Raw genomic sequence first — 57,671 nt, forward strand, 5'->3', positions numbered from 1 at the left:
TCCAAAGATGTTATGCGGGAGGTCATCCGGCACGAAAGGCGCATCGAACTTGCGCTGGAAGGCTTGCGTTATTTCGATCTCAAGCGTTGGCACATCGCGCATGAGGTGATGCCAAACGTGCAGGATGCCGCGGGCGTGCCCATCCGGTTTGACAATCCCAAGCATTACTTGTGGCCGTATCAGCAATCTGAATTGGACATTAACCCGAATTTGGAACCTAACCCGAATTACGAATAATATGAAACCATTGCTTAGGAACTCACTGACATCGCTTGTTTGCCTGTTGGCATCCTCAGCCTGGCTGCAGGTTTATGCGCAATCAGCCATCCATCCCATATCGGCCTATACGCAGGCAAAAAAGCATGCTATCGTTTATGACAAGCCTGCGCCCAACTTCTTCGAGGGCGCCCTGCTTGGAAATGGAGGGATGGGTGTGGTGGTAACTACGCGACCCGATGCAGTGGTGCTGTATTTCGGTCACAACAACGTGTGGGATATCCGTATTGCCGAAGATTTCAAAGATGAAATCGGCACATTTGCTGAGGTTTTTGAGAAGGTGCAGCAAATTCCGGATACCCTAGAGAAACTGACTGACGACCCTTGGTACCGGGAATATAATAAGCTTACCACAGCAAATTATGCCAAGCCCTATCCCCGCCCGTTTCCATGCGGCCGCGTGGTACTCGGCTTTGACCGGCGGGAAGCGACATTGCTGGGACATAAGCTGGATATTGCCACGGGAGTGTGCGATGTATCGCTGCTTACGAAAGACGGCAAGCACCTTACCCTGCGCGTGTTTACAGAGATGGAGCATGATAGGTTGTGGATGAGGTTGTTGGATGCAGAGGGTCGAGATGCTTCCAATGTGTTTGACCGCATTCGGGTGATACCCGACCCATCTACACCTAAGGAATTTCCCACGTATGCAGTAACGGAAGCGTTGACCGCAGGTACGCTGGCATTCCGGCAGGTATTGCCCCGGCAGGAGCCTGCCGATTACAATCCTTCAACCGGGGATCCGGGAGAGCGGGCGTTCAGCCTGATCGCAAAAACCAACGTACCACTGGAGAAAAAGCCGCGTATTAATTGGGATGGTAATCAAGAGGAGATGCATGAGCTTGAGGCGGCGCTGGGGGATGGCGATGAATTGTTAATCTGTGTGGCGTTGGCAGAAGGCCTGGATAGTCAATTACCAGCACGTGTAGAAAAACTGGATGTTCCCTCGGTGGAGGCAGCTTCTTTCCGCTTGGCAGCAGAGCAAGCCACCGCTAGTTGGCAGCAATACTGGGATAAGTCGGGCATGCGGCTGGCTGACGAATTTCTGGAATGTATTTGGTACCGTAACCTGTACTTCTTCAACTGTGCCGCGAAAGACGGTGTGACGCCTCCGGGACTCTTTGCCAACTGGAGCTACAACAACATCGGCACAGCGTGGCATGGCGATTATCACATGAATTACAACACGCAACAGCCTTTCTGGATGACCTTCTCCAGCAATCACCTGGAAAAGAACCTGCCGTATGTACAGCTCGTTGAAAATCTGATGGATGTGAGCCGAAAATGGGCGCGTGATTATTACAACTTGCCGGGGGCATATTTCCCACACTCGGCCTATCCCGTGACCATGACGATGAATCCTTACCCGGTGCCCGATTGGGGGTGGGAGATCTGCGAGACACCATGGACCGTACAGGGGCTTTGGTGGCATTACCTGTATTCGGGCGATGTGGATTTCCTCAAAAACCGTGCTTATGAACCCATCAAGGCTGCCGTGGAGTTTTTAGTGGCATATATCAAACGACCCGAAGCGCGTGGTGGCGACCGGTGGGACGACGACCGCTATCACATTTTTCCAACCATTCCGCCCGAGCTATATTCGCTGCGGCCGGGGTTTGCCTTTAATTACGATGTGAATATCGATCTGGCGCTGACGAAATTCATATTCAACGCATTTAGCCAAATGGTGCAGGTGTTGGGCACGCAGGCGGAGGATGGGACTATTGTTGAATCCATCCGAGACATCCTTACAAATTTTCCGGACTATCCCATGGCCAAATCACCCGCTCTTGGACCGATTTTCGTTTCCGTACCGGGCGAGCATGACAAAGTGGTATATAATGTGCCACTGCCGCTGACGACGGTTTTTCCGGGCGAACAGCACGGTTTGCATACTTCCCCGGATACCTTGCAGTGGTTGGAAAACACCTTCCGCAACCAACAGAACGAGGGCGGGAATGACTTGGTGTTCCTCAACTTACAGGCGGCACGCATCGGTTTGCTCGATCTGGAGCAGTTTAAGCAGCAGGTGAATTACTCCCTCCTGCCGAACGGAACAGCCACCGATATGGTTATGCAGGTACATGGCCGATATAGTGACCAGACAAATTTTGATTTTATGGCCGGCATGGGCATTTGGTTTGAAAACTTCGGATTGCCTGCCGTGATCAACGAGTGCCTGATGCAGAGCTATACAGGAACCATAGAGTTGTTTCCCAATTGGCCGATGGATAAAGATGCACAATTCACGACCCTCCGGGCGGTAGGTGCCTTTTTGGTGAGCGCATCCCTCGAAGGAGGCCAGGTGCGGTGGGTAAACGTTATTAGCGAGAAAGGAGCGACATTGAAGATAAAATCGCCTTGGGGTAAAAAAGGATTCATCGAAACCGCTGGAAAAAAGTGGCCGATCACAACAGAACTCATTGAACTTGAAACGACTTCTGCAGAGGAAATTATATTGACACTGGAATAACACACTGCAAACACATGAAGGATTTACCATTGAAAAATATATGGGTGCTGGAGTTTTGCCAATACCTATCAGGCCCTTGTGCCACCCTGCGGCTGGCCGATCTCGGGGCACGGGTCATTAAAATCGAACGGCCGAACAAAGGTGAAGCAGGCCGTAAATTGGCCATAGAAAATCAATGGGTCGGTGAAGACTCGTTGCTCTTCCATACCATTAATCGCAATAAAGATAGCTTTGCGGCCGATTTGAACGATCCAAAGGACCGGGAATGGGTGGATAAATTGATCGCTAAAGCCGATGTGCTCATTCACAATTTTAGACCGGGAACGATGGAGAAAAAAGGGCTCGACTACGCATCTGTCAAAAAGTTGAACAGGAGCATTATTTACGCGTCCATCAGTGGCTATGGGGAGGAAGGGCCTTGGAAAAATAAACCCGGGCAAGACCTACTCATCCAGTCGCTTTCAGGGCTTGCCTATACGACCGGAAATAAGCAGGACAACCCCGTACCTTTTGGCTTAGGCTTGGGCGATTATCTGTGTGGTAACCAGGCCGTCCAGGGAATATTGGCTGCGCTGATCCGGAAAAAACGGACCGGACAGGGAGCGAAGCTGGAACTTAGTCTACTGGAAAGTGCGGTTGATTTTCAGTTTGAGTTGTTTACCACCTATTTTCAGTCCAAGCGCGTGCCGATCCGGTCCAGTGTAAACAATGCGCATACCTTGCTGAGTGCCCCATATGGTATCTATAAAACAGCCGATGGATACCTCGCCGTCGCTATGATGCCCCTTCAGCGGCTCAATAGGGCCATCGATTGCGTTGCATTGGCCGGGTTTACGGAGGCGGAAGCTTTTACAAAACGTGACGAGATTAAATGTGTGCTGACGCATCATTTTAAGACGAATACGACCGCTCATTGGCTCGAACGGTCGCAACCTCATGATTTGTGGATGGCACCGGTGATGAATTGGGATCAATTGCGGAGTACTCAAACTTACCGTCAGCTTCAAGTGGAACAGCATGTGGCCCTGAACGGTGGCAAGACCCTGACCACCACCCGTTGCCCCATACGTATGGATGGTACGGTTGTCCATGCCGCAAAGCCAGCACCTGCCGTGGGTGAACAAACCGATGTGATTAAAGCCGAACTCAGTCGAAAATGAAGTTGTTGGAAGATATTTTAGTACTCGATTTCAGCCAATTTCTTTCTGCGCCGTCGGCAAGCCTGCGGCTGGCAGACATGGGGGCAAGGGTCATCAAGGTGGAACGGCCCGATACCGGAGATATCTGCCGTTCGTTGTATGTATCCGATGTGGAAGTACATGGAGAATCAACCATCTTCCATGCAATAAACCGCAACAAAGAAAGTTTTGCAGCCGATTTGAAAAAGCCGGAAGACCGGGCCAAGCTCAATAAGCTGATTGCTCGGGCAGACGTTATGCTGCACAATTTCCGGCCTGGAGTCATGGAACGTCTCGGACTCGACTATCAACAGGTGAAGGAGCTCAATCCGACGATTATCTACGGTTCCATCTCCGGATACGGAGAGGTGGGCGAATGGAGGGAGATGCCCGGTCAGGATTTGCTGTTACAGGCTGTTTCCGGAATTACTTACCTGAGCGGTAGCGCAGACGATCCCCCCATACCCATGGGAGTGGCTGTCGGCGATATCGTCGCTGGTACACACTTGGCACAGGGCATCTTATCTGCGTTATACCGGCGCTTGGTTACCGGCCAAGGTGCGCATATACAGATCAGCATGCTGGAAAGCTTACTGGATTTCCAGTTTGAAGTGATCACCACCTATCTGAACGATGGATTCCAATTGCCGAAACGGAGCTCGGTAAATGGAGCCCATGCCTACATCGCCGCGCCCTACGGCATTTACAAAACCCACGACGGGTATATGGCACTCGCCATGGGCAACATTCCAAGGCTGGGTGAATTGCTGGACAGCCCACCGCTGCAACGCTATAGGGATGAACGCAGTTGGTTTGACCAACGCGATGAAATCAAACACATCCTGAAAGAGTTACTGGTTACGAAGCCGACCGCCGAATGGCTCGCGCGCCTTGAACCCGCTGACATCTGGTGTGCGGATGTACTCGACTACGAAAAATTGCGCCGCGAAGAAGGTTACCGGGTACTCCAAATGGAGCAGCAGGTACACAATGAAGCCTTTGAGCTGACCACCACGCGCTGCCCGATACGGGTAGACGGAGTGATTTTGAAATCAGAAACGGCTGCTCCCCACTTGGGTGAGCATAATGAAGAGATTGAAAATGAGTTTGGACTGTAAATACAATTAAACCGAAAGAACATGAAGAATCCCAATCCTGATCCGGCATCGCACGGCGATATTCCAATTTGGAATGCCGAAAACTGGTTTTACGAAGACATTGAAATCGGACTGCGCATACGCTCTATCCGGCGCACCATCAGTGAGGGCGAAAGCATGCAGTTCAACACGCTGGTGCAGGACCTTCATCCCTATGTGGCAGACGAGTTATTTGCCGGTCGGGAAGGCATTTTCGGCAGGCGGTTGGTGGCCGGTGCATTTGTATTCAGCCTGGGACTGGGGTTGGTGGCTACAAACTGTATAAATGCTTTCAGCTATGGCTATGATAAGTTGCGCTTCATTAAACCCGTCTTTATCGGCGATACGCTGTATTGCATCAAGACCAACCTCGCGAAAGAACCCAAGTATAAAGATATGGGACTGTATCGCGCCAGCTATGAAGTCTTTAAAAACGAAGGCGAGCTTGTGTTGTACTGCGAGCACCTGCAAACAGTCAAATACCGGGAAACCTCCAGCTTTGCTGAATAAAAACAACAAACGGCATGAATGACAGGAAATTTTTTGAAGAGTATAGGACGGGAGAAACGCGGGAAACCACGGGACGAACCATCACTGAAAGCGACATCGTACTGCATGCTGGCCAAACCGGAGATTTCTATCCGCACCACATGGACGTGGAGTGGTGCAAAACTCAACCGTTTGGGCAGCGTCTTGCACACGGAACGTTAATTTTCAGCGTAGCCATCGGGATGACGGCAGGAACCATTAATGAAGAGTCGTTGACCTATGGATACGACCGCCTGCGGTTCCTGCGCCCGGTCTTCATCGGTGATACCATCCGTGTAAAGGTAACCATCACTGACAAACGGCCGCATAGGCAGCCGGATAAAGGGATGGTTGTGGAAGGCGTGGAGGTGGTCAACCAACATGGGCAACCGGTGATGGTTTGCGAGCACCTGTTGTTGGTAAACCGTAAATAGACAAGGTATGAAAAAACCGATTACATTGCGTGGTATTACATGGAACCACAGCCGGGGGTACACGCCGCTAGTGGCAGCCGCCCAGCGGTACGGAGAGTTGCATCCCGAGGTGTCCGTCACGTGGGATAAGCGTACCTTACAGGAGTTTGCAGATGCGCCGCTCGATCAGTTGGTGCCACAGTATGATTTGCTGATCATCGATCACCCATGGGTGGGCCGTGCGGCGGCAGTGGGATTGGTACTCCCCCTGGATAGTTATTTGTCCGGTGGTGTACTGCGAGATCAGGCCCGTCATTCCGTTGGCTTTTCGCACGCCAGCTATCAATACGATGGACACCAATGGGCGTTGGCCATCGATGCCGCCACGCCTGTAGCAAGTTACCGTAAAGACCTGCTGGACAAACACGACGCAGCGTTGCCGACGGTATGGGACGACGTACTATCGCTGGCTAAAGCAGGCAAAGTGGCCGTTCCGTCGATTCCCATTGATCTGCTGATGTACTTCTACACATTTTGCCTTGTAGTTGGCCAAGAGCCATTCCTTAGCGAAGAAGAAGTGGTAGGCCAAGTTTCGGGCATTGAGGCATTGGAATTAATGCGGTCGTTGTGGTGTTTGATCGATCAACGGTTTTTTGAGATGAATCCCATTCGGGTGGCAGAATGCATGACTGCAGAAGCTGGTTATTGGTATTGCCCGTTTTCCTATGGTTATTCAAACTACGCACGTACGGGTTATGCGGCAAATGTACTTGCTTATACGGATGTTGTAGGTTTTGGAACTTCAGACAATAAGATGAGAACGACATTGGGGGGTACGGGACTGGCCGTTTCGGCCACTTCCCGACATCAACAAACGGCGCTGGATTTCGCGACGTGGATTACCTCCGGTGTTATCCAGTCTACCCTGTATGCCGAGGCAGGCGGACAACCCGGCCATCGCAGTGCTTGGGAAAATGAACGCGTCAACTTATCTTGCAACCACTTTTTCAAGGATACCCTGCCAGCGCTGGATCGGGCGTATGTAAGACCACGGTACAACGGCTACCTTTCTTTTCAGGATCGGGCTGGAGAACCGTTACAGCGCTACCTTCGCCATGGCGGAGATCCTACACGGGTACTCACGGAAATAAATACCATCTATCGCGAATCACGGAAGAGACTATGAACGCTATAATTGATACGCATGTGCATTGCTGGAATCTAGAACGAGCCCGGTACGACTGGCTTGAGGGCAACGGCACACTACTGAACCGGAATTATGCATTTTCGGAGCTGCAGCCGGAATTCCAGCAGGCCGGAATTGCTGGTGGCATGTTGGTACAAGCCGCCAACAACGTGGACGATACGGAGTTGATGCTGGAAATCGCACGAGCATTTCCCACCGTTGTGGGGGTGGTAGGGTGGTTGCCGTTGGAGGCACCCGAAGATGTACAGCGACTGATCGAGGGGCAGTTTCGGAAGGAGCCACATCTCAAAGGGGTGCGGCACCTGATACACAACGAAACGGACGCAAAGTGGCTGCTGCGTGAGCCTGTGCTGGATAGTCTTCGCATATTGGCAGCCGAATGCATACCGTACGACGTAGTAGGTGTCTTACCGGAACACCTCGAAACGGTGTTGGAGGTGGCCGAACGGATCCCCGGACTTCGCCTCATGCTTGATCACCTTAACCAGCCACCCATCGCGGCCAAAGAGACGTTCGGTCGTTGGGGTGAATTGATGTCGGAAGTGTGTCAGCATACGCAGGTTTGGTGTAAGATTTCCGGCTTAGGTACCACCACCGGAAAAGGGAATGCGTGGACGGCGGAAGACATTAAGCCTTATGTAGCTTATGTGTTGGAACTTTTTGGGGTAGAACGCTGCATATGCGGAGGGGACTGGCCGGTTTCACTGCTGGCCGGATCGTATGCACATACGTGGCAGACATACCGGGAAGTGATTGGTAATCTGTTGCCTCCCGGTGAGCAAGCACAAATATACCGCGAGAATGCAATAGCTTTCTATAAGTTGGAGATGCCATGAATCTAACCGAAGGTATTTTATTACATGCAGTTGGGGCTTTTTCCGCGGCACTTTGTTATACTCCGCAAAAGAAAACAGTCAGCTGGTCTTGGCAGACGTTCTGGCTGGCACAGGCCGCCGTTTGCTGGTTGTTGCTGCCCATCGTCGTAGCAGTATTAACTATCCCCGAACTGCTCACCGTGCTGCGTGAAGCACCGGCGGATGCCATGGGTAAGTCGTTTGCCCTCGGCGCGCTTTACGGAGTAGGTGGCACGGCTTTTGGATTGGCGATCAGGTATGTAGGGTTTTCGCTGACTTATGCCGTGTCCGTAGGTCTTTCGTGCGTACTGGGTACACTCCTGCCACCCCTGTATCACGGCACGTTAATGACGACATTAGCAGAAGCTGGGGGTGCATGGATCGGATGGGGCGTGGTCGTCGGCACGGCAGGTATCGCATTTTGTGGTTTGGCCGGTGTTGCTAAAGAGAAAGATCTAATACGGGGAAACAACCTATTTCAGTTTGATGTCCGGAAAGGGCTGCCGCTTTGTATATTGGCCGGTGTACTGTCGGCTTGTTACAGTTTTGCACTTGACCAGGGACAACCGATAGCCGAGGTGGCCGAGCGGCATGGTGCCGGTAGTTTTCAGGGAAATGTGATTTACCTGTTTTCGAATACCGGTGCTTTCTTGGTCACTTGCCTGTATTGTGTTCACCTGCACCGGAAGCATCGTTCCTTTGCGGAGTATCGGTTGCTGACGACGGCCGAACCGTCAAACAGGCGACGGCTGGGATGGAACTATCTGCTGGCCTGCCTGACTGGATGCATGTGGTACACGCAATTTTTTTTCTATGGCCTGGGACATGTACGGATGGGTAATTATAAATTCAGCAGCTGGGCTATTCACATGATTATGCTGGTTGCCATCAGCCTGATTATCGGTTTGCTGATGAAGGAGTGGTCAGGCGTACGTCGGCCTACGCTCGTTGCCCTGTATGTGGCTTTATTGACGTTAGTTGCTTCGGTACTATTGCTTACCTATGGGAATTACCTGGGCACCGTTTAACAGCACAGAATTTATGGATTTATCACGCATTGCTTACCAAATTCCGAAACCTGCACTGCACACGCCAATAGTATGCATCGGCGCCGGAAATATCGTCCAGCAAGCGCACCTGCCTGCGTATGCGCTGGCAGGATTTGAAGTAACCGGGATCACCGACCTGAATAGTGAGCTTGCCCGAAAAGTCGCTGATGACTTTGCGATTCCCTCCGTTTATGACAGTCTGGATGAGGCCTGCAGGCAGCACGGCAATGCCGTTATTTTCGATGTAGCGGTTCCGGGCAATGCCATCCTTGGAATCTTGGAACGGCTGCCAGCAAATACTTATGTGTTGCTCCAAAAGCCAATGGGAGAGAACATCGCTGATGCCCAGCGAATCCTCGATATATGCCGGAAAAAAAACATTACCGCGGCCATGAATTTCCAGTTGCGTTATGCACCCTACATGATGATGGCCAAAGAAATGCGCCGTCAGGGTGTGTTGGGTGAAGTATGCGATATCGAAGTGCATGTGGACGCATACACACCGTGGCATTTATGGGATTTTCTCCGGGAGGCTCCGCGCGTGGAGATAGTATACCACAGCATCCATTACATCGATCTCATCCGCCACTTAATCGGCACCCCTAGGGGAGTGCTCGGCAAAACGGTGAAACATCCGCTTATGGCAGACCTCGATTCTGTACGATCGGCGATCATCTTAGATTACGGAGATATGTTGAGGGCTAACATCCTGACCAACCACGCCCATCGATATGGGGCCGCATATGAAAATGCGTATGTGAAAATAGAAGGTACGTTGGGCGCCGTGCGGATCCAGTTGGGACTGATCATGAACTATCCCGATGGTGTAGAAGATAAATTTGAGTACGCACTGCTCGGAGAAGACGGAAGCCGTACGGGCTGGAAATCCCTGCCGATCAACGGTTCGTGGTTTCCGCATGCCTTCATCGGTAGCATGGCAGAGGTGATGGAAGCCCGGCACACGGGAAAGCAGCCCGACAACTCCGTGGAGGACGGTTTTGAAACCATGTTGTGTGTGGAAGCGGCATATCGTACCGTGATCCCGCCGCTAGCGGGGTTTATGCCGTAGTTACAACGCAGATTGGTTCAACGATTCCCGGTATTCAATGGGGGTGACCTTCATGATTTGCTTGAAAGCGGTATGAAAACTGGTGGGATTGTTGTAACCGCAGCGATAACAGATCTCCTTGAGTGAATAATCATCGGTCTGCAGCAGCTTGCACGCATTGCCGATACGGATTTCATTGAGAAATTGGATGAATGTTTTCTGAGTTTTTAATTTAAAAAACCGACAGAAGGAGTTGGGAGACATGTGACTGATCTCGGCCATTTCCTTAAGTGAGATATCTCGGGCGAAGTTTTGCAGTAGGTATTGGTATACATCATTGAAACGCTTCATGTCCCTTTCATCGATCGATGTCCGGTAGGAAACACTCGCCAACGCTTCGCTGTGGTCCGTGTTGGATAGCAAATCGACGATTTGCAGAAACAGGCCGATACGTGACAATCCTGTACTGGCGCGCAAGGCGGCTATTTTTTCCAGAATGATCGATTTGATACCGCCGAAGAACCGGATTCCACGTTGCGCACGAACGAGCATCTTTTGGTACCGGCTGATGCTATCGGTATCATCGGTGATCCGGGCGATCAAATTCGATGGAAAATAAATGGCTGTGGCTTTGGTGTACAGATTGAGTGTTTTTTCGTAATAGACGGCATCACTCCGCCACAGATGTGGCATTTCGGGACTGATAAGCACCAAATCTCCCGCCTGATAATTGCCCACATAGTCGCCCATGATGAGCTTTCCATGACCTTTTTCTATCCATACCAATTCACAAAGTTTATGGAAATGGAATGGGTGATTGAAATGGGAATGGTTAATTTCTTTTACCCATATTTTTTTCTGCCCGACAATGGGTGCGTCAACAATTAACTCAGGTTTCATAATTTCCACATTGGTTAGACTGTGATTACTTGAAATCGATCTGAAAGATAACTTTTATCGAGGAAATATACTGAAGTTTTCTGGATGTACTTTACCATGTGCCTAAATCCTTTACAGTTTGGGTAAAATTGAGCATGAAAAACAAGAAGAGATTTGCTTATTTTGAGGTGACCAATTTAAAGAAAAGATGATCCGAAAAATAGCCTTTAGTGGTATCTTATTCGTTCATGCTTGTGCGTTATATGCACAGCCTGTAGAAACGCATAACCTAACATTTAATCGCATTCCCAATCGTTGGGACGAAGGCCTGCCATTGGGTAATGGGATGCTGGGTCAACTGATCTGGAAGAAGAGCGACTCGCTGCGTTTCGCGTTGGACCGGGCGGATCTCTGGGACGAGCGGCCGATGGAAGGACTGGACAGGCCTGAGTTTAATTTCGAATGGATCCGGCAACAGGTACTAAAGAACGATTATGGTATCGTACAGAAATATTTTGATGAGCCGTACGACAAACTTCCGGCTCCCAGTAAAATTCCCGGCGCGGCGCTGATGTTTCCTATCGATGATCCGGTGGTGTCTTCATCGGTCGATATTGCATCCGCAATGGCGCATATACAGTACGCGGGCGGCATGCGTGTAGCGGCTTTTGTGCATGCAGAGCGGCCAATCGGATGGTTTAGAATATCGAATGCACCGGAAGGGCTGTCGCCTGTTATTGCGCCACCGCCCTACCGGGGAGGCGATAAACAAGAAAACGACAATGCTCATAGTGGCGACGACCTGAAACGCTTGGGCTATCCGCCGGGAACGTTAAAACGGACAGACAGTAGTATGTATTACATGCAGGAGGGCTGGGGCGACTTTGTGTATGAAGTGTACGTGGCGTGGAAACGCGAAGGCAGTACCCTCGTCGGTGCATGGAGTATCACCACTCGTAAACAGTCGCTGAGCGCCAGGGAAGAGGTCGCACTAGCTTTTGCACGTGGATGGGAGGTCGACTTAGCTACCCATCAACGGTGGTGGGACACCTTTTGGGCTTCGTCTTCCATCCAGATACCGGACAAAGCGCTGGAAAAGCAATGGTACCTGGAACAATATAAATTTGGTTGCGTAGCGCGGACGGGGGCACCGGCAATTTCCCTGCAAGCCATCTGGACAGCGGATAATGGACGCATACCGCCCTGGAAAGGGGATTTTCACCACGACCTGAATACGCAACTGAGCTACTGGCCTGCCTATGGGGCTAACCACCTCGTGGAGGCAGAAGCCTACCTTGATTTTCTTGAAAGCGGCAGACCGGCGTTCGCGCGGTTTACCAATGGGTTTTTCGGAACGAAGGGATTGGCGGTACCGGGTGTCACTGCGTTGGATGGTAGCTATCTCGGGGGATGGGTGCAATATTCGTGCTCACCCACTACTGCGGCATGGCTGGCACAGCATTATTACTTGCAGTGGCGTTATAGCATGGACCGTGAGCTGCTGGTGCAGCGGGTTTATCCCTGGTTCCGTGATGTCAATACTTTTTTTGAATCGATAGTAAAGAAAGATGCCAACGGCAAGTTGCAGTTGCCGCTAAGTTCGAGTCCGGAAATCAACGACAACCGTATCGACGCCTGGTTCCAGGAAATGACCAATTACGATCTGGCGCTGATCCAGTATGCCTTTCAATACGGAGCCGAGGTCGCGCGAGAGGTGGGGTTTACCGAACAGGCACAGCATTGGCGGGAAATGTTACCTCAGTTACCTGAATTTGCAATAAGCGAAAACAACGAGCTGAAATTTGCACCCGATTTGGCTTACCAGGAATCGCATCGGCATTTTTCACACCTGATGGCGATTCATCCGCTGGGGCTTATCCAGTGGGAGCAGGGTGAACAGGCGCAGCACATCATTAAGAACAGCATTCGGCTGCTGGAAACGGTGGGTCCTGACTATTGGGTGGGGTACTCTTGGTCCTGGCTGGGTAACCTGAAAGCCCGGGCTAAAGACGGAAGTGGAGCAGCTGAGGCATTGCGGATATTCGCCGAAGCATTCTGCTCGCCTAATACCTTCCACCTGAACGGCGACCAGACGCAATCGGGTTACTCGAAATTTTCGTATCGGCCGTTTACACTGGAAGGAAATTTTGCTTTCGCGGCAGGAATACAGGAAATGTTACTGCAAAGCTACGCCGGAGCGCTGGAAATATTTCCGGCGATTCCCCCCGACTGGGCAGATGTTTCCTTCCGCGATCTGCGGGCCGAAGGGGCGTTCCTCGTTTCCGCGATGCGTAAACAAGGAGCGCTGGATGAAGTGCGTATCAAATCCGAAAAAGGAGGCAAGCTGCGCATTGTCAATCCCTTCGCAGATGAGCAGTATACGGTTTCCGATGGGCGGCAACCCGTCGGCGACGATGGGAATATCATCGAGTTTGATATGGATGCCGGCGAAATGATCCGGCTAACGCGTCGGTAATGGATGGATGTTTTGCTGTTGTCTGTGGGCAACGTGTCAGGCGATCATCCCTGACATTACAGGAGCTTGATACGTAGATTTGTGACCATGATATACAAAGGAATCAGTCCGAATGATATCGCGACGAAAATTCCCACACGGACGTAATTCAGGACACGCCATTGAGAAGTACGGGCGAGCAAATCCGTGTCTGCTGTACCGGATGTCGCAATTTTCTGAAAATCGATGATATTCGGTGCAAAATACATCAGCGTCCAAGCCCGCACGGCAACATGAAGTACAAACAAAAGCAATAGCCAATTCCTGACCGGATCTATTTTCCAGCAGAAGAGGAGAGCCAGTAGGAACGTAAGTTCATGAAGCGAATGCGTGACGATCCAAAACACCTTGAGGTCAAGCCCATATTTCCCGCCCAACATCGCAAGCGATTCCGGCGGAGCGGTCGTCCATTTGGGTATGATTACCGTCGTTTCAAACAGTTGCGCACCATTCATCATGAAATAAGCCAGTGTGGTGATAAACAACCAAATTTCGGCTCTTGTTAAGTAACTTGCTGTTAACTGTTCCATCTTATGCATGATTAGTTAATTTCACTAGGGTTTCCTCCATAATCTGCACAGCCGAGCGGAAGTATTTTTCGAGTACTTCGAGCTCCCGATCTGAAAAAGAAGTAACCAAGGCCGTGGTTTTTCCATCTAACTCCAAAAATAAAGGCTGTAAGAGTTTTATCACATTTTCTGTACGCGGCACAATGATTACCTTACGTCGGTCATGCTTGTCAAATTCCCGCTTGACTAATTTTTTTTTCTCCAATCGGTCTACCAAGCCTGTGACCGCACCCGTGGTTAAGGCGGTCAGTTTTGAAAATTCCCCGGCGGTCATGGCTCCTCGCTCTATCAATAGTCCCAAGTATTTATGATCAGTGCCTGAGAGGCCTGCTTTTCGTGCAATGGCTTCATGCATCAGTATGGAAGTGTCTGAGTAACGCCTGCTTAATGCCCGTAGCTCCGATATCTTTTCAGTATCCTGTAATTTGTTTATCATCTAAATATTTTTTGTAAAAAGTATCTTTGTTGCAAAGATATATGTTTTGTTTATATAATGCGGTTTAAAAAAAAATAGAAAAATGATCCATAGGAAAATGGCTATGTTTGTACTGCAAATACAATCGTATATGAAGGACTATAAAGCATATTTCATCATACCGGCTGTTCCAGAGCTGGTTTATTTGGCGTTAACCACTGCGGAAACCATTCGGCTTTGGACAGGCGATGAGGTGGTGATGGCTGCTGAACCAGGGACTGAGTTTTCATGGTGGGATGGGGCGATTGTAGGCAAGAACCTTTCTTTTGAGCCCGGTAAAAAAATTGAGCAACAATGGTACTTTGGTGAACAGCAGGAGCCCTCCATCGTGACCATTAAACTACATCCGCATAAACAGGGGACTTCCATGGAAGTAAGGCAAACCCACATTCCCGATGAAGACTATGCTGATATTGTGGATGGCTGGCATACGGTATATGCAGCGTCGCTCATTGAGTTTTATACGGAATAAAATAGCGGTTCTACCAATGAAATTGGAGATACCCCAATGTATAAACCCTAACTGAATATGAAAATTCTTAGTAAAAATGCCGTGCTGGCTCTCCAATTGGCTTTTCTTTTGACATTATGGGCATGCCAGCAACCAACGGCTGATTATGATACGTTAACGGAAGACGAAAAGCGCTTGCCTGAAAATGCGGTGCTCGGGCTCGAGGCAGCCTCTGGTTTGCAGGTGAAATTGATGGCATCAGAACCGCAGTTAGTGAACCCAACTAATATCGAAGTAGATGACCGCGGACGGGTTTGGGTAACCGAGGCGTACAATTACCGGCCGGCGTTGAATGGAAACCCTACGACGGATGCAGGAGACCGCATACTTATTTTCGAGGATACCGATCACAACGGCACGTTGGATAAGCAGACGGTTTTCTATCAGGGACCGGAAATCAATGCGCCGCTGGGAATCTGCGTATTGGGAAACCGCGTCATTGTATCGCAAAGCCCATATGTATGGGATTTTTATGACGACGACGGTGACGGGAAGGCAGACCGGAAAGAAATTCTTTTTCAGGGCACCGGCGGAGAACAGCATGACCACGGTGTGCACGCGTTCGTTTTCGGCCCGGATGGTAAATTATATTTTAATTTCGGAAATGAATGCCACACGTTGCAGGACCGAGAGGGCAATGTTGTGCGGGATCAGGATGGGGATGAAATAACGAATAAAAAGTACCGGCAGGGCATGGTGTTCCGATGCGATATCGATGGTACAAACGTGGAGGTGCTGGGCCACAACTTCAGGAACCCGTATGAACTGGCGGTAGATAGTTACGGTACCATCTGGCAGAGTGATAACGACGACGACGGAAACCGGGGTGTGCGTATCAACTATGTGATGGAATATGGCAATTACGGGTATACGGACGAGCTGACGGGAGCTGGTTGGCGCAAAGAACGGGTGAATCTGGAGGACTCCATTCCGCTGCAGCACTGGCACCTGAATGATCCGGGCGTGATTCCCAATCTGCTGCAAACGGGTGCTGGTTCACCGACCGGAATAGTGGTTTATGAAGGTGCAGCGCTTCCCGCGGTATATAGGAACCAACTTATCCATGCCGATGCGGGGCCCAACGTAATTCGATCGTATGCCATTGAGAAAGAGGGGGCGGGCTACCATGCAGAACTAACAGAACTGCTACGCGGAAAAGACCGATGGTTCCGGCCGTCTGACGTATGCATTGCTCCGGATGGTTCCCTGATCCTTGCAGACTGGTATGATCCTGGGGTAGGCGGGCACCAGGCAGGCGACCAAACACGGGGGCGGATTTATCGTGTGGCACCGTCGGTGTCGGAATACCAGGTGCCCGCGCAAGACTATTCGACGATCGAGGGATCGATCGCGGCGCTACAAAGCCCTAATCTGGCGGTTCGGTACAAAGCTTGGACCAGCTTAGTGCATCGAGGGAAGGAGGCGATTCCTGCCTTGGAAAAGCTGTTTCATAGCCAAGGTAACGATCGGATGCGGGCGAGAGCACTGTGGCTGCTTACCAAGATCGACTCCGGCGACCGTTACCTGCTGGAAGGACGGAACGATGACAACCCAGATATCCGGATCGTGGCCATCCGTGCCGCGCGCCAGGCGGGCGTGGATCTGGTGTCCTTTCTCATGCCGTTGGTAGAAGACTCGGATATGCAGGTAAAACGGGAGTGCGCGCTCGCATTACGCCATGTAACCGATTCCCGGGCGGCAGCGTTATGGGCCAAGTTGGCTGGACAGCACGAGGGAAGGGACCGCTGGTACCTGGAGGCGCTAGGAATCGGTGCCGCCGGGCAGTGGGATTCGTTTTTTGACGCTTTTCTCCAAGGAAATGAACAGCCGATGAACACCCCCGGAGGACGAGATGTTATCTGGAGGTCGCGGACGGAGGCAGCTATTCCGATACTGACGCGCCTCGCCGTCGATAATAGGGAAACCTTGGAGTCACGTCTGCGCTATTTCCGGACATTCGATTTTATGCCGGAAAGAAGCAGATCGGACGCCTTGTTCGCGATGCTAACGGATCAGTCGGTTCACGGGGCTTTGTCGGTGAATGGGGTTCTTTTCCATATGCTTGACCCAGAGAAAGTCCTGCATTCAGCACCAGCCAGGCGTGCACTCCATGCAGTCCTCGATTCGTTGGCTGGCAAGGCGGCGTATCTCTCGCTGGTGGACAGGTACGACCTAGTCTCCGAAATACCGGCTTTATCGCAAATGATTACTGCGTCAGCGAGTCCCGAAAGGGAAAAAGCGCTTGGCCTATTATTCCGCTTTGGGGCTACAGAGCAGATCAAGGCAGCGCTGGTAGCGGTACCCGACAGCCTGGTGGTGGCCACCGGAACCATCGGTACGGAAAATGCAGTTGATCTGTTAAAGGATTTACTGCTATCGCCTGCGTCGCCGGCAAAAGTAAAAATGCTTTCCGCTGCAGCATTGGGGCGGACTGAACGAGGCGAAGAGGCTGTGCTGGCGCTGTTGCAGTCAGGTGCGGTCCGGGAAGAACTTATTCCCGAACTGGTGGAAGGTCTTCAGAATACACCAAGAGTGGATCGGTATACGGAAGCTCGCCGGTTCCTGCCGGACAGCGAGGAAGCAAGCACCGGAATAGAACGTGAGAAAGGCGCCGCCTTGACTTCCGAGGAACTACTTGCAGCGAGCGGCGACCCCGAGAAAGGAAGTACACTGTTCCAGACTCACTGCGCGCTTTGCCATGAGGTGAACGGCAAGGGGCATGATTTCGGACCAAAACTTTCGCAAATAGGGGCTAAATTGCCAAAGACCGCATTGCTGGATGCGATCGTTGATCCCACTGCCGGAATCAGTTTCGGCTATGAGACATCCTCCATAACGCTAAAGGACGGTTCCGAATTGATGGGGATTGTTTCCAGCAGGACAGAAACCGAAGTAGAGGTCAGATTTGTGGGGGGCGTTTCGCGGAAATTGATGGCCAAGGATATCGCGTCTGTTGAAAACAAGAAAGTATCCCTAATGCCTCCGCTGGCAAAGGCAATGTCCAAAGGGGACCTGATTGATCTCATTGAATACCTGGCATCGTTGAAGTAGCTATTACATAGTTGAGGCAAATTAATATTGATGCATATTAATACGGTATCCAAATCTCATTCTCGGGCTGCGTACCCCATAAAGGTACATAACGGGTACGGATCACGTGCATATATCGTGCATATGCCGTGCATACGAAGCGAAGGAAAGGCGCGTAGGGCAGTGGGGCCTCTAGCCGACGCCAAGGTTTGCGGAGTAGTCTAAGAGCCGTCCGGCAGCCGATAAACAACCGTTACAAAACCTGTGTAAAAAATTTTTAAAAAACCATGAAAATCCCTTACCTTTGTCCCTCGTGAAATTTGGAGTACATTGCTTCATGACGAAATGCCCCAAGCCCGGAAATGTTTCCGACATATCTTGCATTTTTAACCGTTTTTGGCCCGTTGAGGGCTTTTTTTATGAACGTATGTACAGACCTTATCAACATAGCAAACCATCAACAACAGGAATAACGAATGACTAACTACAGCAAACTTCCGGCGATTTTGTTATTGGAAGACGGAACCGTCTACCATGGCAAGGCAGCGGGAAAGATTGGTACCACGACGGGCGAGATCTGTTTCAATACAGGTACTACGGGTTACCAAGAGATTTTTACCGACCCGTCTTACTACGGGCAGATTATGGTCACCACGAATGCCCACATTGGCAATTACGGCATAGCGGGAGCCGAGTCTGAGTCAAACCAGATTCAGATTGCGGGGCTAGTCTGCAAAAATTACAGTGTAAATTACAGCCGCAAAATGGCTGATTCGTCGATCCAGACCTACTTCGAAGACGGCAAACTGGTAGGCATCTCTGATATCGACACCCGTTCGCTGGTACGCCACATTCGCGACAAAGGGGCAATGAATGCCATCATTTCTTCGGAAATACTGGATGTGGACACACTGAAAGAAAAATTGGCAGAAGTGCCTTCGATGGCAGGGTTGGAATTGTCGTCAGTAGTTACCACTGAAACCCCCTATTACTATGGCAACGAGGATGCGCCGCTTCGCGTAGCCGTATTGGACCTGGGCATAAAGAAAAACATCCTGCGTAATTTCGATGTACGGAAAGTATACGCCAAGGTATTTCCAGCAAAGACATCATTTGCCGAAATGGATGCCTGGGGTGCCGATGGTTATTTCGTTTCTAACGGTCCCGGCGATCCAGCGGCTATGGATTATGCCATACAAACCGTGAGCGATATCCTCGCCGCGGACAAGCCGCTCTTTGGGATCTGCTTAGGACATCAATTGTTGGCACTGGCCAATGGAATACGCACAAGCAAAATGTTCAACGGTCACCGCGGCATCAACCACCCGGTTAAAAACATCATAGCCGACCGGTGTGAGATCACCAGCCAAAATCACGGTTTCGGGGTCGTGGCCGAAGATATCGAGCAATCGGATAAAGTAGAGATCACCCACGTGAACCTGAACGACCAATCCATTGAAGGCATCCGGGTGAAAGGTAAAAACGCGTTTTCGGTGCAGTACCACCCCGAGTCGTCGCCCGGACCGCATGATTCGCGCTATTTGTTTGATGATTTTGTGCAGTTAATGGAACGTGGAGAATTGGAGATTGGAAGTTAAAAAAAATGAAAGTTGAAAATGAAAAATTGAAAGTGGATCGGTAGTTCAATTTTCAATTAAGCAAGCATTTTCAATTTTCAACTAAATATAACTATCTTTGAAGATGTGTTGCTTCGTGTAGATGTGACACTAACTTGAAAGCTATCGTAAATAGTAACCTTAAAATAAGAGAAATACATGAGCTTGATCATCGATGTACATGCGCGGCAGATATTGGATTCGCGCGGTAATCCTACCATCGAGGTAGACGTAACTACTGAAAATGGATTTGTGGGCCGTGCGGCCGTTCCATCAGGTGCTTCCACAGGAGCGCACGAAGCCGTAGAATTGCGGGACGGAGATAAAACGAAGTACCTTGGTAAAGGGGTGTTAAAAGCAGTGGAAAATGTAAATACCAAGATCGCGGAAGCCTTACAGGGCATCGATGTCTTCGAACAGAATGCCATCGATAAAGTGATGATCGATCTGGACGGTACCGAAAACAAAGGTAATCTGGGTGCCAATGCCATTTTGGGTGTTTCATTGGCAGTAGCCAAAGCCGCTGCACAGGAAAGCCGTCAGCCCGTGTACCGTTACATAGGCGGTGTGAATGCCAATACGCTACCTATTCCGATGATGAACATCATCAACGGTGGATCGCACTCCGATGCGCCTATTGCGTTTCAGGAGTTTATGATCATGCCGGTAGGGGCACCCTCGTTCTCCGAAGCACTGCGTTGGGGAGCAGAGGTATTCCATAACCTCAAGAAGATCCTGCACGACAGGGGCTTATCGACCGCTGTCGGCGACGAAGGTGGATTTGCACCTGCATTCGACGGTACGGAAGATGCTGTGGAAACGATTTTGAAGGCCATCGAAAAAGCGGGATATAAACCGGGTAGTGATATTTACCTGGCGCTGGATTGCGCTTCATCTGAGTTTTATAAGGATGGCAAATACGATTACACGAAATTTGAAGGCGACAAAGGCGCCGTACGTACCAGCGAAGAGCAGGCGACTTACCTGGCCGAATTGTCCAGCAAATATCCCATCATCTCAATCGAAGACGGCATGGCTGAAGACGACTGGGCCGGATGGAAATTGCTGACTGATAAGATCGGTGCAACCGTACAGTTGGTGGGTGACGACTTGTTCGTAACCAATACCAAAAGATTGCAGCGGGGTATTGATGAAAACACTGCGAACTCGATCCTGGTGAAAGTAAACCAGATCGGCTCGCTCACCGAAACCATCAATGCGGTATCTTTGGCGCAAACCAATGGTTATACATCGGTAATGAGCCATCGGAGCGGTGAAACGGAAGATTATACCATTGCGGATTTGGCGGTAGCGCTTAACTGCGGTCAGATTAAAACCGGTTCTGCATCGCGCTCCGATCGGATCGCAAAATACAATCAACTACTTCGCATCGAAGAAGAATTGGGCAGCAGCGCGCGGTTTTTAGGCAAAAGCTTTAAGTTCGCGAAATAACGCATTACCACAAATCATTTTATTAAGGGAGGCTAAGAATACTAGCCTCCTTTTTTTGTGCGCAATCGTAATTGTTCCAGCCGGTCATACAGCCGGAAGGCCGTATCCAGGTAAGGGGCGGCACGCAAGTGTTCCCTTTCTTCCGAGAATATTTTTGTAGGATGTTTGGCGTGGAATGCCGACCGTCTAGCTGCTTTTGCTAGATAGGTGTCTTCAAGTGCTATGCCGCAACTGGAAGTAACCGTACGCAGTAAGTCCAGCGGCCCGTCTGCGTAGTTGAGGAGCGTAGCACGGTTATCTTCCGATGCAACATCCAAGTATACTTCGAAATAACGTTCCAGTACACGCGCCAAATAGCTATCCAGATTGAGGGAATGGATGTCTTTGGCATGGAATCCAAAAATAGCCGGTTCAATCAATCCCGGTACCGCATGCATACCGCGGAGCTTTTGGTGCGATCGCACCACCTCATCCGGTCGCCGATAGAGAAGTATGAACGGAACATCGGGATAACGTGCACGGAGCAACCTCCAAAAGAAAATATGCCAGCTATCCAGTTTAATGACTAGGTGCTGCTCATTACCTTCCCGTTGCTGTCCATACAGGCGGATGGCGGCTGCCAATGTTTCGGAGATGGCGAAGTCCGGCAGGGCTTCGGTGTTAAAGGGTGTCCGAATAATGTCGTCGAAAAAAGGAACCTCCGCAAGACTGATGCAACGCGGATGATGCGCCAGTAGCTGCGACAATAGGGTAGAACCGCAACGGGATACATGGAAGATGAAGGCCGTGGGAAAAACATGCGGCAACGACGTGCTCCAATCAGCCAGCAAGTCGATGCTGCTCACCGGACGGAAGCGGCTGGAATTGCAGGGCTTGCTGCGGGCCTTAGCCAAGGTCTCGTCAAAAAATGGATCCATAAACGGAATGTCTTCCAGTTGAATCCACTCACAGCAAACGAGTTGTTGATGAATTCGAAGACGGGAAGGGTACCAGTTTTTAAGGGAATGCATCGATCAGCTCGTTAATTTCGATAGCTCTTTTTCCATTTGGTCGGCAAAGCGGATCGCACTGGGTGTATTTTGCAGTCGTAATGCTGTAATCACCTGCTTTTGTTTGTCGATATCGACTTCATCGTCTTTCATCTGTTTATGAGCGCGGTCGAAGAGATCGCGTAACCAATCATTTACCAGGCAATCGACCACCAGGTGGATTCGGTCTGTGGTACCCATATTGCTTACCCAATGCATCAGGTTCGCATTAATATACCAACACGCTCCCGGCTGCATCTCTACACGGGTGTCTTCCACATAAAATTCCACCTGTGGATTGGTCACAACCGGGAAATGCAAGCGTGCTTCTCCCTTTTCAAATGCCAATTCATGGTCGCGATGCGGTTTAATCTTTGCACCTGCTTTTAAGTTCAGGAAGCGTACCGATTGTACCGGACATTTTAGGGATTGAACCAACTCCCGGGCAGATGGAAAGTGTGGCATGTGTTTCGTGTCGGCGTAAGCTCGTTCACTCATTAGATCCGGAATGGTGCAGTCCGCACCACCCGGTGTACGCAACGGCAGTACTGTCCACTCGCCCCTATATTGCAGCGTGTTGAAATGCGATTGCCATGTGGTACTGACAGAGTATCGCGTTAATTCATCGGCGATGGTGTTGGGTACGGTGAATGGCAGTTTAGCGAGTGTAATCATTCTTGCAATTAGCGGTTAATAAGCAGGTATTATTTTTTGATTTATTTTTTTGGATAAAATATATTCTAATATAATAAGTTTTTTTTTAACTTGCACAGCATTTACATTATTCTTCTACCATTAAAAACTAACTATGTCGCAGGTGCGCTATTAATAATTAATAGCCATTTCATAATTGAAATTATTGCATTGATAAAAAGCATAGAGCTAGATCGGCGCAATGTGTTTTCCTGAGCAGGGGACGGGGAGATCATTTCATAAATTAAAAGCAGTCAAGTAAATTAGTTACACTTAATTCATCTACCATGGACGAGTATTTAGCAATTATTAAACTGTTCGCGGGTAATTTTGCACCGCGCACATTCGCCTATTGTGCTGGGCAGATTTTATCAATTTCGACGAATAGTGCATTGTTTTCACTATTGGGTACGACTTATGGCGGCAATGGCCAGACTACATTTGCGTTGCCGGACCTGCGCGGTCGCGTGCCGTTGGGCGCTATGGGGCAGGGGCCTGGGTTGAGTGATTACGTGTTAGGGCAGACATCTGGGACCGAAACGGTGACATTGATCACCACACAGATTCCCCAACATAACCACTATTTCCTAGCGAGTTCGGCTGCAGGAACCGCCAATACACCGACAAGCACAAGTGTATTAGGTGCTCCGCCCAATGTCGGTAGTGGACCGAACGCTGCACCTGTTAACGTTTACGTAGAGGCTGGTGGTCCGAGCGTTCCTTTAGCGCCTACGGCAATAGGCCCGGCCGGTGGCTCTCAAGCGCATGCCAACATGCAACCGTATACCGCACTTAATTATGTGATCACGACGGAAGGTGTGTTCCCCTCAAGGAATTAACATATAAAGCAATGGGCCGGCTTATGCCGGCCCTTTAACTTACCTCGCCGTGAAACAACCTTTACGCATTGGTTTTTTGACACCGTATTCCGGTATCTATCCGTTTTATGCCCAGCACCTTTCCGCGGGGTGGCTGTTGGGTATGGGGTTGCACCCTTTTCAGCAGCACCAGATACAGTTCATCCCCGAATATACTAAAATGGGGAGTGGAAAAGATACGTTGGAGGCTATCCGCAAGCTTGTATTCTTCGACCGGGTAGACCTGATTTCCGGCTTGGTGGGCTATAAAGCATTGGCAAACAGTATCCCGATATTGGAACAATCCAATCAAACTGCATTCTTTTTCGATTTGGGCGAATATATTCCCTATTTCCCCTATTTGAGTCCTAATGTGTTCTATGCTTCCCACCAGTTGTGGCAATCGGAATATGCGCTTGGCCATTGGGCTCAACAGCATTTCGGCGACGCGGGGCTCGTCGTGATGCCTGTCTATGAAGCCGGTTATCACTTTAGTGCGGCTTTTCGTCGTGGCGCTATCGCTGCCGGAAATAATGCGTTACATCTCCATATTCTACCCTACGACCCCCAGCAAGGTGGCACACTCAACTTAGTCAATTTCTTTGCATCACTAGAAGAGAAGCAACCACCGTATGTCCACGCCATTTTTTGCGGCAATCACGGTACCGCGTTCTTGGCGGAATGGGCAACAAGCAAGTGGCATAAGAAAATTCCTTTACTGATCAATGAACCCATGGCTTATGACGATATTTTACAAGACGTGGCACACCTGCATCTGGAAGTCTATTCCTCGATGATGTGGGACAATCGGAGTGACAATCGCGTGAATACCGAATTTGTTAAGCGTTTTGAAACCCTTTGTGGACAAAAGGCTAATGTGTTCGGGCTAATGGGTTATGAAGCAGGATTGGTATGGAAGGAACTGTGGCCACAAGTGGAAAAAGGCGATTGGGATACTATACGTAACCTATTGAAACAAGAAATTATCGTGGGACCACGGGGCGAAAAGAGTTTTTATCCCCAGTCGGGATTCGCCCTGCCCCAAACATCCATATATAAGATTAAGACCAGCCAACATCAGCTACAAAAAATGATACTCGACGAAGGCAAGGGTATGCTGTTTAACGCGGCCGCTTTTGAAGAGATTCATCGGGATAATGTGTCCGGCTGGCAGAATCCGTTTATGTGTATTTAACCTATTTGTAGGCACTAAAACCAAAAGGTATGCAACTTTCTACCCGACTTAAAACTGCAGTTTGCTGTTTAGCTGCTCTGTTGTTTGCGATCAATATATCACTCATTGCACAGACAACTGTTACATTTGATGATCAGGGTTATGTCCACAACGCGAGCCTAGGAAGATCGATCACCATCGGGAATTTTGAATTTAGCGTTGTGGCTCAGGATTTGACGATGCCGGAATTTGATGTCGATATATTTTATGAGTCGGCATCGGCAGGAAATGGCTTTGGTGGATCGGGATTAATTTATGTGGGAGATCAATTTGATTTCGATGATCCGTATTATTTTATAGTGAAGACGGTTGATGGTACAAATAGATCGTTTCAAAGTGCGTATATCTATGATTACGTGTCAAACCCGCTAACGGTAGATTTGACGGTTGAAGCTTATCGGGATGGCACACTATTAGGGACACAGGATGTAGATATCACCAGTGTCAAGAATGCGTATACTTTGGGAGCACTTTTTGGTAGTGTGGACGAAATTAGATTTAGGCAGAAAACACCATTAGCCTACCCAGGGTTGTCAGGAGTAGTTTTTGCGTTCGACCATTTTATCATTGGGCCGCCGGCAAATGAGCTTCCTACGGACATCACCTTAACTCCCTATCCTGTGTCTATAAACCAAAGTGCAGGTGCCAACGTGACGGTCGGTACACTCGCTTCCACCGATCCAGATGCAGGCGATACGCATATCTATACCTTGGTATCCGGAGCGGGTAGCACCAACAACGGCAGTTTCAATATCAGTGGTAACTCATTGCGGGCATCCAATCCATCGACATTGTCTGCGGGATCGAACAGCGTTCGCATTCAGACTGATGACCAAAACGGTGGCACATTCCCAAAAGTCTTCACCATTACCGTGATAGATGATGTCGCACCGACGGTCAATAGCGTAAGCGTGCCGACAAACGCAACCTATGTTGCTGGACAGAACCTCGATTTCACGGTAAACGTGTCGGAAAATGTAACGGTTACCGGTGCGCCGCAACTGCCATTGACCATCGGAACCGCATCGGTCAATGCTATCTACAATGCAGGCGGTTCCAACGCGACAGCATTACTATTCCGCTATACCATCCAAGCGGGTGACGTTGACACCGATGGAATCGCTTTAGGTACTTCGATCAATTTGAACTCGGGCACGATTAGTGACGGTGCAAGTCTAGGACTCATACTCGGCCTCAATAACGTGGGCAATACCACAGGTGTATTCGTAGACGGCGTAGCACCGTCGGTAACCAGCGTTGATGTGCCAGCTAATGATACTTATGGTATCGGTGAACCGCTTAATTTTACTGTTAATTTTGACGAAGCGGTCACGGTGAACACCGGCGGCGGAAGCCCTCGTTTCCCGCTGACCATCGGTACCGATACCCGCTACGCAACCTATCAGTCTGGTTCGGGAACCTCGGCCCTGGAATTTACCTACACAGTCGGGGCTGGTGACAATGATATCAATGGAATTGTGGTCGGCACCGCCATTGAACTCAACGGCAGTACCTTACAAGATGCGGCCGGGAACTCCGCGGCGCTTATCCTGAATGCTATCGGTAACACCAATGGCATACTAGTAGATGGCGTGGCACCGACCGTGTCCGCATTCAGCCCGGCAAATGGATCCAGCGATATGGAACCCAGCGATAACCTGTTGATTACATTCAGTGAGGCTGTTGCCTTGGGCACAGGCAACATCGTTATATACGATGATTTAGCTACACCTATCACAACCATTGACGTGGAAAGCTCCGGTGGGCAGCTTAGCATCGCGGATGACGTGTTGACCATCAATCCGACCGCTGACCTGCTGGAATTGACCGATTATTACGTACACATCGGGAACGATGCGATTCACGACTTGGTTGGCAACGTGTATGCAGGCATCAACAACAATACTACATGGGCATTTACCGTGGCCGATATGACGGCGCCATCGGGCTACGATGTGACCATAGATCAGGCAACCATTACGCTGGCCAACCATACTGCGCTAAGCTTTACCTTTAGCGGGGCAGAAGTGGGCGCCACATTTGACTATGAAATCACGAGTAATAACGGGGGCACACCGGTGACTGGCAATGGTAACGTGATCGCCGCGGGGGAACAGGTATCCGGCATCGATGTGTCCGGCTTGGCTAACGGCACACTCACCCTGAGCGTCACGCTTACCGATGCATCCAATAATGAGGGCAATCCCGCCACGGATAACGTGACCAAGGCGGTCAGCTATCCGCCGACCATAACCACCAGCGGTGGAACAACCACCTTCACCGAGTCGGTCAGTGGCAGTCCGGTACCGGTACTGATTGACGATGCCCTGACAATAAGCGACCCGGACAACACAACTTTGGCTTCGGCTACAGTGGCGATTACGGGCAATTTCCAAAGCGATCAAGATGTACTTGCTTTTGAAAACGACGGCAGTACCATGGGGAACATCGACGGAAACTACAGCGCGGGCACGTTGACCCTCACTTCGCCGGGTGCCACTGCCACGTTGGCGCAATGGCAAGCGGCTTTACGCGCGGTTACCTACAGTAACACGTCGTCGACACCGAATACCGCTAATCGCACCATCAGTTTTGTGGTGAACGATGGGCTTGATGACAGCACACCGGGCACAAAGACCGTGGCCGTGCAAGCGGTGAACAATGCGCCGGTCATCACCAACTTAGACGGCGATGCGGTCACCTTTACAGAGGATGGTCCGGCGATTCTGCTTGACGCAGGCGGGAATGCCACAGTCAGTGACTCGGATAGCCCGGATTTCGATGGAGGCAACCTCACGGTAAGTGTCATCGCAGGCGGCGTCGGTAGTGAGGACATGTTGGCCATCCGGAACGAGGGAATGGGGACGGGACAGATCGGTGCTTCAAATGACAACGATGTGTATTACGGTGGTGTCCATATCGGTTCCGCGAATGGTGGTATGGGCGGTGCAGACCTCATCCTGACCTTCCTGCCCACGGCAACCCCGGCCGCTGTACAGGCTTTGATTAGGAACCTGACATATAGCAACAGTAATATCGCAAATCCTTCGGTGGATCCGCGGACCGTCCGCGTTACCCTGAATGATGGAGACGGTGCGACGAGCGCTCCCAGTGACCTGATCGTGAACATCACGGCCGTGAATGACGCACCCATGGTGATCACCAGTGGCGGTGCGGTTACGTTCACTGAGCCGGAAGACGGCGACCCGGTACCTGAAGCGGTTGATCCGGGGCTGACGGTGACTGATCCCGACAATGCCACGCTGGCTTCAGCCACGATAAGTATAACCAGCGGTAGTTTCCAGGCTGGAGAAGATATGCTCGCCTTTGAAAACGATGGCAGCACGATGGGCAATATTGATGGCAGCTATGACGAAGCGACAGGTACGCTTATGCTTACCTCTTTGGGCGGCATCGCTACGTTGGCGGAATGGCAAGCGGCCCTGCGTGCAGTAGCCTACAGCAATAACTCACAGCATCCAAATACCACCACGCGTACGGTCAGTTTTGAAGTCAATGACGGGACAGCTGATAGCGCGCCGGCTACAAAGGATATCAATGTGGTGGCGGTAAATACGGCGCCGGTTGCTGTGGATGACCCGGTGATGGTAAATGAAGATATACCGGCAACCGGAAATGCATTAACGAACGACTCGGATGTAGAGGGCAACGCACTGACGGCGTCTTTGGTTACCGCGCCCGTTAATGGAACGGTGGTATTGAATGCGGATGGCAGCTTTACGTACACGCCGAATAGCAACTATAATGGACTGGATAGCCTGGAATACCAAGTGTGTGACAACGGAACGCCTTCCCTGTGTGACACGGCTTGGGTACGCTTTACCATCGGCGCCATCAACGACGCCCCTGTGATTACGGCACCCGCTACCCTAGCAGCGGATGAAGACGTGCTGACGGACCTCACCGGCATTAGCTTTGCCGATGTGGATGCAAGCAGTGCAGATGTCACAGTAACTTTTTCAGTAGGCAGCGGCACGCTCGCTGCCACTTCAGGAGGTGGGGTGACTGTCAGCGGATCGGAAACGGCGGCATTGACATTAGTAGGATCGATTACCGACCTCAATGCGTTTATCGCGGCGGGCAACGTGGGTTTCACCACTGTACTAGATGAGACGGATGATGTAACGCTCACGGTGCATATCGACGACGGTGGCAACACGGGAACCGACCCCGGAAATTCGGGTACGGATGATTCGGAGGCGGCGACCACAACGGTGACGATAACCGTGACCGCCCAAAACGATGCGCCGATAAACACCGTTCCCGGTAGCCAAACGATCGACCAAGATCAGTCGCTGGTGTTTAGCACAGCCAATGGCAATGCCATTTCTGTTGCCGATGTGGATGCTGGAGGCGGCACCATCCAGGTTACGCTAACGGCGTCGAACGGATTACTGGCCTTGGCGGGTACCACGGGATTGACCTTCGCTGTAGGCAGTGGTGCAGGCGATGCCACCATGACCTTCAGCGGAACGATAACCGACATCAATGTAGCGCTCGATGGATTGACGCTGATGCCGACAAGTGGCTACAGCGGTGCCGCCAGTCTCCAGATCGTCACCAACGATCTTGGACTAACCGGGGCGGGTGGTAATCAGACGGATACCGATGTTGTCGACATTACCGTCAACGAAATCAATCCGGAAGTCAGCAGTGTAAATACGACTAGTACGGATGGGGTGTATAAAATGACTGACATCATCACCTTGACAATATCGTTTGATCAAGCGGTGATCGTGGATGAGACTGCCGGTTCGCCCACTTTGCTGCTGGAAACCGGTAGCACGGATCGGGAAGCGGGTTATGAATCCGGTTCAGGCTCCAATACACTGGTATTTACCTATATGGTACAGGCGGGCGACGTGAACGCTGACCTGGACTACCAATCGACCGCAGCGTTAACGCTGAATGGCGCGACCATACAGAGCGCTTCCGGCAGTGATGCGATATTGACGCTACCAGCTATTGGCGGGGCCGGTTCCATAGCGGGGCAGCATGCAATCGTCATTGACGGGGTGGCACCCGTTGTGACTGCTGTAGACGTGCCAGCCGATGGCACCTATCGCAACGGCGATGTACTCTCCTTTACCGTACACTACAGTGAAGACATAGCCGTGGTTGGCGGCATGCTGACTTTGCCGGTAACTATTGGCACGACTACAGTGCAAGCGTCCCTTACCGATACCACCCGTAATACGCTTATCTTTAGCTATGCCGTGCAGGATGGCGAACTGGATACCGATGGCATTGGAATAGGGCCCGATGTTTTACTGAATGGAGGTGCACTGCAGGACGATGCTGGCAACGACGCTTCCCTCGTGCTGGTCGGCGCTGGCAATACCAGCGGTGTACTGATAGATGCCGTAGCCCCAGTGGTTACTTCGGTATCGGTACCAGCGAACGGTTACCACCGGGAAGGCGACGTGTTGACGTTTACGGTGCATATGAGTGAGGATGTGGCGGTGAATGACGCCGCCGGAACACCTTACTTGGACGTCATGATCGGAACAGCTACCGTTCAAGCAACCTATACCGCTGGGTCAGGAACAGCGATGCTGGCCTTCAGCTATACCGTACAGGCCGAAGATGAGGACTTGGATGGCATTGCCCTTGGCCGTGATATTGTCCTGGATGGTGGCACGCTCCACGACAACGCGGGCAATGAGGCGGCGCTCATATTGGAGGGGGTGGCACCGATGGATCGCGTCTTTGTATATTCGAGGCGACCGTCGGTGGCCTTGTCTATTGAAGCCGAATCGCCCGTAAATGCACCATTTACCGTTACAGCGACGTTCAGCGAGGCGGTTACCGGGTTTACGCTCGATGATATTACGGTTACCAATGGTACGTTGAGCGACTTGCAGACAAGCGGCAATAGTTCCTATACGTTTCTGGTCACACCCACCGTGGGTGGAAGCGTACAGCTTTCCGTTGCTGCGGATGTGGCTGTTAATATCGCAAACAATGGGAACGATGTGTCGAATACGTTGAGTGTCCAGTTCAACGAAATCATAACGGGCATCACACTGGAAGACGAGAGCTTTGTCTATGATGGCACGGCCAAGTCGCTAGCCATTACAGGCGACCTGCCTCCAGGTACGTCAGTGAGTTACACAAACAACAGCCGTACAGGCGCAGGCACACAGGAAGTGACGGCCACCGTCAGCGGTGACAATTACGAGGACCTGGTGTTAACAGCAGCACTGACCGTAACGGCCGCTACACGCAGTATCGAATTCCCAGCGATACCGGCAAAAACTTATGGTGATGCGGACTTCAACGTCGGGGCAACGGCCAGTACCGGAGAAGAGGTTAGCTATACCAGCAGTGACATGGGCGTTGCGGAAATCGTTAACGGTCAGCTCCACATCACAGGTGCGGGGACAACCACAATTACGGCTACGGTACCTGAAAACAGCAACTATGGCAACCGGCCCGAGGCCACACAGGTGTTGACCGTGCGCAAGGCGGCACAGACCATCACATTTGATGCGCCAGTGGAAGTTTATCGCGACGCAGGCGACATCACGCTGGATGTGATTGCCTCAAGCGGTCTGCCCGTCGCGCTTATGCTGGACGATCCCGAGGTGGCCGTACTGAACGGCTCAACGTTGGATATCCTGCGCCTCGGCACGGTACGGATCACCGCCGTACAAGAGGGAGACGCTAACTACGAATCGGCTGATCCCGTGACGGTAACAATTCGGGTTATCGATCCCGCGTCTAACATGCCGGTTCGGATACATAAGGCCGTTTCGCCTAATGGCGATGGCATCAACGAGTATCTTATTATCGAGGCGATCAAGGATTATCCAGAAAACCGTGTTACGATCTTCAATCGTAACGGGACGATCGTGTGGGAAGCAAACGGCTACAACAATGGATCTACCGCTTTCAGTGGCATTGGTACCGGGCAGTTGCGGGTAGCATCGGGTACCTATTTCTATGTTGCAGAAATCAAGGTGGATGGTAAGTGGAAATATGAAAAGGGTTGGTTTGTATTGAGGTATTAGATTAAACAGCAAATTGACAACTAATCGATAAAAATGAAAAGGTACTTGTTAACGACGATAATAGGCGTGCTGCTGGGCACGGCACTATGGGCTCAGCAACCGCTTACGCATACGCAGTACGGTCAGCTCCGTACGGTACTTAATCCGGCGGCCAGCCTGATGCATTTAGGGGGGGAAGTAGCGGTTCTTGGACGCCGGCAATGGGTTGGGCTGGATGGCGCACCTTCGGTATTCTGGGGGAGCGGCCACCTCGGATTCCAACAACTCGGTGCCACGGCGGGTATTAACATCCGCCACGAAAGCCTCGCGGTGGAGAAGCTCACGGAAGCATCGGTTTTCTTTGCCAAAGGGGTCCGGATCTCCGAGACTGAGTACGTAGGATTGTCGCTGAACGCAGGGATGAGCTACATGGACGGGCGGTTTTCGCAATTAGATCCTCAGGATCCGGCCTTCCGCGAGGATGTCAAGGAGACGGATGCGTTGATTGGTTTCGGGATCACGCTTTACCGCCCGGATCGGTATTATGTGGGTTTATCGCTTCCGCGGCTGATGCTGGGCAATCTGGGGGTAGGCAACAACAACCGCTATAATTTCAGGAACATCTACCATCTGACGGCCGGAGCCCTATTTGCCCTCGGGGCAGATTTTCAGTTCCGGCCGTCGTTCCTGGTTACCTATTCAGAAAGTTTGCGGCCGCAGGCAGAGGTATCGGCGATGTTCTTTGCGAAGCAAACCGTTGGGTTGGGTGTCAATATTAGGAGTTATGGGAGTGTGGCTGGCATGATGCAATTGAATATCAGGTACTTTGGAATCGGTTACAGCTATCAGTTCGGTACACGCAATGAGGCGCTGAACCGGGGTATCAATAACAATACGCACGAGATCGGGCTGAGCTACCGCTTCGGCGGAACGATGGGGCTACTGTGAAAACGGTCGGTATTCACCCAATTGTTTTCATTTGCAATCCGTACGGCGTCTGCTTTGGAAGTCACTTCCAATTTGCGGTATATGTTCTTGATGTGGGTACGGACGGTTTCCTTGCTGATAAAAAGGTCCTGCGCAATTTTTGAATAGCTTTTGCCTGCAGCAATGCCTTGCAGTACCTCGGTCTCGCGGTCCGATAGCAACGAATTAGGTTGCTTGCGGAAAGACTCTACGACCATTTTGGCAATGGATAAGCTCATAGGCGCGCCGCCACGGAGGGCTTCGTCAATGGTCTGGCCGATGTTTTCAATATTGGAGTTTTTGACAATGTATCCGCCCGCTCCGGCGCATAGGGATTCGAAGACTTTTTCACTGTCTTCCAGTACGGTGATAATCAATACAATGCAATTCGGCAGCTCCTTTTTGATTTTTGCGGTTCCTTCAATTCCACTTATACCAGGAAGCTCGATATCCATCAGTACGACATCCGGCATATCCGCATGGAGGTTGAGTAGGGCCGACTCACAATTGCCGTAAGCATTCACCACATGGTATTTTTCCGTACTCTCCAGTGCCGCCACGAATCCGTCGCGGATGGCGGCGATGTCTTCGATAATGGTTATCCTTTTTCTCATGGTCGACTAACTGATGGTGGTGATTGGCGATAGTGGGGCACGTACACCGATAAGGGAACCCGATGACGTGAGCTCCATTGTTAACTCCAGGTTGTTTTCAGCAGCCCTTTTCTTCATGTTGCTGATGCCGGAATGACCCACACTCGGATCGGGGTTCTTCCACTTCCCATTGTCTGCCAGTGATATATATACCCATTGTTCCGCTACTTCCATGGCCAGTTGCACCTCGTCGCAACCCGAATGCCGGACCGTATTGGTCATGGCTTCCTTGAACATAAAAATCAAATGTCTTGACACAAAGGGATCCAGCCGTCTGTAGGTCGGCTCAGGTGCTCGGTTGGTGGCCGAAAATGCAATGTCGAATTGGTTGTAAAAAACCTGCCCGAACGACGTCAAATGAGTGAACAGCTCGTCTGGGCTATCGCTGTTATGGTTGATACTCCACAGGAAATCTTTGCTGGAAGCATACAGCTGTTCACTGTTAGCGATGATGTTATCGATAATGGGCTTGGCATTGCCATCGTCCTTAATGCGCAAACGCAAAATGCCGGCTTGCCGTGTGATGGCGGAGAGGATGTTGCCCGTTTCGTCATGGAAATCGCGCGATAACGTTTGCCGCAGGGAAAACAGCTGCTGTGTCCGCTCCCTGACCGCCTTATCCAATTCGTCGATTTTTGCCCGTTGCTGCTCCCTGAACTGCCGTTTGGTATCATCGTATTGCTGGTACACCATCCAAAAAAACATACCGAAAAAAACGGTAATGCCGAGGTGATAGGCCAAGGCGGTTTCGAGGCTCTGCGCCATCGATTCCACACGAGTCTGGTTATACAGGTACAGGATGACGAGCAGGCTGGTGAAAATCATGACTTTACCCACGCGCCGGTCTGCCCAAAAGCCGGTCAACAACAACAGGTAGAACGCGGAAACCTGTATGGACAATATGCCGCCACTTTCCAGACAGTTGACCATAATGATAGCATAGCCGCTCAACATCGTGGCAATTAGCATCAGCATATACCGGCCCGTCAGTTTGATATAAAGCAGTGTAGAAAGGCATATGGCCAGTTGGAAGTAATAACGTATCGCCAACGGCGAAAAAATAAGCACGGCAGACGGTAAGATGGCGAGCAATACCGACGACACAAAAAAGCCATTGACTACTGTTACCAATTGGTCGTATCGGAGAGACATCGGGTCACGTAACTCAGCCGGGATAAAGTAATGATAGATGCGTTCAGGTATCACCATAACCCTACGAATGTACTTATTGTACAGCGATATGGGGAAGAAAAAATAAAAAATCACCCAATTTGGGGGATACAGACGCGACCACCTTCCTGTAGTTTTGCTTCGTTTAATTTACCTAGGCGTATTAATGAAAAGATTGCCTCTCTACCCCTTGAAAAAAATAGCTGGTCTGTGGCTATTCGTGTTAATGGTCTTCATACAATCGGTGTGTGCCCAAATCAGCCCAAGTACCGGCAACATCTTGTTTGTCAACCATCATGTACTGGGTGGTACGGGTTCTGGCAACAGCTGGGGGAATGCCATTCGCGAGCTTGCCGATGCACTCAAATGGGCAAACGACAATAAGCATAGCGGTATCTGGGACGCCCGAAAGCCCTTGCAGATATGGGTGGCCGAGGGTATTTATCGACCGCAGTACAGTCCAGAAACCGGCTTGCCGCCCAATCTGGCCGATCCAAAAGACAGAGCCTTCTTAATGGTTGAAAACGTAGCGATTTATGGCGGCTTCCCAAGTGCGGGTAACCCAGTGATGACCGATAGGAACTGGGATGAACATGTGACCCTGTTGGACGGCGATAATGCCTACCATGTCGTTGTTGCGGTTAACAGCGTCAGCATGGAGACTCGTTTGGACGGGGTCTGTATTACAGGAGGCCGTGCCAACGGCGATCCGGCGGATCCTTTGACCGTAAACGGCATCTCGGTGACCAAAGCAGACGGGGGTGGAATTTACAGCCATAATTCGTATGTGGATTTCTTCAATCTGAACATTTATGCCAATAGCGCTTCAAGGTCGGGCGGTGGCATATATATTCATGCCGGTACGATCGAACTCATCAATGTGCTCGTAAGCAACAATATCGCAACCGAAGGCGGCGGGATAAAGGTGTCGGATTCGTTCTCGCAATTCACCAACGTGACGATCAGCCGTAATACCGCCGATCACGGCGGTGGCATACACGCAACGGGAGAGCCTGGTTCGATTTGTGAAAATAGCATCATTTATGGAAATAATGCACCCGATGCGGCAAATGTATACACGACATGGATCAATGGTAACCGGTTGTCGTTCGACTATTCGCTGATCGGCGAACCTAGTGGATCTACGACATCTGACGATCCGGATTACAATGGTAATATCACGACCACTGTCAATCCGTTTGCCGATATGGAACATGATAATTTTGCCCTAGGGTTCCGTAGTATAGCCATCGATAAAGGAAAGAATAGCGAATACGATGTAACCAAAAGCGGCGACAAAGACCTCGCTGGCAAACCACGTATATACGGGATGGCTATCGATATGGGTGCTTATGAGCGGCAGCCGTCGGTATTGGATTATACACCCGGTGCTGGTAATATCTTGTATGTCAACGAGCGTGTCGATCAAGTGGCGCCGGGGTACATCCAGGATGGCAGCAGCTGGGCGAATGCCGTCCCCGAACTAGCCGATGCACTCAAGTGGGCTGCCATCAACAAAGCAGAATGGGCTGGTCAACCGTTGAAGCTATACGTGGCCGAGGGTACCTACAAACCGCTATATAGCCCGGAGGACGGTGCCGGTTTTGCGGGTGACGGTAGGAATAACGCGTTTCTGCTGATCGAAGACGTGCAGCTTTACGGTGGTTTCTCCGCAACGGGCAATCCGACCCTCAACGATCGGGATTGGGTTGCCAACGAAACGATATTAGATGGCGACAATAGTTACCACGTTGTCGTTTCTGCAGGCGAGGCTGGCACTGCACGACTGGATGGTTTCACCATAATAGGGGGTAATGCCAATGGGGAATCCAGTCATTTTATCACAATCAATGGCCGGGGAGTCGCTCCCGTGTCGGGAGGAGGAATAGCGATTTCCGGCGCTTCGCCTGGGTTGCTCAATCTCAATATTCATAATAATAGGTCTGGCAATTCCGGTGGAGGTGTGTACAACGAAAGCGGTGCGCCGCGTATGATCAATACCGTCGTCAGCGACAATAGATCAAACCATGGTGGCGGGGTGTATACCTTTGCAGGCTCGCCAAGCCTGACAAATGTCGTCATCAGCAACAATACCGCTGACGAACACGGCGGCGGGATGGTATCGGGAACGTATGCTTCTGCCACTCTCACAAATGTCACCATCGTAGGCAATACCGCTGGCTCAGATGGCGGGGGGATCTATAATGATCTTTCCTCCTTTGTTTCCACGGCTCCAACCACTGCGTTTTACAACTGTTTGTTCTTTGGCAATATAGCGAGTCATTCGGGCAACGACCTATACAATCGTCGCAACATCGGTGATGACAGCGGTACTCCACTGTTTACCAACAGCTTAGTGGGTGGTAGTGCGACTTGGCAAGCCGCTTGGGGGACGAACGTAGGAGGTAGTAGTATGGCTACAACCGTTAACCCATTTATGGATATGGCCGGGAGTGATTATACCCTCAGCTATGATAGCGATGCCGTAGATGGCGGAAGCAACGAGGCCTATGATGAGGATGAATATGGCGGAAAGGACCTGGCGGGCAATCCGCGTACGTATAAAGGCACGATCGATATCGGGGCGTATGAATTTCAAGGCGTACCGATCGCACCTACGGATAACATCCTCTATGTAAAAAAAGGCAGTATGGGCAGCCAAAGTGGCGACAGTTGGGGAAATGCAATCGCTGAACTTGCCGATGCACTCAAATGGGCACGTGAACGGCACGATGCTGGCAACGGCTGGGACCACGATGATCCGTTGCAGATATGGGTAGCCGCGGGTACCTACCAGCCAAACTACCACGCCGCGGATGGTAAGTACGGCACCGATGGCGGGAGGCACAACAGTTTTGTACTGGTGCCCAATGTACGGCTTTATGGTGGTTTCGATCCCGACAATGGCACTGACGACTTAACCGACGAACGCCTGCTCCCCGATGTTTCTTCCGGCGAAGCTGGGGGGACGATATTGGCCGGCGACAACGCCTACCACGTCGTAATTTCGGCCAAGCCTGTTGGCGAAGCTCGGTTAGATGGCTTTACCATTACCGAGGGAAATGCAGAAGGTAGTGCCTCCATAGGGGTCTATACGGAATCCATAAATCCAGTGCGCGGAGGTGGGATGTATATCGCTGATTCATCCCCGACTTTGGCCAATGTCAGCATCCGCGGCAATGCCGCTTATGATAGTGGTGGGGGGCTTTATCTTATTGATGCTTCTCCGAAGCTGGTCAATGTCGTCATCAGCGGCAATGTCGTTACCGGTGCCAATAGCTACGGTGGTGGGATGGATAATAATGCGTCGTCTCCAACATTGGATCGCGTGCGCATCAGTGATAATTCGTCGAATAATGACGGCGGCGGGCTATCCAATCGAAATGGCTCTTCCCCGGTACTGACACATGTTTACATCACCGGTAATTCAGCCGGTATCGATGAAACATCGGTCAGCTATGGTGGAGGAATATATAATCAATCTTCTTCTCCCGCGCTGGCCAATGTCGAGATCCATGACAATACGGCTGCCTTTGGCGGTGGCCTTGCCAATCGTAGTTCCGCTGCTAGGTTACGGAACGTGGTGATCTGTGGTAATCGGAGTAGGGGGGCTGGCGGTGGCGTCTATAACGATGCTGCTGCCGCCGCGTTGACGCTGACAAATGTGACCATCAGCGGAAATATAGCTATGGTGAACGCTTCCGCTGGGGAATGGTTCAATAATTCAGGCACCCCAATTATCCGCAATTCTATTATTTACGGCAATGGTATTAGGAAGGGTATCGCAGGAAATCTGACTAATAGCCAATATAGTCTGTTGCAGGAGCATACTAATGCGGAAAATGGCAATCTGAACTATACCGGCTCGGTGGAGGATTTATTCGTTTCACCTGCTGATGGTGACTACCGGCTGTTAGCTTGTTCGCCCACTGTCGATAGCGGACACAATACGTTTTATGAGGATGCTGATGGGGATTTGGAGCGAGATAACGACTTAGCGGGTGGCCCACGCGTAGTGGGCGATGTGATTGATATGGGTGCTTATGAGCTTCAAGGCGAAAAAATCGATTACGACCAAATCGCCTTTACTGCCGCAGAGGTAATGTATAACGGCACCGCGCACACCATCACGGCAACAAATCTACCGACCGGCATTAGCGTATCTTATGAACTATTCAATGCGGAAGACGAGGAGATAACGGAGGCCATCCATGTGGGTACGTATACCGTTAAGGCAACATTCTCGGGCTGTGGTACGTTAAGGCAACTATCTGCTACGTTGACTATTCTTCCGAAGGAATTGATCATTACAGCAAAAGACCGGAGCAAGACCTACGGCGAGGCGGTTGCCGTTGACGGTACGGCATTCATGGTAGACGGTCTGGAAAATGACGATGAAGTCACTTCGGTTACGCTGATCTCCGATGGAGTTGCTGCAACGGCAGCGGTAGGTGACTATGATATCGTGGCCGCTGATGCTCAGGGCACAAGATTGGACAATTACGCAATCGAATATGAAGAAGGTACACTTACCGTCGAGACGAAAGCCTTGACGATAATCGCCAACGACCGGAGTAAGACCTACGGCGAGACGGTTGCTTTTGACGGTATGGCATTCACGGTAGACGGCTTGGAGAATGACGACGAAGTCACTTCGGTTACACTGACCTCCGAAGGAGCTACTGCTACGACAGCGGTAGGTGACTATGATATCGTGGCGGCTGATGCTCAGGGCATGGGGTTGGACAATTACGCAATCGAATATGAAGAAGGTACACTCACCGTCGATACGAAAGCCTTGACGATAATCGCCAACGACCGGAGTAAGACCTACGGCGAGACGGTTGCTTTTGACGGTACGGCATTCACGGTAGACGGCTTGGAGAACGACGACGAAGTCACTTCGGTTACACTGACCTCCGAAGGAGCTACTGCTACGACAGCGGTAGGTGACTATGATATCATGGCCGCTGATGCCCAAGGTACCGGTTTGACGAACTACGATGTCGAATACGTGGTGGGAATGTTGACTGTTGGTAGGAAAGTACTGATTGTAACCGCCGATAACTGGAGTAAGACCTACGGTGACGCGGTTGCCTTTGACGATGCGGAGTTTACTGCGGAGGGCTTAGAGAACGATGATGCGGTCACCTCGGTGACGTTGACATCTGCTGGAGCTGCCGCTACAGCGGTGGTAGGCGATTATGATATTGAAGCTTCGGATGCACAGGGTTTAGGTTTGACGAATTACGATATCGAATATACAAAAGGTACGTTGATTGTCCGAAAGAAATTCTTGACAATTACTGCCAATAACCAGCGTAAGACCTACGGCCAAACGATTGCTTTTACCGGTACGGAGTTCACGACGAGTGGTCTGGAAAACGACGATGAAATCACCTCGGTTGTACTGATCTCCGAGGGCGTGTTCGCTAGCGCAATAGTCGGTAATTATGGTATTGAGATATCAACGGCGCATGGCACAGGATTAGACAATTACACGATCGATTATAAATTTGGGGCACTGACCGTCGATAAAAGATCACTAACGGTAACAGTGGTCGGAGGGCAACGGAAGGTATTTGGCCAAACGGATCCGGAACTAACTTATACGTTTACACCGGGGCTAGTCGCGGACGATTTTTTCACGGGTGAACTCACGCGCGATTCCGGTGAGCAGGTTGGTGAATATAAAATTACGCAGGGAAACTTGTCGGCGGGCACTAACTATGAAATAGCTTTTGTGCCAGATATATTCACAATCACTCTAGCAACGATCACGGGCGTCAGGCTGGAGGATGGTAGCTTCGTGTACGACGGTATGGCCAAATTGCTGGAAATCGAAGGTACACCACCTAAAGGTGCTGTAGTAACTTATATCATTGAGGAAAAAGATGGCAACCGTGCCGTGGATGTGGGTATGTATAAAGTTATCGCTACGATTAGCTGCAGCAACTATGAGACGCTGAAACTGGCGGCCGAATTGGAAATCACACCGCTTAACATCACCGTGTCGGTCGACAGCAAAGCAAAAGTATTCGGCACGGATGATCCTACCTTGACCTATACGGTGTCACCGAGGCTGGTAGGAGGAGATGCATTCAGCGGTAGCCTTAGTCGTGAGCCGGGTGAGGATGCCGGGGAATATGCCATCATCCAAAGTGGTCTCTGGGCCGGGAGCAATTATTCAATCACCTTTGAATCGGACACGTTGACAATTACGCCGGCAGCGATCACAGGCATTACGCTGCCAAATCGAAGCTTCGTATACAACGGCGGAGCCAAATCGCTGAACGTTAATGGAACGTTACCTGAAGGTGCGGCAGTACGCTATATCAACAACAGCCGTGCGGATGTGGGCATGCAGAAGGTAACCGCGGTGGTTAGCGGAGCTAATTACCAAGACTTGGTGCTGACGGCGGATTTAATTGTCATACCGGCTATCATTCCAAATATCTCACTTTTGAGCGCTAAGCATATCTACGATGGTGAAGCACAGATACTGGAAGTCGGGGGCGAGTTACCAGGTGGTGCGGAAATAAGTTATACGATTAATGGTGAACCGGGCAATAGTGCCAAAGACGCAGGTATATACCGGGTGGAAGCTATTATCACGGGTCACAACTACCAGATGCAGGAGTTAGCAGCCACACTGACTATTTTTCCTGCCACGCGCAGTATCGCATTCCCGTCTCTATCAAATAAGACTTACGGCGATGGAGACTTTGCTGCGGGTGCTGTTGCAAGTAGCGGCGAGGATGTGCGCTATACAAGCAGCAACCCTGCAGTGGCAGAGATCCGGCCAACTGGCAGCATCCGAATTACTGGTGCAGGAGAAGCTACCATCACGGCGATGCTGCCGCAGAATAGCAATTACACCAATCGGTCGGCGGTGAGCCGTGTACTCACGGTGGATAGGGCAAGCCAGACCATTGTGCTCAGTGTTCCATCCGAAGTATACCGGAACGTAGGCACGGTGGCCATAACAGCCTCATCGAGTAGCAACCTGCCGGTAACGTTACATATAGACGATCCGAACGTAGCTACCCTGGAAAGCCAAACATTGCACATCCATCGACTGGGCACTGTGCGCATCACGGCCACGCAGCAGGGCAACGGTAACTATGAGGCTGCAGAAGCGGTGACGACGACCGTTCGTGTGGTCGATCCGGAATCGGATTTCCCAGTGCGCGTGAATAAGGCGATATCGCCTAATGGCGACGGTATCAACGAGTATCTTATTATTGAGGCTATTAAAGATTATCCGAAAAACCGCGTTACGATCTTCAATCGTAATGGCACGATCGTATGGGAAGCAAACGGCTACGACAACGATCGGGTAGCATTTCGTGGTATCGGCACGGGGCAGTACAACGTGCCTGCCAGAACATTCTTCTACCTTGCGGAAATCAAGGTGGATGGTAAATGGAAATATGAGAAGGGTTGGTTTGTATTGAGGTATTAGGCAGCAATACGAAACATAAGGCATGATCTGACTAAGCTACCGGTTTGATCATGCGGTTGGATTGTTATTAAAACAGATTGCACGAATCGTCTTAAATTTCCCTAATTGTATTACCTTTGGAAACACTTCTACCAATCGTTCGGTGAAAAAATGGCGTTTTCATATAAATTGCTGTGTTTGGCTATTGCTTGCCGCATTAGGCGGGTATAGTCAAGAGTATACCATCACCAAGCTGAAGCTGTTTCCCGACCGCGATGAGGTATTAATCAAGGATGTAACGACCGATAGTTTAGGCTTTATCTGGTTTTTAACTAATGGCGAAATTTATCGCTACGACGGATATCGGTCATTAGATATCCTGAAGACCATCGCAAACCAGCGGCTCACAGACGATATGCCCCAGCGTATGCTGATCGATCATCGAAACCGGTTGTGGATGGCGGGCAATGCCAACCTTAGTTATCTCGATCTCAAAACGTGGCGGGTGTATCCTGTGGATTCGGCGTTACTGCCGCCCATTCAGGACCGTACGGTGGTTTGGATTAGGCAGCTAGCCGATTCGACTGTCATGGTGGCCTACGAAAACGGGCATCTTCTAGTGATGGCGGGCGACCGGTTTACACGTATAGACGAATTATACGAACGGGGCAATGTTGCTAAAAGCCGGGTATCGCCCCGAAGTGCTGTTTACTGGAAAGGAAAATACTGGGTAGGCACGACGGCTGGCGGCTTGTTGTCAATCGATACAGCTAATACGACTGAAACCCAATACCATCAGTTGCCAGGGATCAATCGTATGGTCACAAACCTGATTGCACAAGATGATGCATTACTGCTGGACGTGTTTGAACAAGATATTTATCGATTTGAAGGTCATGGGATGCCCACAGTGTTTACGCCCATACGTTTTGCGCTATCGAAAGATAAATCCTATGTGTTGGCAGCCGGTGACCGGATGAATATCTATGCCGATGACGAGTCAACCTGCCTACTGGATGCGGATCTTGGTCTGTTGCAACGGCTGGCCATCCCATCAACCCATCGCTTTAATACCACCAACGTGAAGATATTTGGAAATGAAGCGTTGCTCGGAACCGACGAGGGTATCTTCGTGATTTACCCGAAGACGAAGGGACTGTCGCAGCTTATTCCTACTAACCCCGGCGCGAATAAAAGTACACGCGGGATATACGTCTATCCCGATGGTGCGTTGTTTTACGGTACCTATAATGGTGCCGGACTCATTGATGTGGACGGGAAAGCGTTGATTTTCCAGGAGCTAAAGCACGCCTATGCGATGCTTCCCATGAACGATAACGAACTCCTGATCGGCACCGAAGGAGGTATGCTGAAAGTTTTTAACCGGAAGCTACGTCAAGTTTCAGATCTTCAGTACACCCTTTCTGAAACCGCGAGCGATCAGTATGTGTTTAATTTGCCGACCTATGTGATGAGCCTCGCTGAGACCGAGGACGATTACCTCATTGGCAGCATGAGCGGCCTTTGGTTGTTGGATAAGCAGAATCACCAACTGGATAAGTATCCGTTGGAGTCGGGTGAAGCTAATGCGTTAGACGTCCAAATCCGGCATATCCGATTGTTGCCAGACAGCAGTTTGTTGCTAAGTACCCACCTCGGGCTTTATGAGGTGAGAAAGGGAGTGGTGACCAAGCGCTACCCGCAGTCAGGCAACGTGGGGGTTTTTAAGTCGATCGTGGTGGGTGATACCATTTGGTTGGCTACACAGGGCGAGGGGCTGTTGGCGATCGATGCCGAAGGGCGTGTGCTGCAAACCATCACCACGAAAGAAGGTCTTAGTAATAACCTTGTTTACAGCTTGGAGCAGGTCGGCGGTTTACAGGTTGTGGGTACTGCCAATGGATTGAATATCGTGAACAACCGACGCGTCCGGCGTATCGGCATTGCTGAGGGACTGAGCCAGTCGGAATTCAATTCAGGCGCATCGTTTTGGGATCCGACACGAAAGCGGGTATATGTCGGTGGGCTAATGGGGTACACGGTGCTGGATATGAACCAACCGTGGTTTGAGGATCAGAACCAACTGGAAAGCTACGTTACTGAAATACACACGGCAACGGGAGCCAACGGTGAAAAATCGGCCGATTATACCTGGCCTTACCGGGGCGAACGGGAGCTGGTACTGCAACCTGGTCAAAGCTTGACCGGCCTGTACGTCGGTACACCAGGGAACCATCGCGCTGATGGCGAAATCCGGTACTCACTTAATGCCGGCGACTGGGAGCCGCTTGAATTGGGGCAATTCATCTCGCTCATCGAACCGTCGCCAGGCGATTACCGCTTTCAGTTGGAGACACGAAGCACGGCAGCTACCGGTAATCAACAGACATTTACCATTACGAAACTACCTCATTATTATGAAACATGGTGGTTCAATGCGCTGGTTCTGTTGGCTGTGGCCGGCGCCATTGGTGGCTTCTTCAAATATCGCGAGACCGTTCTGCAAAAGGAAAAGAAAATGCGGATTAAGATTGCAAGCGACCTGCACGATGAAGTGGGGAGCTCGCTTACCCGTATCTACTTCCAGGCAGATATGCTATCTTCAAAACATGTTGGCCGAGCAGACGATAAGCAGTTGCAGCAAATTGCAGATACGAGCAAACAAGCCTTGTTGACAATGAGTGATATGGTGTGGTCCATCGACTCGCGGTTCGATACGATAAGAGATTTGGTAATCCGCATGAAAGACTATCTCTTCAAACTCCGTGAAGAGCTGGAAATTACTTACCGGTTTGACGTGCGGGGCGACCAAACATCGCGGACGGTAACGCAGCTTGTGCGGCAGAATCTCTTTCTCATCTTCAAGGAAGCACTAACCAATGCCATTAAATATAGCGATGGTTCGGAAGTCACTATTGATTTGAACTTCGGTCGCACCATCCAACTTACCATCCGAAATAGGTATGCGAGCGGTAACGGACCCATTACTGATCAACAGGGGGGACGTGGGCTAGAAAGCATGCGGCTACGGGCATCTCGAATGGGCGGGGAGTTGACGTACACGGCAGTCGGCGGGGTATTTAGCCTTGATTTGGTTATCCCTTGATGTCCATTGACTCCGCACTACCCAAAAAGGGGGGGTGTATTTTAATAAACAATACCTACCTTTACCCTATGATACGCCTAGGCATTATTGAAGACGACGAACAAATCAGGAATATGCTGGTTGATTTTTTCGAAGAGCAGCCTGGTTTTTCGTGTTTGCTTTCTGCACATTCGGTGGAAACATTTTTCGAGCAATGGAAAGAAGATATCTTTCTGGATATTATTCTTTCTGATATTGGCTTGCCCGGCGAATCAGGGATTAAAGGCGTGAAGCGTATTAAGAAACATGCGCCGAAGTGTGACGTGATTATGCTTACCGTTTATGACGACGCCAACCGCATATTCCAGGCGTTGTGCAATGGCGCCTCAGGATACCTGCTTAAGCAAACGCCATTGCAAAAAATCAAAGAAGCCATTGTGGCACTCCATGAAGGCGGCGCACCGATGTCGCCAGGCATCGCACGGAAGGTGGTGGAATATTTCAACCCCAAGGGCACGACCGATCTTTACGAGAAATTGACGCCGCGCGAGGCACAGGTGGTGGAAGCCATCGAGGAGGGGCTAACCAACAAAGAAGTGGCCATCCGGTTTGACATCTCCTTGGAAACGGTGAAATACCACATCAAGAACATCTACGAGAAATTGCAGGTCAACAGCCGGCACGCGCTTATCAGCCGGAAATATAAATAAACGCTACCCCTCCTGCCACAGCCCCATCTGCCCGATATGTATACTTTTGCCGTATTGTTTTTCACTGGCGCTGTGTGGCAAGTCGACCTTGATATATCCTTCATTGCGTTTACATACGTGTGTGTTGCGTGCGGCAACACCCCGTTGCGGACTGTTACCACTAACGCCACCGCATCGTTGGCGCGGGCAAGCGGCGTCTCCTTGCTGGAGAAATAAACCTCCAGCGTCTGCTCGGGTATAGCCGGTCTTCACACGTTTTGGGAATACCCCCCAAAAGAGGGGTGTTATTTTTAGTTGATTTGTTGTCAATTTGTAGCGCTATGGAAAGATTTCTACCGACGCTATCCGCAAAATCACTACGGCTATTCACGACGGTGCTGTTTGTGCTTTTGAGCGTTGTTGCGCTAGCACAACGACCATTTATTACCACCTGGCAGACGACTTCGGCCAATGAAACGGTTACGATTCCGGTGAATCCGGACATAACGGGGTATAATTATACGGTAGAATGGGGCGATGGACATACATCGACAGCGCAAACTGGCGATGCCAGCCATACATACTCAACCCCAGACACCTATACCGTGTCCATCAGCGGAAATTTTCCGGCCATACGGCTTGGATCCTATGGTATCGATGTGACCGATAAGCTAATGAGTATCGAGCAGTGGGGCGATATCGCGTGGTCTTCTATGGAAGGTGCATTTTCGGGCGCAAGGTATATGGCGCTGAATGCAACCGATGCACCGGATTTAAGTGGTGTGTCATCTTTGGCAAAAATGTTTATGGGCGCAGAAGCACTTAACGGCGACCTCAGTGGATGGGATGTTTCGGGTATAACCGACATGAGTAGCCTGTTCTATAGCGCATTCGCGTTCAATGGTAATATCAGCAACTGGGATGTGTCTAGTGTAACCAATATGAGGGGGATGTTCTGGCAAGCATCCGTATTCAACCAGGATATCGGCGGTTGGGATGTAGGTAACGTGACGGATATGTCGTATATGTTCTATCAAGCACCGGTCTTTAACCAGGACTTGAGCGGTTGGGAGGTATCACGCGTAACTACGATGAATAGCATGTTTTTCATTGCCCTTGATTTTGACCAGTCCTTGGGCAGTTGGGATATTTCCAATGTGACGGATATGGACGACATGTTGCTCGCAACCGGTCTTTCTTCGACCAACTATGGTGCTACGCTGATTGGTTGGGCGGCACTGCCCACGGTGCCATCCAATATCACGCTGGATGCTTCGGACCAGGAGTATTGCCCAGGCACGGCAGCCGAAACAGCTAGGCAGGAGTTGGAGATGAAGGGGTGGAATATTATCGGCGACAATCCAGCTACCGATTGCGAGGATGGCGGTGGGGTTATCACGCCTGGCGATCCGGGGAACTTCGTCACCACATGGCAGACAGCCTTTACAGGAACATCCGGCAATAATCAGATTATCATCCCGACAGAAGGAAACGGCTATAATTATCACGTGTACTGGGAGAAGGTCGGTGACGCAGCCGTAAACGGAATGGCAACAGGGCTTACCGGCGATTACACAATTACGTTTCCGGGTTCGGGTACGTACCGGGTGGAAATTGCGGGTGATTTTCCGCGGATTTATTTCGAGAATGAGGGGGATTGCAAAAAAATAATGACCGTTGAGCAATGGGGCAACATCGCTTGGACTTCCATGGAAGGTGCTTTTTCAGGGGCTATCAACCTGACATTGCCTGCTTCGGATAAACCGGATTTGAGCCGTGTGACCAGTATGGCTAGGATGTTTGCCGGTGCAACGAAAATGAATGCGGATATTGGCGATTGGGACGTCTCCAATGTGACCAATATGGCCTCCATGTTTGCGTATGCTCAAGCATTCAACCAAGATTTGAATAGCTGGGATGTGTCTCGTGTGACGAATATGCACCGGATGTTTTCCAATGCGTATGATTTTAATGGCCCTATAGGCAACTGGAACGTTTCCGCCGTCGGCGATATGGGCAGGATGTTCGAATACGCTTCCGATTTTAACCAGGATATCGGAGACTGGAACATGACCGCAACGCGTAACCTAGAGGGGATGTTCTTCGTGACACGGGCGTTCAATCAAGACATCGGCCAGTGGGATATGTCTAATCAGACCAGTTTGGCTAATCTGCTCAGTGGTGCACTCGAGTTCAACCAGGATATCGGTGGCTGGGACGTGTCGAGGGTTACGAACATGGATCACCTGTTTTCCGGAGCCGGTCCGTTCAACCAGGATATTAGTGGGTGGGACGTTTCCCAAGTGACCAATATGGATTACCTGTTTTTTGGCCTAACGGATTTTGACCAAGACTTAAGCGGCTGGGACGTCTCCAAGGTAACCGGCATGGACAGGATGCTCGAAAATACCGGTCTTTCTGTCGCCAACTACGATGCACTGCTCGACAGTTGGGCTGCATTGCCCACCATTCAATCGAACGTTAAGCTAGGTGCCCTGGGCTTGATTTATTGTGCGAGCGACGATGACCGGCAGAAACTGATTGATGATTTCGGTTGGGACATTACCGGCGATCAAGCATGCCTCAGCATTCAACCCAGCACCGATAATATCCTTTACGTAGATATCAACGTGAATACCACGGCTGGCGGCTACAGCGGTGCCGGCGATAGTTGGGTAAACGCTATTCCGCAACTGGCTGATGCGTTGAAATGGGCGCGCGAGCAACACGACGAGGGAAGCGCCGGCTGGAGCGAAGGCGAGCCGCTACGGATCTTTGTGGCCAGAGGAACATATTTGCCTTTATATAACGCGGCTGACGGCCAATATACCACCCACGGTGGTCGGGATAACAGCTTTGTGATGGTACCCGATGTACAATTGTATGGTGGGTTTGATCCGGCTAATGGTATCGAGGCACTGGGGGATACGCGTATTCTGCCGGATAAGAACAGGGTTGGTGAAGGTAGCATCCTCAGCGGTGATTTTTTGGGCAACGATAATACCGACGACTTTGCTAATCATGCGGAGAATGCCTATCACGTGGTGATCGGTAGCGGTGAGGTAGGCACTACACGGGTCGATGGATTCGAGGTGACCGGTGGTAACGCAGATGGTGTTGACGCTGTCACCGTCAATGGAGAAGGTTTTCGGAGGGAAAATGGCGGGGGGGTGTATACTTATTTTTCATCTCCAACGCTAACCCGGACGAGCATTCATAACAACGCCGCTAAATGGGGCGCTGGAATGTACACGAATGAATCTTCCCCGATGCTAACTCATGTCAGTATTCGTGGCAATGGGGCCTATTCATGGGGTGGCGGGATCTATAGTCTTGAATCTTCGCCGAAGTTAATAAATGTCGGCATTTATGATAACACGGCTAGTGATCGTGGCAGTGGTATTCTTCACGGTTCGGGAATAATGGAAGTCACCAATTCCACAATTGCGGGAAACGCCTCTAATGCAATTGATCATTCTGGCGTTTTGAAGCTGAACAACACCCTTGTTTGGAACAATGATGAAGAGTTACGTGTTGCTTCCACAAACTCGCTAATTGAAGGGAACGCCAACACGGACAACGGGAATATCGATGCCACGGGCCTTACGGCTACTGATATTTTTGTTGATCCTGAACAGGGTGATTATACGCTGAAAGCCATTAGCCCAGTTATCAATGCGGGCAGCAATGCTGTATACACCGATGCTGGTGGAAACCTGGCGGGTGACCTCGACTTGGGCGGCAATCCGAGGGTATTTGCGGGTATCCCTGAACCGGATAGGATTGATGTAGGCGCATACGAGTTCCAGGGGGAACCGGTCGCCAAGCAAATACATGTGGAAACCTGGACAGGCACAACCATTACCCTCGATGTCATATTAAGTGATGCTATCCAACAGGTCAAACATAAGATTGAGGATGAAATCGATATTCCCACGGAGCAACAAATGTTGTTTTTCGATGGTGTGCAACTGGAGGATGGTAGAACCCTGGAAGATTACGATATTGCGTACGGAAGTACGCTCCGGCTCGACAGAGCAATCATCCCCGACGAAAACAACATCCTCTACGTAAACATCCACGTGGATACCGAAACCGCAGGTTACACGGGTGTGGGCGACAACTGGGCCAACGCGGTTCCCGAACTGGCCGATGCGCTTAAATGGGCACGTGAGCAGCACGATGGAGGAAGTCCCGGTTGGACGGAGACTGAGCCGCTACGGATCTTTGTGGCAAAAGGAACCTATTTGCCTTTATATAGCGCTGCCGACGGTCAGTATACCACCGATGGCGGCCGGGATAACAGTTTCGTACTGGTACCCGATGTGCAAGTATATGGTGGGTTTGACCCTTCTGCGGGAGTTGAAACCTTGGAAGATGCGCGTATCTTGCCAACGATGAATGGCCTGGAACGGGGTAGTATACTAAGCGGCGATTTCAGCGGCAACGACCATACGGATAATTATGATAACCATGCCGAGAATGCCCATCACGTAACGATTGCCGCTGGAGATGTAGGTAATGCGCTTATGGACGGATTTACGGTAACCGGTGGCTACGCATCCGGTAATACGTCGGGCCCGTCCGTAATGGGACAGACCGTTTATCGGTTTTTTGGTGGCGGGACGTATGTCGTCACTTCATCGCCTCAATTTACCCATATGGCATGGTTTAATAATTTGGGCGAATGGGGAGGCGGATTGTTCAATACGGTTTCCCTCTTGACACAAACCAGTTTACCGAAGTTATCCAACGTGACGTTCTATCGGAACATGGCCCCCGGAGGAGGAGGAGGTATACGTAATTTTGGCGGGTCTATTGACATCAATCAGGCCGTATTCGCAAACAATGGAGCCGGATTGGTTGAAGACGGAACATCTTCCGGTCCGGGTGGTGGGATACACAGCAGTGGTGATGGTACATCGTTGTCCGTAACCAATGCCACGTTCTACCGAAACTGGATCGTTGGGGTTTTTATCCCCCAGTTCGATGGGGGTGCAATATATGTGGAGCGGACCTCGACCCTGTTGAACAACGTGGTGATATGGGGGAATGAAGTGGAAGGCGACCCGGCTGATCCATCCGCGTCTATATCGGTATCCACATTGGGAGCCGATGTAACCGTCGCCAATAGCTTGGTCGCTCATTCGGGCGGCAGCGCGAACTGGAATAATGCAATGGGCATCCTGGACGGAGGCGGTAACATCGACACCGACCCGTTATTCGTCAGCACCACACCCGGCGAAGCTGGCTACCTGCAATTAAGTGCCTGCAGCCCGGCCATCAGTGTAGGCAGTAACCAAGCTTACGTGGATGCGGGCGGAGACCTGGCAAACGACTTCGACCTGGGGGGCAATCCGCGGGTGTATAATCTAGCGGGGGCCGGCGTGATTGATATGGGGGCCTACGAATATCAGGGCGAGCGCGTTTTTGTTCAGTCATTGGCCATGCCGGATGCCGTGAAGGTTGCCTATGGTACCTTGTTGGAAGATGTAGAAGGCTTGCCCACCGCTGTTACCGCTACGCTGAGTAACGATACGGACGTGTCCATTCCATTGGACGGCAATTTAGTAAACTGGACATTGAGCAGTCCGACCGGAGGCGCATACGATGGTAATGTAGCAGGTACCTATGTATTTACCGTGCCGCTGTTGATACCGGAAACGGAATGCTATCTCAATCCCGAAAACCTACAAGCGGAGGTCGCCATCGTGGTGGCAAAGAGTACGCCGGTATTGACTGCTTTATGGAATGGTGCTTCGATTGACGTAGATGAAGGGCTTTCACTGACCTATGGGAACGTTGGGGAACTGGTTCTTCGTACGACTGATCCAGGTGGTCAGCTTACCTATGCCTTCAGCGATGACGACCCACCGGTGCTAGACTTGGCGGATCTTAGCGCTGTATTGGTACAACAAGCTGGAACGGCTACACTGACGATTGAACAGGAGGAAACGGATAATTTCGAGGCAGCTGCTATTGAATTTGCGGTTACTGTCGCGCAGAAGCCGATTGTTATCGTGGCTGCAGCCGATCAGGGCAAGGTGTATGGCGCGGACGAACCGGCGGTATATGGCTACGCACTGGCTGAGGGAGATGTATTGGCGTTTGATGACGAATTGACGGATATTGTTTCAACGGCAAGGCGTGAAGCCGGTGAGCATGTAGGTGCTTATGATATCGAACTGGAGTTTGAGGGTATACAAGCGAATAACTATGTCATTACGTTTAACGCCGTTAATAATGCCTTTGTAATCACGCCTTTGGAAATAACAGCAACTGCGGCTGACAAAACCAAAGTGTTCGGTACGAACGACCCGACATTGACCTTTACGTTCACGCCAGAGTTGATCGGCAGCGATGCCTTTACCGGTGGGCTTGACCGTGAAGAAGGGGAGAACGTAGGTGCTTACGCCATCACGCAGGGCAACCTGGCATTGGACGATAATTACGAAATCGAATTCCAGGAAGGCACACTAACGATTATATCCGCTGATTATGAAGGTGTTGAATTCCACAGTAGGTCATTTGTCTATGACGGCACGGAACACGTGCTTGAACTGACGGGCGAACTGCCGGAAGGGGTAACCGTAACTTATGAAATCGATGGCGAAACAGGTAACGGGGCTACAAATGCGGGTACCTATGAAATTACCGCGCAGATTGACGGCGGAGCGAATTACGAAGATGGTGAACTGACAGCCACGCTGACCATCATTCCTGGGCAAATCACCGGCATTTCATTCAACAATACATCATCTACCTATGATGGCACCGAACACAGGCTTACTCTCGCTGGTGAACTGCCAGCGGGAGCCTCGGTGACCTATGAAATCGACGGAGAGCCGCGCAACAGGGCAATAGATGCTGGTACGTATGAAGTGACTGCCCAAATCGATGGCGGATACAATTACGAAGATATGGAACTGACGGCCAAGATGACCATTACGCCACTGGAAATCACGGTGACGGCAAATGACCGTACAAAAGTCTTACGTGCAGACGACCCGGCATTGACATACACATTTACACCGGCACTGATTGCTGACGATGCGTTTACTGGCAATCTCGACCGCGAGGAAGGGGAGAACGTGGGCGACTACGCCATCGGCCGGGGAAACCTATCGCTGGGCGATAATTACACGATCACATTCGAACCCGGGATACTGACGATTACGTCGGGGACCATTACCGGAATCGTATTCGAAAACGCTTCATTTACCTATGATGGCACCGAACATAGGCTTTCCCTTGTCGGCGAACTGCCAGCAGGAGCCTCGGCGACCTATGAAAATAATGGTCGCACGGACGTGGGCAGCCAAACGGTCAAAGCGATCATCGATGGTGGCGGAAGTTACCTGGGTGAAGTGTTGGAGGCCACACTGACGGTACTTCCGGCTACACGCACCCTCGATTTTCCGAAACTGCCCGAGAAGACATACGGCGACGCAGCCTTCAAGGCAGGTGCGACGGTAAGCAGCGGCGAAGTGATCAGCTATACGAGCGGTAACCGCGATGTGGCCGAAGTGACGGCCGACGGTGAGATAACCATCACGGGTGCGGGTGAAACTACGATTACGGCAACGGTGCCAGAGAATGCGAACTACAGCAGCCGGCCGCAGGAGCGCCAAACGTTGACAGTGCGCAAGGCAAGCCAAGCCATCACATTGAGGGGCCCGGCTGAGGCGGACCGCGACGCGGGCAGCATCGCTTTGACGGCATCGAGCACGAGTGAGTTGCCGGTAACGCTGACCGCCGATAACGCCGAGGTGGCCACGTTGGAAGGTGCCGCATTGAATATCCTTCGCCTGGGGCGGGTCACCATTACAGCTACGCAGACGGGCGATGCCAACCATGAAGCGGCAGAACCGGTGACATTGACCATCCGGGTGATAGATCCAACATCCAGCCTGCCGGTACGTGTGCATCCGGTGATATCGCCCAATGGCGACGGCATCAACGAGTTCCTGATGATTGAGGCGGTAACGGACTATCCCGAAAATCGAATGACGATCTTCAACCGGAACGGAACCTTGCTGTGGGAAGCCCGTGGCAATGACAATAACCGGGTAGCCTTCCGGGGGATCAGCACAGGACAACAGCTATTACCGGCTGGTACGTATTTTTACATCGTGGAGGTAAAAGATGGAAATACATGGAAGCATAAGAAGGGGTATTTTGTGTTGAGGTATTGATGATTTGTCGATTTGAAGAAGAAACACGGATGTCGTCTGAGCCGAGACAAGTTGAACATATTAAAGCAAATGGAGCGAAGCGACATCCCGATGAGCCGAGTGAAATCGGGAAAGCAAAGTAATAATGAAATGAGACGGAATCTATTCATAACACTGGCGGGTATATGGGTTAGCATCGGCTTACATGCCCAGCAGCCGCTGACGCATACGCAGCACGGACAACTGCGGACAGTTGTAAACCCAGCGGCCAGCCTGATGCACATGGGCGGGGAAGTATCGGTAATCGGCCGCCGGCAGTGGGTGGGCATCGATGGGGCACCTACCGTGTTCTGGGGAAGCGGCCATATGGGATTTGATGGCATCGGTGCGACGGCGGGACTGAACATTCGGCATGAAAGCCTTGCTGTGGAAAAGCTGACCGAAGCAAGTGCGTTTTTTGCCAAATCGGTGCGGATTTCGGAGCATGAATACTTGGGGTTGTCGCTGAATGCCGGTTTCAGCTACCTCGACGGCCGCTTTTCGCAGCTGGATCCGATGGATCCAGCCTTCCGGGAAGATGTTCGGGAGACGGACGCACTGGTAGGCTTCGGAGTGATGCTTTACCGTCCGGAGCGGTACTATGTAGGTTTATCCTTGCCACGGCTGATGTTTGGTAACCTGGGGTTGACGGGCGACAGCCGATACGAATTCACTAACATCTACCACCTGACGGCCGGAGCGCTGTTCCCTCTGGGAATAGACTTTCAGTTCCGGCCGTCTTTACTCGTTACCTACTCGGAGAGCCTGCGACCGCAAGCGGAGGCCTCGGCGATGTTCTTCGTGAAGGAAGTGTTTGGTGTGGGGGTAAACCTACGTACGTACGGAGAGGTTGCCGGGATGGCACAATTTAATTTTTCGGGCTTCGGTTTGGGCTACAGCTACCAGTTCAACCCCGGAAGCAAAACGCTTGATCGGCGGATCAGCAACACCACGCACGAAATCGGGTTGAGCTACCGGATTGGGCGTGCCGTGGGATTGTTGTGAGAATGGAAGCTTTGCCATCGAAGCTTCTGTAAGTGCTATCATTTGGAAATATAAATGTTTTTGCGCTATATTTGTGGATATGGAGCGATTACTATCCGTTATCCGAAACAAATACATCATTGCCGGTGCGGCTTTTACGATTTGGATGCTTTTTTTTGATCGTAATGATGTAGCTACTCAATACGGTTATTACAGTCAGCTAAAAGAACTGAAAGCCGAAAAAAAGTTTTATACTGTCGAAATAGAAAAAATAACGAAATCTCTTCATGACCTCGATAGCGACCCCCAGGCTTTACAACGGGTGGCCCGCGAAAAGTACAAGATGAAAAAAGAGAACGAAGATGTTTTCGTTATTATAGAAGAAGAGGGAGAATAGATTATCAGCGATCAGCCTTCGGAGTTCGGCTCACGGCCGAACTCCGAAGGCTGACAACCGAAAGCCAATTCCGGTAACTAGTTAAACTTATACGTAATCCCCGCACCAAATACTTGTCGTACTTGTAACGTTGGCCGTTCGGAGCCAGGCAGGATTGCGCCATTTTCCATCCGGGGAATCAATGTGTTGTCGTCGTAAAGCAATTGTACGCCACCATTGACCGAGATGTAATCATTTACCTTCATGAATAAGTTAAGTGTGTAGTCCAAATCGATATTCTGCGGATCTTCGAGGTAGTTTGAATACAGCTTGAGGATGTTTTCTACACTGATGTTTTCCATCAAATTCACTTTATAATATGCGTCAAACGAAGCGCCAAATTCAAAACGGGAAGTAGAACCGGGATCAACACCAAAAGCACCCGCATTCGACAGGGAATCGTGGGTGACGAAAATGAAACGCGCTGCGGCCGGTGAAAGGTTGAACCGGAAATTGTCCGACTCTTTATAGGCAAAACCGGGTCCGAAACTTAGGTATGCGGGAGCAAACGCGGTGGATATTAATGTCCGGTTATCGTCGCCGTCATATTGAAATCCATCTGCGAACTGGGTATTGAAATTAAGGTAAAATGTGTATAACCATCGTTCAGCAGCTTGATACCCCAATAAACTGTTGAGGATAACCCGGTCGTCATTTTTGCGCCATCCGATTGATTTTTGCTTAGTGAGCCCATAGGCAGCGATGACTTTGTTGTCCCAGCTCCATTTTGCTTTTTTGTAATTGAAATCGTAATTGAGCACCAAATTGGCTGCAAAAGAATTGATGCCCCCGGCAGCCCAATTGGAAAAGGAACTTTGATTAAGTAACAGCGTGTTTTCACCCGCGATGCGCCACGTGGTATCAGGAGTGCTGTCTTGTGCTTGTACTTGCCAGGTAAATACAAACGCAAAACCCAATAGGAATAGTGATTTCTTCATGGTAATTAAATTTTGTGAAAAGTAGTTTAAAAATGCATTAGAAAAACAAAAGGAATGCCAAATCTGTTGCAGACGCTTTAATCGCTGCTGGTTTTTTCGTTCAGTTCCACTGAGCAAAGCTTGAATAGGCAGCCGGAAGTCCACAGATTTGCTTTTCATGTAAGGTAAATTTGCCTAAGTTTGTGAGATGCGGATTACGTTGTTATGTATAGGAAAGACGGATGACACTCACCTCAAGGAGATGATTGAGAAGTTTCAGCAACGGCTGAAACATTACATTCATTTTCAATTAGTAACGCTGCCGGATGTCAAAAATGCAAAACACCTTAGTAATGAAGAGCAGAAGGCGAAGGAGGCAGCGATGATTGAAAAGCAATTATCACCGAGCGATCAGTTGGTGCTGCTGGATGAACATGGCAAGGAATATCGTTCAGTTGAATTCGCCGGTTATCTCAATAAGCTGATGGTGGGCAGTACACAACATGTGATTTTTGTGGTAGGAGGACCCTATGGTTTTGACAAGTCCATCTACCAACGGGCTAACAATAAAATGTCGCTGTCTCGAATGACCTTTTCGCACCAGATGGTTAGGTTGTTTTTTACGGAGCAACTGTACCGCGCATTCACAATATTAAAACGAGAACCCTATCACCATGAGTGATCCGCGCGGAAATTCGTCGGATTCATATGGAAAATTCGTAATTTATGCATCCAAACAAAAGATCGTTTATAATTGTTAACAACATGTTATGATAAATATTCCCAAACGTAAATACCATTACAAAGGAGCGGATACGACGAACGAAAGCCGTTTATTCTGGCTGATGGTTATCATCGGTATTGCACTTGTAGCAGCTATTATTTTCCTTCTTTGACGGTCGATTAACCGATCAGATGTTCAAGGATTTTCAAAATCTCCTATTTTATGTTGTTACCTTAAGTTTTCAATCATCGTGTCTAGTATCTCACGTCTGATGTCTAATATCTGATAACAAAATACCCTTTCCTATGCTCCCGTTTGCCGTCCACTTTCACCTCCACGATGTAGAAGTACGTGCC

The 57,671-nt window shown here is 50.5% G+C and carries 37 protein-coding genes (2 of these 37 running past the window's edge); 27 read left to right on the top strand and 10 right to left on the bottom strand.

Translation table 11 applies throughout. The annotated features are described in order from the left end of the window. The 10 genes in view from BMZ56_RS19865 to BMZ56_RS19910 are tightly spaced (at most 21 nt apart) and all read left to right on the top strand, a layout consistent with a single transcriptional unit that may run on beyond the window. On the top strand, positions 1–237 hold the 3' end of the coding sequence (locus tag BMZ56_RS19865) for a RagB/SusD family nutrient uptake outer membrane protein (RefSeq protein ID WP_177195224.1). It extends 1,272 nt beyond the left edge of the window; the window shows 237 of its 1,509 coding nt (coding positions 1,273–1,509); its start codon lies off the left edge, out of view; its stop codon occupies positions 235–237. A gap of 1 nt (position 238) precedes the next feature. After that, a complete protein-coding gene (locus BMZ56_RS19870) occupies positions 239–2,749 on the top strand; it encodes a glycosyl hydrolase family 95 catalytic domain-containing protein (RefSeq protein WP_090629787.1) in 2,511 nt (836 codons plus the stop codon). 14 nt (positions 2,750–2,763) lie between these two features. Beyond that, positions 2,764–3,909, top strand: coding sequence for a CaiB/BaiF CoA transferase family protein (locus BMZ56_RS19875; RefSeq protein ID WP_090629788.1), 1,146 nt, complete (start codon positions 2,764–2,766; stop codon positions 3,907–3,909). After that, the gene (locus BMZ56_RS19880; protein ID WP_090629791.1) at positions 3,906–5,045 is read left to right on the top strand and encodes a CaiB/BaiF CoA transferase family protein; all 1,140 of its coding nucleotides are present in this window, start codon (positions 3,906–3,908) and stop codon (positions 5,043–5,045) included. Before BMZ56_RS19875 ends, BMZ56_RS19880 begins: the two co-directional genes overlap by 4 nt. A gap of 21 nt (positions 5,046–5,066) precedes the next feature. Further along, a complete protein-coding gene (locus tag BMZ56_RS19885) occupies positions 5,067–5,573 on the top strand; it encodes a MaoC family dehydratase (RefSeq protein ID WP_090629793.1) in 507 nt (168 codons plus the stop codon). Between the two features lie 14 nt (positions 5,574–5,587). After that, positions 5,588–6,025, top strand: coding sequence for a MaoC family dehydratase (locus BMZ56_RS19890; protein WP_090629796.1), 438 nt, complete (start codon positions 5,588–5,590; stop codon positions 6,023–6,025). 7 nt (positions 6,026–6,032) lie between these two features. Beyond that, the gene (locus tag BMZ56_RS19895) at positions 6,033–7,190 is read left to right on the top strand and encodes an extracellular solute-binding protein (RefSeq protein ID WP_090629798.1); all 1,158 of its coding nucleotides are present in this window, start codon (positions 6,033–6,035) and stop codon (positions 7,188–7,190) included. After that, positions 7,187–8,047, top strand: a complete 861-nt coding sequence (locus BMZ56_RS19900) for an amidohydrolase family protein (protein ID WP_090629801.1) — start codon at positions 7,187–7,189, stop codon at positions 8,045–8,047. The genes BMZ56_RS19895 and BMZ56_RS19900 overlap by 4 nt, the downstream gene beginning before the upstream one ends. After that, a complete protein-coding gene (locus tag BMZ56_RS19905; protein WP_090629805.1) occupies positions 8,044–9,093 on the top strand; it encodes an L-rhamnose/proton symporter RhaT in 1,050 nt (349 codons plus the stop codon). The genes BMZ56_RS19900 and BMZ56_RS19905 overlap by 4 nt, the downstream gene beginning before the upstream one ends. Beyond that, positions 9,068–10,183 (top strand): Gfo/Idh/MocA family protein, encoded by a 1,116-nt coding sequence (locus BMZ56_RS19910; RefSeq protein ID WP_256213847.1) that lies wholly within the window; start codon positions 9,068–9,070, stop codon positions 10,181–10,183. Before BMZ56_RS19905 ends, BMZ56_RS19910 begins: the two co-directional genes overlap by 26 nt. On the opposite strand, the gene BMZ56_RS19915 is transcribed toward BMZ56_RS19910, so the two are convergent. Beyond that, the gene (locus BMZ56_RS19915; protein WP_090629807.1) at positions 10,184–11,062 is read right to left on the bottom strand and encodes an AraC family transcriptional regulator; all 879 of its coding nucleotides are present in this window, start codon (positions 11,060–11,062) and stop codon (positions 10,184–10,186) included. Positions 11,063–11,249: 187 nt separating this feature from the next. Between BMZ56_RS19915 and BMZ56_RS19920 the strand changes: the two genes are divergently transcribed. After that, the gene (locus BMZ56_RS19920) at positions 11,250–13,517 is read left to right on the top strand and encodes a glycosyl hydrolase family 95 catalytic domain-containing protein (protein WP_090629810.1); all 2,268 of its coding nucleotides are present in this window, start codon (positions 11,250–11,252) and stop codon (positions 13,515–13,517) included. Positions 13,518–13,573: 56 nt separating this feature from the next. Here the strand turns inward: BMZ56_RS19920 and BMZ56_RS19925 are convergent, their stop codons facing one another. Beyond that, positions 13,574–14,086, bottom strand: coding sequence for a transposase (locus BMZ56_RS19925; protein ID WP_090629813.1), 513 nt, complete (start codon positions 14,084–14,086; stop codon positions 13,574–13,576). 1 nt (position 14,087) lies between these two features. Then, positions 14,088–14,561 (bottom strand): MarR family winged helix-turn-helix transcriptional regulator, encoded by a 474-nt coding sequence (locus BMZ56_RS19930; protein WP_090629815.1) that lies wholly within the window; start codon positions 14,559–14,561, stop codon positions 14,088–14,090. 130 nt (positions 14,562–14,691) lie between these two features. Here BMZ56_RS19930 and BMZ56_RS19935 point away from each other — a divergent pair, with 130 nt between their 5' ends. The 4 genes from BMZ56_RS19935 to eno all read left to right on the top strand — a co-directional run bounded on the left by BMZ56_RS19935 (position 14,692) and on the right by eno (position 21,209). Then, the gene (locus BMZ56_RS19935; protein ID WP_090629963.1) at positions 14,692–15,072 is read left to right on the top strand and encodes an SRPBCC domain-containing protein; all 381 of its coding nucleotides are present in this window, start codon (positions 14,692–14,694) and stop codon (positions 15,070–15,072) included. A 57-nt stretch (positions 15,073–15,129) separates the two neighbouring features. Further along, complete coding sequence (locus BMZ56_RS19940; protein WP_090629819.1) at positions 15,130–18,162, top strand: PVC-type heme-binding CxxCH protein; 3,033 nt, start codon at positions 15,130–15,132, stop codon at positions 18,160–18,162. 455 nt (positions 18,163–18,617) lie between these two features. Then, entirely contained in the window at positions 18,618–19,739 is a 1,122-nt protein-coding gene (gene carA / locus BMZ56_RS19945; RefSeq protein ID WP_090629821.1) for a glutamine-hydrolyzing carbamoyl-phosphate synthase small subunit, read from the top strand. Positions 19,740–19,916: 177 nt separating this feature from the next. Then, positions 19,917–21,209 (top strand): phosphopyruvate hydratase, encoded by a 1,293-nt coding sequence (gene eno, locus BMZ56_RS19950; RefSeq protein WP_090629824.1) that lies wholly within the window; start codon positions 19,917–19,919, stop codon positions 21,207–21,209. Between the two features lie 41 nt (positions 21,210–21,250). Here eno and BMZ56_RS19955 read toward each other — a convergent pair whose 3' ends face one another. Both BMZ56_RS19955 and BMZ56_RS19960 read right to left on the bottom strand, forming a co-directional pair. Then, entirely contained in the window at positions 21,251–22,219 is a 969-nt protein-coding gene (locus tag BMZ56_RS19955; protein ID WP_143072978.1) for a sulfotransferase, read from the bottom strand. A gap of 3 nt (positions 22,220–22,222) precedes the next feature. Then, positions 22,223–22,912: an aspartyl/asparaginyl beta-hydroxylase domain-containing protein gene (locus BMZ56_RS19960; protein WP_090629829.1), complete on the bottom strand. Its 690-nt coding sequence runs from the start codon at positions 22,910–22,912 to the stop codon at positions 22,223–22,225. 305 nt (positions 22,913–23,217) lie between these two features. Here BMZ56_RS19960 and BMZ56_RS19965 point away from each other — a divergent pair, with 305 nt between their 5' ends. From BMZ56_RS19965 to BMZ56_RS19980, 4 genes are read left to right on the top strand one after another with little or no spacing between them, the layout of a single operon-like run. Further along, a complete protein-coding gene (locus tag BMZ56_RS19965; protein WP_090629832.1) occupies positions 23,218–23,769 on the top strand; it encodes a phage tail protein in 552 nt (183 codons plus the stop codon). 49 nt (positions 23,770–23,818) lie between these two features. Next, positions 23,819–24,982, top strand: a complete 1,164-nt coding sequence (locus BMZ56_RS19970; protein ID WP_090629834.1) for an ABC transporter substrate-binding protein — start codon at positions 23,819–23,821, stop codon at positions 24,980–24,982. A 29-nt stretch (positions 24,983–25,011) separates the two neighbouring features. Continuing rightward, complete coding sequence (locus BMZ56_RS19975) at positions 25,012–32,055, top strand: Ig-like domain-containing protein (protein ID WP_090629837.1); 7,044 nt, start codon at positions 25,012–25,014, stop codon at positions 32,053–32,055. Positions 32,056–32,088: 33 nt separating this feature from the next. Next, positions 32,089–32,982: a PorP/SprF family type IX secretion system membrane protein gene (locus BMZ56_RS19980; protein ID WP_090629838.1), complete on the top strand. Its 894-nt coding sequence runs from the start codon at positions 32,089–32,091 to the stop codon at positions 32,980–32,982. On the opposite strand, the gene BMZ56_RS19985 is transcribed toward BMZ56_RS19980, so the two are convergent. Further along, positions 32,949–33,614, bottom strand: a complete 666-nt coding sequence (locus BMZ56_RS19985) for a response regulator transcription factor (RefSeq protein ID WP_090629841.1) — start codon at positions 33,612–33,614, stop codon at positions 32,949–32,951. The genes BMZ56_RS19980 and BMZ56_RS19985 overlap by 34 nt on opposite strands. A gap of 6 nt (positions 33,615–33,620) precedes the next feature. After that, positions 33,621–34,862: a sensor histidine kinase gene (locus tag BMZ56_RS19990; RefSeq protein ID WP_143072979.1), complete on the bottom strand. Its 1,242-nt coding sequence runs from the start codon at positions 34,860–34,862 to the stop codon at positions 33,621–33,623. 127 nt (positions 34,863–34,989) lie between these two features. Between BMZ56_RS19990 and BMZ56_RS19995 the strand changes: the two genes are divergently transcribed. The 3 genes from BMZ56_RS19995 to BMZ56_RS20005 all read left to right on the top strand — a co-directional run bounded on the left by BMZ56_RS19995 (position 34,990) and on the right by BMZ56_RS20005 (position 46,062). Beyond that, on the top strand, positions 34,990–42,288 hold the full coding sequence (locus BMZ56_RS19995; RefSeq protein WP_090629845.1) for an MBG domain-containing protein: 7,299 nt from the start codon (positions 34,990–34,992) through the stop codon (positions 42,286–42,288). A gap of 184 nt (positions 42,289–42,472) precedes the next feature. Next, complete coding sequence (locus BMZ56_RS20000) at positions 42,473–45,373, top strand: sensor histidine kinase (RefSeq protein WP_090629848.1); 2,901 nt, start codon at positions 42,473–42,475, stop codon at positions 45,371–45,373. A gap of 68 nt (positions 45,374–45,441) precedes the next feature. After that, positions 45,442–46,062, top strand: a complete 621-nt coding sequence (locus tag BMZ56_RS20005; protein WP_177195226.1) for a response regulator transcription factor — start codon at positions 45,442–45,444, stop codon at positions 46,060–46,062. A gap of 3 nt (positions 46,063–46,065) precedes the next feature. Here the strand turns inward: BMZ56_RS20005 and BMZ56_RS25470 are convergent, their stop codons facing one another. Then, complete coding sequence (locus BMZ56_RS25470) at positions 46,066–46,371, bottom strand: hypothetical protein (protein WP_143072980.1); 306 nt, start codon at positions 46,369–46,371, stop codon at positions 46,066–46,068. Positions 46,372–46,382: 11 nt separating this feature from the next. Between BMZ56_RS25470 and BMZ56_RS20010 the strand changes: the two genes are divergently transcribed. From BMZ56_RS20010 to BMZ56_RS20020, 3 genes are all read left to right on the top strand, one after another. Next, positions 46,383–54,236 (top strand): BspA family leucine-rich repeat surface protein, encoded by a 7,854-nt coding sequence (locus tag BMZ56_RS20010; RefSeq protein WP_090629853.1) that lies wholly within the window; start codon positions 46,383–46,385, stop codon positions 54,234–54,236. A 129-nt stretch (positions 54,237–54,365) separates the two neighbouring features. Beyond that, a complete protein-coding gene (locus tag BMZ56_RS20015) occupies positions 54,366–55,259 on the top strand; it encodes a PorP/SprF family type IX secretion system membrane protein (RefSeq protein ID WP_177195227.1) in 894 nt (297 codons plus the stop codon). A 79-nt stretch (positions 55,260–55,338) separates the two neighbouring features. Further along, complete coding sequence (locus tag BMZ56_RS20020) at positions 55,339–55,635, top strand: FtsB family cell division protein (protein ID WP_090629859.1); 297 nt, start codon at positions 55,339–55,341, stop codon at positions 55,633–55,635. 77 nt (positions 55,636–55,712) lie between these two features. Here BMZ56_RS20020 and BMZ56_RS20025 read toward each other — a convergent pair whose 3' ends face one another. Continuing rightward, the gene (locus tag BMZ56_RS20025) at positions 55,713–56,612 is read right to left on the bottom strand and encodes a DUF3078 domain-containing protein (RefSeq protein ID WP_090629966.1); all 900 of its coding nucleotides are present in this window, start codon (positions 56,610–56,612) and stop codon (positions 55,713–55,715) included. Positions 56,613–56,799: 187 nt separating this feature from the next. Here BMZ56_RS20025 and rlmH point away from each other — a divergent pair, with 187 nt between their 5' ends. After that, positions 56,800–57,273, top strand: coding sequence for a 23S rRNA (pseudouridine(1915)-N(3))-methyltransferase RlmH (gene rlmH, locus BMZ56_RS20030; RefSeq protein WP_090629860.1), 474 nt, complete (start codon positions 56,800–56,802; stop codon positions 57,271–57,273). A gap of 88 nt (positions 57,274–57,361) precedes the next feature. Continuing rightward, a complete protein-coding gene (locus BMZ56_RS26020) occupies positions 57,362–57,487 on the top strand; it encodes a hypothetical protein (RefSeq protein WP_256213848.1) in 126 nt (41 codons plus the stop codon). A 103-nt stretch (positions 57,488–57,590) separates the two neighbouring features. Here BMZ56_RS26020 and BMZ56_RS20035 read toward each other — a convergent pair whose 3' ends face one another. Then, positions 57,591–57,671, bottom strand: partial view of an MBG domain-containing protein gene (locus tag BMZ56_RS20035; RefSeq protein WP_177195228.1) — the end only. 7,437 nt of this gene lie beyond the right edge of the window; the window shows 81 of its 7,518 coding nt (coding positions 7,438–7,518); its start codon lies off the right edge, out of view — the gene reads right to left on this strand; the stop codon is at positions 57,591–57,593.

It is taken from the genome of Parapedobacter indicus, assembly GCF_900113765.1.
Classification (GTDB): domain Bacteria; phylum Bacteroidota; class Bacteroidia; order Sphingobacteriales; family Sphingobacteriaceae; genus Parapedobacter; species Parapedobacter indicus.

Excerpts from the sequence above, each read along its gene's own strand:
- BMZ56_RS19920 (WP_090629810.1), top strand. The coding sequence starts at position 11,250 with ATGATCCGAAAAATAGCCTTTAGTGGTATCTTATTCGTTCATGCTTGT.
- BMZ56_RS20005 (WP_177195226.1), top strand. The coding sequence starts at position 45,442 with ATGATACGCCTAGGCATTATTGAAGACGACGAACAAATCAGGAATATG.
- BMZ56_RS19965 (WP_090629832.1), top strand. The coding sequence starts at position 23,218 with ATGGACGAGTATTTAGCAATTATTAAACTGTTCGCGGGTAATTTTGCA.
- BMZ56_RS20020 (WP_090629859.1), top strand. The coding sequence starts at position 55,339 with ATGGAGCGATTACTATCCGTTATCCGAAACAAATACATCATTGCCGGT.
- BMZ56_RS19995 (WP_090629845.1), top strand. The coding sequence starts at position 34,990 with ATGAAAAGATTGCCTCTCTACCCCTTGAAAAAAATAGCTGGTCTGTGG.
- BMZ56_RS19905 (WP_090629805.1), top strand. The coding sequence starts at position 8,044 with ATGAATCTAACCGAAGGTATTTTATTACATGCAGTTGGGGCTTTTTCC.
- BMZ56_RS20015 (WP_177195227.1), top strand. The coding sequence starts at position 54,366 with ATGAGACGGAATCTATTCATAACACTGGCGGGTATATGGGTTAGCATC.
- BMZ56_RS19935 (WP_090629963.1), top strand. The coding sequence starts at position 14,692 with ATGAAGGACTATAAAGCATATTTCATCATACCGGCTGTTCCAGAGCTG.
- BMZ56_RS19880 (WP_090629791.1), top strand. The coding sequence starts at position 3,906 with ATGAAGTTGTTGGAAGATATTTTAGTACTCGATTTCAGCCAATTTCTT.
- BMZ56_RS19955 (WP_143072978.1), bottom strand. The coding sequence starts at position 22,219 with ATGCATTCCCTTAAAAACTGGTACCCTTCCCGTCTTCGAATTCATCAA.
- BMZ56_RS20025 (WP_090629966.1), bottom strand. The coding sequence starts at position 56,612 with ATGAAGAAATCACTATTCCTATTGGGTTTTGCGTTTGTATTTACCTGG.
- BMZ56_RS19870 (WP_090629787.1), top strand. The coding sequence starts at position 239 with ATGAAACCATTGCTTAGGAACTCACTGACATCGCTTGTTTGCCTGTTG.
- BMZ56_RS19915 (WP_090629807.1), bottom strand. The coding sequence starts at position 11,062 with ATGAAACCTGAGTTAATTGTTGACGCACCCATTGTCGGGCAGAAAAAA.
- eno (WP_090629824.1), top strand. The coding sequence starts at position 19,917 with ATGAGCTTGATCATCGATGTACATGCGCGGCAGATATTGGATTCGCGC.
- BMZ56_RS19885 (WP_090629793.1), top strand. The coding sequence starts at position 5,067 with ATGAAGAATCCCAATCCTGATCCGGCATCGCACGGCGATATTCCAATT.
- BMZ56_RS20010 (WP_090629853.1), top strand. The coding sequence starts at position 46,383 with ATGGAAAGATTTCTACCGACGCTATCCGCAAAATCACTACGGCTATTC.
- BMZ56_RS19900 (WP_090629801.1), top strand. The coding sequence starts at position 7,187 with ATGAACGCTATAATTGATACGCATGTGCATTGCTGGAATCTAGAACGA.
- BMZ56_RS19910 (WP_256213847.1), top strand. The coding sequence starts at position 9,068 with ATGGGAATTACCTGGGCACCGTTTAACAGCACAGAATTTATGGATTTA.
- BMZ56_RS19895 (WP_090629798.1), top strand. The coding sequence starts at position 6,033 with ATGAAAAAACCGATTACATTGCGTGGTATTACATGGAACCACAGCCGG.
- carA (WP_090629821.1), top strand. The coding sequence starts at position 18,618 with ATGACTAACTACAGCAAACTTCCGGCGATTTTGTTATTGGAAGACGGA.
- BMZ56_RS19890 (WP_090629796.1), top strand. The coding sequence starts at position 5,588 with ATGAATGACAGGAAATTTTTTGAAGAGTATAGGACGGGAGAAACGCGG.
- BMZ56_RS19930 (WP_090629815.1), bottom strand. The coding sequence starts at position 14,561 with ATGATAAACAAATTACAGGATACTGAAAAGATATCGGAGCTACGGGCA.
- BMZ56_RS19925 (WP_090629813.1), bottom strand. The coding sequence starts at position 14,086 with ATGGAACAGTTAACAGCAAGTTACTTAACAAGAGCCGAAATTTGGTTG.
- BMZ56_RS19960 (WP_090629829.1), bottom strand. The coding sequence starts at position 22,912 with ATGATTACACTCGCTAAACTGCCATTCACCGTACCCAACACCATCGCC.
- BMZ56_RS19940 (WP_090629819.1), top strand. The coding sequence starts at position 15,130 with ATGAAAATTCTTAGTAAAAATGCCGTGCTGGCTCTCCAATTGGCTTTT.
- BMZ56_RS26020 (WP_256213848.1), top strand. The coding sequence starts at position 57,362 with ATGATAAATATTCCCAAACGTAAATACCATTACAAAGGAGCGGATACG.
- BMZ56_RS19975 (WP_090629837.1), top strand. The coding sequence starts at position 25,012 with ATGCAACTTTCTACCCGACTTAAAACTGCAGTTTGCTGTTTAGCTGCT.
- rlmH (WP_090629860.1), top strand. The coding sequence starts at position 56,800 with ATGCGGATTACGTTGTTATGTATAGGAAAGACGGATGACACTCACCTC.
- BMZ56_RS19990 (WP_143072979.1), bottom strand. The coding sequence starts at position 34,862 with ATGGTGATACCTGAACGCATCTATCATTACTTTATCCCGGCTGAGTTA.
- BMZ56_RS19980 (WP_090629838.1), top strand. The coding sequence starts at position 32,089 with ATGAAAAGGTACTTGTTAACGACGATAATAGGCGTGCTGCTGGGCACG.
- BMZ56_RS19985 (WP_090629841.1), bottom strand. The coding sequence starts at position 33,614 with ATGAGAAAAAGGATAACCATTATCGAAGACATCGCCGCCATCCGCGAC.
- BMZ56_RS19875 (WP_090629788.1), top strand. The coding sequence starts at position 2,764 with ATGAAGGATTTACCATTGAAAAATATATGGGTGCTGGAGTTTTGCCAA.